Raw genomic sequence first — 56,430 nt, 5'->3', positions numbered from 1 at the left:
ATCGTGATCACCGTTGAAACCGTCTGCGCCCTCATAGCCAAGAAGCTCGGCAACAAGGCGTCCGGCCTCACGCTCAACGCCGACACGGCGTTCGACTCGGTGGGCCTTTCGAGCCTGCAGATCGCCGACATCGTCTACACCGTCGAGGACGACGCGGAGATCGAGCTCGACCCGAGCCAGGCGGCCAACGTCAAGACCGTCGGTGACCTGGTCAAGCTGGTCGAGTCCACCCAGACCGCGGCCGCCGCATGAGCACCGTCGCCTACCAGGGCGCCACGGCCGAGGCGATCCGGCACCACTACGACGTCTCCAACGACTTCTACGGCCTGTGGCTGGACGCTTCACTCACCTACACCTGCGCCCTGTGGGACGAGTCGGGCGCCGATCTCGCCGGCCTCGCCACGACCGCCGACGACCTGGAGGCCGCGCAGACCCGCAAGCTCGACTACCTCATCGAGGGGGCCAGGGCGGCGGGCGCCGGCCGGGTCCTCGACGTGGGCTGCGGCTGGGGGAGCCTCCTCAAGCGCCTCACCGGGATCTACGGCGTGCAGCACGCGACGGGTCTCACCCTCAGCGACAGCCAGGCCGAACTGCTCCGTGCGTCCGGGATCGCTCGTACCGAGATCCGGGTGGAGAACTGGCTGAACCACGAGCCGACGGAGGGCTACGACGCGATCATCTCGATCGGCGCGTTCGAGCACTTCGCGAAGACGGGGCTGACCAGGGCCGAACGGATCGCGGCCTACCGCGAGTTCTTCGAGCGCTGCTACGAATGGCTGCCCTCGCGCGGCCGCATCGCCCTGCAGACCAACATCAAGGGCAACAACACCGTGATGGACAAGGCCACCGTGCGTGAGCTCATGTTCATCATCGAGACCATTTTCCCGGAGTCGGAGATCCCGGCGCTCTCCGAAGTCATCGAATCCAGCGAAAAGCTCTTCGATGTGGTGTCCCTGCGCAATGACCCGGACCACTACAGCCGGACCTGCGCGGAATGGCTGCGGCGACTCCAGGAGAACAGGGAAGCGGCCGTACGCATCTCGGGCGAGGACAACGTCGTCAATTACGAGAACTATCTCGGCGCGAGTGTCCGCCACTTCAAGAACCGGCACCTGGGTCTCGCGAGGATCATCCTCGAAAAGGGGCGTTGAGTGTGAGCACCCGAAAGAACGTCGTCTATTGGCACGAGACGGAGTCCGTCACGCCCGAACCACCGCTGCGGGACGACGTCGACTGTGACGTCGCCATCGTCGGCGGCGGCTACACCGGCCTCTGGGCCGCGCACTTCCTCAAGGAGGCCGAGCCCGCGCTCGACATCCGCATCGTCGAGGCGAAGCACTCGGGTTACGGGGCGTCGGGCCGCGCGGACGGCTTCGTCACCCCGACCATCGGCAAGGACATCCAGGCCCTGGTCGAGGAGTTCGGCACCCGCCGCGCCCTGGAGGCCTCGCAGGCCGTCGGGCGTTCCATCCTGGAGATCGGCCGCTTCACGCGCCGCAACAAGATCGACGCGGAGTACGAGGCCAACGACTACCTGATGGTCGCCACCGACCAGGCCCAGCTGCGCCGTCTGCGCGCGGACCGCGAGCTCGCCACGACCATCGCGGGCCGCGAGCAGCCCGAGCTCCTCTCGGGACCGCAGGCGCGGGAGCTGATCGGCTCGCCCGCCATCCTGGGCGCCATGCGCACCGGCGGCGCCCTGGTCAACCCGTTCCGCCTGGCCCGTGGCGTGGCCCGGGTCGTCAAGGAGCGCGGGGTGACCGTCTACGAGAACACCCCGGTCCTGCGCGTGGACCGCGGAGTGCGGCCCACGGTCGTCACCCCCGGCGGCCGTATCACCGCCGACAAGGTGATCATCGCGGCCAACGCGCACCAGTTCACCTTCGAGGCGTTCCGCAACAAGACCGTGCCGATCTGGAGCTACGCGATGGTGAGCGAACCGCTCACCGAGGAGCAGCTCGGCCGTATCGCCTGGGAGGGCCGCGAGGGTCTCGTCGAGGCGAAGACCTTCCTGACCTGCGCCCGCTTCACCGCCGACAACCGCCTGATGTGGGCGGGCGGCCCCGCCCTGTACTTCTACGGCCGCGACATGCGCCGGCGCCGCATGAACGAGACGCGGGCCTACCGCGAGCTGCACAAGGAGTTCGGCCGGTTCTTCCCCATGTGGCGGGACCTCAAGTTCACCTACACGTACGGCGGCACCGTCGACGTCACCCGTGACTACGCCCCGCACTTCGGGTCACTGCCCGGCGGCAACGTCTTCTACGGGTACGGCTTCAACGGCAACGGCATCGCCGCCACGCACACCGGCGGCAAGGTCCTGCGCGACCTTGTGCTCGGCAAGGACTCCGAGTACGCGCGCCTCCTGTACGTGGACGACAAGCACCGCAAGCAGCGCGACTTCCCGCCCGAGCCGTTCCTCTACGTCGGGGCCCGCGCCACCACACGCCTCATGGAGTGGAAGGAGTCCCGGGCATGAGCGAGCGACGCACCGTACTGCTCACCGGCGCGTCCGGCGTCGTGGGCCGCGCCATCCTGCAGGAGATGCCGGGCCGGCCCATCCGGCTCATCTCCATGGCGAGGCCCGGCGGCGTGGCCCTGCCCGCCGGTACCGAGCACGTGCTCGACGCCGACCTGGCCGAGCCGCGCTTCGGCCTCGACGAGGACAGCTACCGGGCGCTGGTCCGGGACGTGGACACCGTCATCCACTCGGCGGGGCTCACCGAGTGGGGTCTGCCCGACGAGCGCTACAAGCCGGTGAACGTGGACGGCACCCGCCGGGTCATCGAGTTCGCCGAACTCTCCGGCGCCACCGTGCACTTCATGAGCACCGCCTTCGTGGCCGCGCTCTCGGCAAACGCCCCGTACAAGCTCAGCGACACGAACGTCACCACCAACTACGTGCGCTCCAAGCTCCGTTCCGAGCAGCTGCTGCGCGACAGCGGCCTGCCGCACACCGTGTTCCGGCCGACCAACCTGATCGGCGACTCGCGGACCGGCTGGACCTCGCGCGGGCAGATCGTGCAGCTGATGTCCGACTGGATCTGCCGCGGCCGTGCCCCCTTCATCCCGGTGCACGAGGGCAACCGCATCGACATCGTGCCGCAGGACCTGCTCGCCAAGGCCGTGCTCGCGGCCGTCGAACTCGGCGACACCAGCGGCGAGTTCTGGGTGACGTACGGCGACGAGGCGATGGACATGGAGGCCGCGGTCGACGTGTGCGCCAAGCACGCGGCGGGCCTCGGCCGCACCCTCACCCCGCCCCCGGTCACCGACCCCGACGCCCTGGACCCCGAGGAACTGCGCAGGCTGCCTCCGCTGGCCCGCTCGTACCTCTCCGTCCTGCGGGACGTCAGCGAGGTGACCCGCTGCGGCGGCGGAGTGCTCCCCACGTCGATGCCGGAACTGCGCGAGCGCTACCAGGTCCCCTTCGTCCACGACACGGACGCCTACCAGCGGACGCTCGAATACGCCTCCGCCCACCTCAGCTAGCCCGTCAGATCAGAGAGGACGCAACCGTGGACCCCGTGAACCCCGTTGACCCCGTGAACGAGCAGTGGGAGCCCCCGCGGCTCGACGGAACCGTCGCCGTGGTCACCGGCGCGAGCCGGGGCGTGGGCCGCGGGATCGCCCTCGCCCTGGGCAGCGCCGGCGCAACGGTGTACGTCACCGGACGCAGCACCCGCACCGAGGGCCGCACCGAAGGCCTGCCCGGCACGGTCGACGACACCGCCGACGAGGTCACCGCCCGCGGCGGCACCGGCATCGCGGTGCGCTGCGACCACCGGTCGACCGAGGACAACCAGGCGCTCACGGACCGCGTCAGGTCCGACCACGGCAGGCTCGACCTCCTGGTGAACAACGCCTGGGCGGGTTACGAGCGTTCCAGCGACGTGCGCTTCGACGCCCCGTACTGGGACCAGCCGATGTGGCGCTACGAACTGTGCGAGGGCTCGCTGCGCGCCCAGTACGACATCACGCGCCTTCTCACGCCGCTGATGTTCGGGAAGGACGACGGGAAGACCGGGCTGATCGTCGGCATCGGTTTCACCGACGGCGACACCTACCTGGGCCAGGCGGCGTACGACGTCTTCAAGTCCGCCAACGACCGGCTCAGCAAGGCGTTCGCGGCCGACCTGCGCAAGAAGAAGATCGCCGCGCTCTCCCTGCACCCGGGCTTCGTCCGCACCGAGCGGGTCGAGGCGGCCTGGGAAGCGCTCGGCGACGGACCCGCCGCGGTCGTCCACTCGCCCGAGTACGTGGGCCGCGCGATCAACGCGCTCGCCGCCGACCCCGACGTGCTCAGCCGCTCCGGCCAGGTGCTGTCCACCGGTGACCTGGCCGACGAGTACGGCTTCGACGACGTCGACGGCCGGCGCCTGCCCGCCTTCCGCCTGGAGGGCCGGATGAGCCTGGCCACGCGCATGGACCGCCTCAACCGGGTCGTCGCCCAGGCCGCGGCCTCCTGACCCCCGGCACACAACCCCACGAAGCACCCCCACACAGCTCGGCGAACAGGAGAAGGCATATGGGCAGGGGAACCGCCTCGTCCCCCGCGGCAGCCGTACCCGGCGGCGCGGCAACCAAGGCGGCAGGGCTCGCGCTCGCGGTGACCTGCGGCGCACAGTTCATGGTCATCATCGACGACACGGTCGTCGCCATGGCGCTGCCGTCGATCCGCACCACCCTCGACTTCGACCGGGCCTCACTGGCCTGGGTCGTCGACGCCTACATGCTGCTGTTCGGCGGCTTCCTGGTGCTCGGCGGCCGCTGTGCCGACCTCTTCGGCAGACGGCGGGTGTTCCTCACCGGCCTCGCGGTCTTCACCGCCGCCTCGCTCGCCTGCGGCCTGGCCAACTCTCCCGAGATGCTGATCGTGTCGCGCGGCGCCCAGGGCTTCGGCGCGGCGCTGCTCAGCCCGGCCGCCCTGTCCATCCTGATCACCGTCTTCACCGAGGCGAAGGAACGCCGCAAGGCGCTCGGCATCTGGGGCGGACTCACCGGGATATCGGGAGTCTCCGGTGTGCTGCTCGGCGGCATCGTCACCGATCTCGTCGACTGGCGCTGGGTGTTCTTCATCAACATCCCGGTCGGTGTCCTGCTCTTCGCCCTCGCGCTGAAGCCCGCCCTCGCCGACCGCGAGGACGGCGCCCCGGGCAAGCGCCCCGCGACGGACGGCATCGGAGCCGTCCTGATCACCGGCGGTCTCCTGCTGTTCGTCTACACCGTGATCAGCACCAACCACCGCCCCTGGGGCTCCGCCGCCACCATCGCCGGACTCATCGGCTCCGTCCTGCTCCTGGTGGCCTTCGTCATCAGGGAACAGCGTGCCCCCGATCCGCTGATCCGCCTCGGGATCTTCGCCAGCCGGCAGATCTCCGCGGCCAACGTGATCATGCTGCTCGCCGCGTCGGGCCTGTACGGGATCTTCTTCTTCCTGACCCAGTACATGCAGAACCTCCTGGGCTGGTCGCCGCTGCGCGCCGGAGTGTCCTGGGCGCCCTTCGGCATCACCATGGCGGTCTTCTCCGGCATCGCGATCCAGCTGCTGCCCAAGCTGGGCAGCCGCATCCTCTGCCTGCTCGGCCTCGCGTCCGCCACGACCGGACTCGGCCTGCTCATCAACACCCCGCTCAAGGCCTCGTACGCCTCCGACATCCTGCCCACGCTGCTGCTCTGCGCCGCCGGTTACGGGCTTGCCATGGTGCCGCTGGTGGTGGCCGCCGTCAGCGGTGTGCCGAAGGCGGACTCGGGTGCGGCCTCCGGGGTCCTCAACACCGGTCAGCAGATCGGCGGCGCCATCGGCCTCGCGGTCCTCGCCACCCTGGCGAGCAGCCGCCTCGACGACGAGATCGCGTCCGGCGCGGCCATGCCTGACGCCCTCCTGACGAGCTTCCACACCGTGTTCCTCGTCGGGACGGTGCTCACCGCGTGCGCCGCGCTCCTCTCCCTCGTCCTGCCCGCGCTCCGCACCGAATTCGACCCGGAGACCACATCGGGTGTCTGACGCCTCGGGTGTCTGACGTCGAAGACCAACGAAAGTAAGGGGAAGAAATGGACGGCAAGGAACACCGCTGGTACATGCTCGCGGCCTCCCTGGTGCCACTGCTCGCGCTCGGCGCCGCCATGGTCCTGGCCTGGAACCACATCTTCGGCTGGACCGACGTCCTGGTCACGGTCGTCATGTACGTCATATCCGGGATCGGCATATCCACCGGCTACCACCGCATGCTGACCCACCGCTCGTTCGAGACGTACAAGCCGGTCCGTGTCGCCCTCGCCACGGCGGGCGTCCTCGCCGGACAGGGCCCGCCGATCATCTGGGCGGCCCACCACCGCAAGCACCACCGCGTCGCCGACAAGGAAGGCGACCCGCACAGCCCGCACCTGGGCTTCGAGCCCGGCTTCAAGGGCGCGATCGCCGGCATGTGGCACGCCCACCTCGGCTGGCTCTTCGACGAGGACCTCAGCTCCGACCCGATCCGCTACTGCCCCGACCTGGTCAGGGAGAAGCCGCTGCGCTGGCTCAGCGAGAACTTCGTGGCCGTCGTCGCCGCCGGCGTCGTCCTGCCCGGCCTGCTCGCCTTCGCCATCACGGGCGGCTCCGTCCAGGCGCTGTTCACGGGCATGCTGTGGGGCGGCCTCGTACGCATCTTCCTCATCAACCACATGACGTACGCGGTGAACTCCATCGGCCACTACTTCGGCCGCCGCCGCTTCACCACGACCGACCACTCCCGCAACGTCGCCTGGCTGGCCCTGCCCTCCTTCGGCGAGGCCTGGCACAACAACCACCACGCGTTCCCGCGCTCCGCCCGGCACGGCATGAAGTGGTACGAGGTCGACCTCTCCGCGATCTTCATCTGGAGCCTGGAGAAGACCCGCCTCGCCTGGAAGGTCATTCGCATCGACACCGAGCGGATGACGATGCGCGAGGCCGGCGTCAGCCGGGTCAACGGCACCAAGCTCAGCCAGGAGGAACTCCTGGTCAGCCAGCAGCGGATCGCGCCCATGGCGGACCGTTCGCGCGGCGGCAACGACCTCTCCCTCGTGGATGTGGAGTGACCATGGCAACCACCGGCACCGGACTCTGGGACCTCCTCCTGCGCGACGAATCCCACGGAGTCCTGCACCACTGGCAGGAGGACGACGGCTTCGGGCACACCCCGTGGAGCGAGGTCGTCGACGACGCCCACGGCATGGCGGCCACCCTGCGCACCGCCGGAGTCGGCCCCGGCAGCCGGGTCGCCACCGTCCTGACCAACTCGGCGCACACCCTGCGCGGACTCCTCGGGGTCTGGCTCGCGGGCGGGGCCGTCGCCTCGTTCCCGCTGCCGGCCCGCGGCCAGAGCCCGCAGGAGTACGGCGCGCAACTGAGCCTGCTCACCGAGCGGCTCGGCCCCACGGTGCTCCTCGTCGACGAGGGCCTCGCGCCGCTCGTCCCCGTGGAGCTCGCCGCTCAGCTCCCGGTCCTCAACTGGACGTCCCTGTACGGGGACCAGCGCATCGAACCGACACCGCCCGGCCCCGAGGACACCGCCTTCATCCAGTACTCCTCGGGCAGCACCAGCCTGCCCAAGGGCTGCGAGCTCAGCACCCGGGCCATCGGCACCCACCTGCACATGCTCCACGAGATGACGGGCGGGCGCCCCGGCGCCGAGACGATCGCCTCCTGGCTGCCGCTCTCGCACGACATGGGCATCTTCGGCACCATGCTGCACGCCTGGGCCTTCGACTACGACTTCGTCCTGTCGTCGCCCGAGCGGTTCGGCATGGCACCGCGCACCTGGTTCCGCGACATGTCCGAGTACGGCGCCACCATGACCGCCGGCACCAACACCGCCCTGCACCTGGCCGCCCGCGCCCAGGGCCGCAACCAGCTGCCCAAGCCCCTCGTCCTGAAGGTCTGCGTGGTGGGGGCGGAACGCGTCGACGGGGAGACCCTGGAGGCCACCGTCGCCGCGTTCGGCCCCTCGGGCTTCGAGGCCACGGCGTTCATGCCCGCGTACGGAATGGCCGAGGCGACCCTCGCGGTCTCCTGCTCCCCGCTCGGCGAGGCCCCAGTCACCCGCAGCTTCGACGGCCCCGCGCTGCTCGACGGCCGCATCATCGAGGTCCCCGCGGACGCGCCGGGCGCCACCCGGCTCGTCTCCAACGGGCCCCCGCTGCCCGGCGTCACGGTGACGACCAAGGACCCGGACCGCGTCTCCGAGCTCCGCGTCGACTCGCCGAGCCTGGCATCCGGCTACCTCAACGACGCCGAGCGCACCGCCGAGCGGTTCCACGACGGCGTCCTGCACACCGGTGACCTGGGCTTCGTCCACGACGGAGAGGTGTACTTCGTCGGCAGGGCCGACGACCTGATCTCGGTGGGCGGACGCAACGTCTACACCAGCGAGATCGAGTCGGCGGTCGAGGCGATGGGCCCGGTCCGCAAGGGCTGCTCGGCGCTCGTCGACATGGCCGGCGGGGGCGTCTCCAAGCTGGTGCTCCTGCTCGAACCCAAGCGCAGCAGCGCCGACTTCGCGCTCATCGCCGACCAGGCAGCCGCCGTGGCCAGGGAGAAGTCGGGCATCGCGCTCTCCGAGTGCGTCTTCGTGGAGCGCGGCCACCTGCCGCGGACACCCAGCGGCAAGATCCAGCGCTTCCGCTGCCGGGCGCTGCTCGGCGGCGAGGCCGACCAGCTGCAGACCATAGCGCGCGTCCAACTGGGCTGACCGGGCCGGCCGTCCGGCCGGCCGGGGTGGCGACACCGTACGAGAAGGGATCCACATGCCTCAGGTCCAGGCACCACCACCGGGCTTCTTCGCCGACACCGAGATCGTCGGCAAGGAGGACCATCTGCGACTGCACCTCAACGAGAACCCGTACGGCCCGCCGCCCGGAACCGTCGACGCCGTGCGCGCGGAGGCGGCGAGCTACCTCAACCGGTACCCCGACAGCGAGTGCGGGGAGCTGCGGGGGAAGCTGGCCGCGCACTTCGGGGTCACCCCCGACATGATCGCGGTCGGCAACGGCACCGACGAACTGGTCCTCGTCACCTCCATGGCGTTCCTGCGCGAGCCCGGCGCCTCCGTCGTCACCACCGCCACCACCTTCCCCGGCTACGTGGTGTCCGCCGCGGCCGTCGGGGCGCGGGCGCACACGGTTCCGCTGGACGGTGCCGCGATCCCGGTCGACGGGGTCGTGGCCGAGATGGAGCGGGGCGCCGAACTCGCCTTCGTCTGCAACCCGCTCAACCCGACCGGAGCGGTGCTCGACCGGGCGGCCGTGACGGAGCTGATCGACGCCGCGGAGCGCAGCGGCACGGTGCTCGTCTTCGACGAGGCGTACATGGACTTCGCGGGCCCTGCCCACGAGTTCGCCCTCGACGCGGTGCGCGCGGGCCGCCGGGTCCTGGTGACCCGCACCTTCTCCAAGGCATGGGGTCTCGCCTCGGTCCGGATGGGCTTCGCCATCGGCCCCCAGGACCTCATCCAGCGGATCAGCGGCGTCGCGGGCGCCCTGCCCTTCAACGTCAACCGGCCGGCCCAGCGAGCCGTGCTGCGGGCCCTCGAACAGCCCGAGCACATCGACCGGGTACGCGCGGACAACGCAAGGGCCAGGGAACTGCTCTGCAAGTCCCTGGACACCCTGAACATCGAACACGCCCCGTCCGTCTCCAACTTCGTGATGGTCAAGGTGCCGGGGGAGGGCACGGCCCCGGGCGACAGCGTGGGGTTCGCGGCCCGGCTCGCCGCCGAGCACCGCATCTTCGTGCGCAACCTCGACGTACTCGGACTGCCCGGCTATCTGCGGATCTCCGTCGGGACCGTGGACGAGGTCGAGCGGCTCGCCACGGCGCTCGCCGCCCTGCTCGGACACCGCGCGCCATGAGCCACTACAAGTCGAACCTGCGGGACCTGGAGTTCAACCTCTTCGAGGTCCTCGGCTGCGACCGCACGTACGGCAGGGGAGCCTTCGAGGCGACGAGCCGTGACACCGCGCGCGGCATCCTGGCCGAGGTGGAGCGGCTCGCCGTGCACGAACTCGCGGACCCCTTCGTCGAGGCCGACCGCACCCCGCCGCACTACGACCCGGCGACCCGGTCGGTCACGCTGCCCGACTCCTTCAAGCAGGCGTACACCACCTGGATGGAGTCCGGCTGGCACCTGCTCGACCTGCCGTCGTCGCTGGGCGGCGCCGACATCCCGCCGTCCCTGCGCTGGGCCGTCGCCGAGCTCGCACTCGGCGCCAACCCCTCGCTCTACCTCTACCAAGGGCTCGCGGGCTTCGCGAAGATCCTCGACCGGCTCGGCACCCCGCGGCAGCGTCGCCTCGCCCGCCTCATGGTCGACCGGCAGTGGGGCGCCACCATGGTGCTCACCGAACCGGACGCGGGCAGCGACGTCGGCGCCTGCCGGACCAGGGCGGTGCGGCAGCCCGACGGCACCTGGCACATCGAGGGCGTCAAGCGGTTCATCACCTCCGGAGAGCACGACCTGGCCGAGAACATCGTCCACTTCGTGCTCGCCAGGCCCGAGGGCCACAAGCCGGGCACGAAGGGCCTCTCGCTCTTCCTGGTGCCCAAGTTCCACGTCGCGGACGACTCCACGGGCCGCCTCGGCGCACGCAACGGCGTGTTCGCCACCGCCCTCGAGGACAAGATGGGCCTGAAGTCCTCGGCCACCTGCGAGCTCACCTTCGGCGCGGAACAGCCCGCCGTCGGCGTCCTCCTCGGCGAGGTGCACGACGGCATACGGCAGATGTTCCAGGTAATCGAACAGGCCCGGATGATCGTCGGCACCAAGTCGGCGGCCACCCTGTCCACGGGCCATCTGAACGCGGCCGCGTACGCCAAGGAGCGCTTCCAGGGCACGGACCTGGCGGCCTTCGGCGACAAGGCGGCACCGAAGGTGCCCATCAACCGCCACCCCGAGGTCCGGCGCTCCCTGCTCCTCCAGAAGGGGTACGCCGAGGGCCTGCGCGCCCTGGTCCTGCACACCGCGACGGTGCAGGACCGCATCGCCGAGGCCGAGGCGGCGGGCGGCGTGGACGAGGAGGCGAAGGCACTCAACGACCTGCTCCTGCCGATCGTCAAGGGCTACAGCTCGGAGCGCGCCTGCGAGCAGCTCAACCACGCCCTGCAGATCTTCGGCGGCGCCGGCTACCTCAAGGACTTCCCGCTGGAGCAGTACATACGCGACACCAAGATCGACACGTTGTACGAGGGAACCACCGCGATCCAGGGCCTCGACTTCTTCTTCCGCAAGGTGGCGAAGGACCAGGGCGCCGCGCTCGGCGCGCTCCTGACCGAGGTGGAGAAGACCGCCCGCACCGAGACGGGCACGGAACTCGACGCGGCGCACGCTCAGTTGGCCGAGGCGGTCACACAACTGCGGGCCATCGCCGACGTCATGGGCGGCCACCTGCTGCGGTCCTTCGAGGAATCAACGGCGATGTACCAGGTGGGCCGGAACACGACCAGGCTCCTGATGGCGGCCGGCGACGTACTCGTCGGCTGGCTCCTGCTCCGGCAGGCCACGGTGGCCGAGTCCAAGCTGGCGCAGGGCCCGGATGGCCTGAACGCCCCCGACGCGGCCTTCTACCGAGGCAAGATCGCAACAGCCAGGTTCTTCGCCCAGGAGGTGCTCCCGCTGCTGACCGCAGAGCGACGTATCGCGGAGCACACGGACACGGTGCTCATGGCCGTGCCGGACGAGGCCTGGTGAACCCGAAGCACCCGGCGCGCGAACACCCGTACCGCCCGCCGTTGACCCTGTAAGGAGCGACATTCATGACCGAGTCCATCGCCCACCTGCCCTCGGGCCACCAGACGATGCTGCTGGCCCACCGTGCCATGGTGCGCGACCTCGACCGCGTGGCCCGCAGCGCCGAGCAGCTGGCCCGTACGCCCGACGCCGCACAGGCCGCCGCCCTCCGCGACTACGTGGACAAGCTGTTCCAGGTGATCGAACACCACCACGAGGGCGAGGACGACTTCCTCTGGCCGCGGCTGCGCGAACTGGGCGCCGACCAGGAGGCGTTGGCCCTGATGACCGCCGAGCACGAAGAGCTGGCGAAGGTCCTGCACACCTGGCACGAGACGAGCAAACGCCTCGGCACGGACCCCGCGGCCGCCACGGAACTGGCCAAACGCACGGAGGAGGTGCGCGAACAGCTTGCCGGGCACGCCGGCGACGAGGAGCGCGAACTCCTCGGCCGCCTCGCCCCGGCCCTCGGCAAGCAGATCTGGAAGGGGTTCGCGACCCACATGCGCAAGACCGCGCCCGGCTGGACGCTGCGCTTCATGCCGGCCTGGCTGCTGTCCGTGGCCGAACCGGGGGAGCAGGGCGGCGTGGCCGCCGCGCCGATCGGCAAGCTGTTCAGCGGCTGGCTGGAGAAGCGCCAGCGCGCCGCCTTCGGCGACAACTACTGAGTTCCACCGGACCGCCGCGCGTCACCGGACGAGCACCGCCCTGAGATGAGTTGACCGGCGAAGACCAACAACTGCCCGAGCTGAACCGCTGAGTCGCCACGCGACCTCAACACCCCTCTGCGTCACGCGAGTCCGGGTGGCGGTTCAGTGCGTCCTGAATCACGGAGGGAACCCTCATGAGTCCGTCGGTATCGGCCGTCACTCCCCCTGGGAGGGCGGACACACCAGACCGCTCGGCCGCATCGCCCCTGGAACGGGGGCGGCAGTGGATAGAAGAGTTCATCATGCGTCCGCACGAGCGTATCAACCGGGAGGGCGCCGTCTGCCCGTTCGTCGAATCCTCGATGAAGGCGCAGAGCTTCCGCATCGAGGAGTGGCAGGTCGCCCCGGACATCGACGCCGACGGAATGGTGGGCCTCGTGCGCCGCATGGCCGAGGCCTTCGAGACGACACGGTGGGAGGGCCGCAACCGGGTCCTGCACACCCTGGTCCTGGTCCTGACGGGACTGCCCGCGGGCAGCAACCGTCTGCTCGACGAGGCACACGCGCTCGCCAAGCCCGAACTGGTGGGCCGCGGCCTGATGCTGGCGCAGTTCCACCCCGACTGCGACGAACGCGCCGCCCGCAACCCGGAGTTCGAGGTCTCGCGTTCGCCGGTGCCGATGCTGGCCATGCGCTGGATGGCCTTCCACGACGTCCTGTTCCTCGACTCGGACCCCGAGTGGTTCGCCGCCTACGAGGAGCGGTACGGGGGCAGGCACGAGCGGGGCTCGGTGGCCGACCCGCTGTTCGCCGAGGCGTTCGCCGAGGCGCGGGACAAGTGGAGCACCCCGTGAGCCCGGCACTGAGCACGTCCCGGGGCGCCCGCTTCGCACGGATCATGGGCGTGGGAACGTACCGCCCGCGACGGATCGTCGACAACGAAGAGGCCAGCAGCCTCATCGACTCGTCGGACGACTGGATCCGGTCCCGTACGGGCATCCGCACCCGGCGCTGGGCGGGGCCCGACGAGACCCTGGCGGTGATGGCCGAGGAGGCCGCCGCCAAGGCCATCGCGGCGGCGGGCATCACGCCGGCCGACATCACCTGCGTCATCGCGGCGACCTTCACCTACCTCAAGCAGACCCCGGCCGTCGCGACGGAGATCGCGCACCGCGTCGGGGCGCGGGGCGCGGCCGCCTTCGACCTGTCGGCGGGCTGCGCCGGATTCGTGCACGGCGTGGTGCTCGCGGCGGACGCGGTCCGCAGCCGCGGCGGCCATGTCCTGGTCGTCGGCGTGGAGCGGATGACCGACCTGCTGAACCTCAAGGACCGCTCGACCGCGTTCATCTTCGGGGACGGAGCGGGCGCCGTGGTGATCGGCCCCTCCGAGACCCCCGCCATCGGTCCGGCGGTCTGGGGAGCGGACGGCTCGCAGGCGGACGCGATCGAGCAGACCGCCCCGTGGGACGTGCTCAGGGACTCGCCGGGCCAGGAGTTCCCGTGGATGCGGCAGGAGGGGCAGCGGGTCTTCCGCTGGGCCGTCTACGAGATGGCCGAGGTCGCCGGACAGGCCCTGGAGGCCGCGGGCATCACACCCGCCGACCTCGACGTCTTCATCCCCCACCAGGCCAACGTCCGCATCATCGACGCGATGGCCAAGCGCATCGGCCTGCCGGAGGGCGTGCGGGTGGCCAAGGACATCGTGACCTCGGGCAACACGTCCGGCGCCTCCATCCCGCTCGCCATGGACGCGGTGCTCGCGTCGGGCGAGGCGAAGCCCGGCGACACGGCCCTGCTGCTCGGCTACGGTGCGGGCCTCTCGTACGCGTCGGTCGTGGCCACCATGCCGTGAGGCGGGGCCGGGCCCACTGGGACCCGACCCCGCCTCACGTCGCGCACTCGACCGGTACTAGGCGTAGAGCAGACCCGTGACGGGCGCGGCCAGGTCGGTCACCTGGTGGAGCTGCTGCAGCTCGTACAGGTTGTTGAGGCCACTGAGCTGCTCGGTGACGGTGGGCATCTCGGCGCGCTGCTCATCCGGGATCTGGGACGTGGCGAGCGAGTTGATCACGCCGGTGGGGTTGATGGCTTCGGCGCTCGCGGCGGGCGCGGCCAGGGCGGAGGCGCCGGCGGCGAGAGCGAGGACGGCGGCCATGCGTCGTGTTGAGATCATGTGATGCGCAACGGCTCGGCACAGCCCTGGACACGGGCACCCCGCCGATTTCACCAATGATGTACCGATCGGTGCCGTTACCTGCGGTCGATGACGCCGTTGAAGGGACAGTACGGCCGCGTGCATGCGGCGGTATTCGTCAATTCAAAGGAGAACGTGATGTCTCGCATCGCGAAGGCAGCCGCTGTTGCCGTCGGCACCGGCGCCGTGGTGCTCAGTGGCACCGGTATGGCCATGGCCGACGCAGGCGCCCAGGGTGCGGCCGTCGGCTCGCCCGGCGTCCTCTCGGGCAACCTCATCCAGGTCCCGGTCCACGTCCCGGTCAACGTGTGCGGCAACACGGTCGACGTCATCGGGCTGCTGAACCCGGCGTTCGGCAACACCTGCGTCAACGCCGACGGCCACAAGGGCGGCCACGGCTACGGCGGCTGATCCCGCATGTGAGCCCCCGGCGGTCCGTGACCGCCGGGGGCTTTTCCCTGCCCATCCGCCTCGCGTGGTCCATCCGTCAAGCGTGGTCCATCCGTCACGCGTACCGGTAGATGCCCTGGTGCCCGATCAGCTCGTCCGGCTTCACGTCCCACGGCGGCATCCCCTCGAAGCGGGCGCAGATACGGCCGTGCAGCGGGCTCGCCCCTGGCCCCGGCGGTTTCTCGGGCAGGTAGGGCGCGGAGCGGGGGTGCTTGGCCTGCCAGCGGTCCCACAGCAGGTCCACGAAGGCGTGGTTCAGCCAGAAGACGGGGTCGTTGACGGACGCGCCGCCGAGCATGTGTCCGCCGACCCAGCGGTGGACGCGGTTGTGGTTGCGCCACTTGTTGTTGCCGGTGCCGGTCGTCCACCCCTCCAGCTTGTTGCGGAAGCCGCCGTCCGACGTGGAGTCCCAGGGCGCCCTGTCGTACACCGGATCGCGCATGGCCCAGGCCAGCGTCGCCTCGGTGGGCAGTTCGATCGGGTTCTGCGGCCGGCCGAAGTCACGCATGAGGAAATCGCCGTCCGACTCCCCTTCCGTGATGATCCAGGTGCCGTTCGACCGGGCGAACGGCCCGGTCATGACCTGCCGGTCCGATCGCCGTCCGTTGCCGCCCATGAGCCCGCTGCCCCAGAGCGAGGCGCCCGGTGACCTGTCCGCCGTCCAGTCCCAGTACGGGACGGTCACCGATGAGTCCAGCCGCTGCAGGGCCTGCTCGAACTCCAGGAGGAACCTGCGGTGCCAGGGCAGGAACGAGGGCGTCATGTGGGCCACCCGCAGGCCGGCCTCGCCGTCGGACACGTAGTGCTCGACGTGGATCCGCACGAACTCGTCGTACTCGCCCCTGCGTTTGAGTGTGAGCACCGCGTTGACGAACCGCCGTTTCTCGGCGCTGGTCAGCCGGGCCTGGTTCTTGCGCGTGTGGACCACTTCGGTTCGCTCCTCCGATCGGGGTGTGCGCGGCAGTGATCAGACCGTCCCGCCGCGCAGCTGCCGGCCACGGCCGAGTTCGTCCACTGCTCTGCGGGTGGCGATGAGCGGCGTCGGATACGACTGGTAGTGGTCGATCATGGTCAGATAGCCGCCGTCGGCGCGCCGCATGAGGTGGAGCGGACGCCCGTCCACGGTGATGTCCCAGGAGCCGTGCGGGCGTTGCCGCCCCGCGGCCGCTCGTGACCCGCGGATGTGCCGGCCCTCGTAGACCTCGTCGAACGAGCCGTCCCCGAGATCGTCGGACGGCGGGTCCTGGGCCGCTTGCCGGGCCTGCCACTGGATGGCGGCCTGCGCCGCCACCGCGGCGACGGCGACTCCGATGAGGCCGCCCGTCGTGGCCCGCCGGGTGATGGTCACTGCTGATGCCTCCTTGCGCGTGCTGCCGTACGGGGGTGTCAGCTGGTCCAGAAGTCCCACCAGCGCGTGAGGACGAGCATGCCGATGACGCCGATGTGCAGCACCGGGAGCACCCAGGTGAACTCGCCGAGGAACGTGCGCAGTCCGGCGGGCGCGGGCAGCAGGCCGCCCCGGACGTTGAACGAGGTCACGTACCAGAACATGGTGATCGTGGCGGCCCAGGCGAGGCAGCACCACAGGCACAGCGAGTTGATCTCGTACAGCGACTGGTACTGCAGCCAGGTGCAGAAGGCGACCCCGAGGAGCGCGCCCGCGTTCAGCGTCAGGTAGTACCAGCGCGGGAAGCGCGCGCGGCCCAGCAGGCTCATGCCGACGCACATCACGGCTGCGTAGGCGGCGATGCCCAGCATCGGGTTGGGGAAGCCGAAGACCGACGCCTGCTCGCTCTTCATGATGTTGCCGCAGGAGACCACCGGGTTCAGGCTGCAGCCGGGGGTGTAGTCGGGGTCTTCGAGGAGCTTGAACTTGTCCAGCGTGATGACCCACGCCGAGAGCAGCCCGGCGGCGCCCGTGATCACCAGGAGCAGCGCGAACGCACGGCTCCCGCCGGTGCCGGGGGGCGGCGGCTCCACGTGCCCCGAGGAAGCCTCGGGCCTACGGGCCGCGGGGAGGGGCGTCTTGGTGTGCATCGCGGTGTCCTCACTGGTGCCGGGGACCGCCGGTCTGTCCCGACCGGCGGGCTCCAGTCGTGTACGGGCCCTTGCGGCAGTTCCTAGCCGCGCAGGCTCTTCGCGGTGACCAGGCAGTGCGCGGAGCGGGTCATGGTCTCCTCGGCGCCCGCGAACGCCGCGAGGGCTTCCTCGGCGAGCGGGACGCCGGGCTTGGCCTCCGGCCAGGGGCGCGTGGTGAACATGAAGTAGGCGTGGCCGCGCTCGTCCACCGCCGCGAGCCACTCCGGCGGCACCACGCACTGGGCGTTGAGGTGCGGCATGTTCAGTACGGCCTGCCCGGCCTCGACGAGGAGGGTGACCGGCAGGCTCGGGTTGCGGGAGGTCTCCACGACGGGGCCACCGACGGGGAGTCCGGTGTTCTGCAGCAAGAGCTCGATGGCTTCGGCCGCTGCCTCGGGGCCGCCCTCGCCGTCACCGAGCGAATAGGCGAGCAGGAAAGGCATGTCCTTCTCGTCGTCGGGGTGTTCACCACTCCAGGCGATCACGGTGAGAGTGCCCAGATCGGCGGCTCGGAAAGTGCGGGTTTCGCTCGATGTCGAGGTCATCCGGGAACGGTATCGATGTGTTCGGGGGCTCCGGACCCATCTTTCACTTGACTGGGTGATTACGGACGAGCGATCACACGATCGGGGCACGCACCGGTCGAACTCCGGGGGCCCGCGCTCGAACTGGGCCCGTGAATGCGGAAAAGGCCGGGAAATGACCGAGGGCCGGTTCCGCGGAATGCGTCCGCGGAACCGGCCCTGGTGGAGAAGCAGAGGAGAGCTCTACTTGGCGACGGGAAGTCCGCCGAGGAGCTTGCCGGCGCCGCCGCCCGCGTGCAGGCTTTCCGCGGCACCTGACACGGCGTTGACGACCGAGTCCTTGTTCTCGGTGTCAAGGGCGTTGGTGGCCAGCGGGGCCGCGTCGAGGGACGACGTCGACCCGGCGATCGTGTCGACTGCACCATTCAGGCTGGTGGGCGTGAGGTCGGCGGCGAAGGCGGGTGCGGCGACACCAGCGATGACCAGGGATCCGGCAACGACAGCGGCAGCCTTCAGGGGCTTCATCGTGTTCCTTTCTGCGGCGACGAACGGTCGCCAGAGGGGCTTTTCACTTCGCCATGGGTAACGAGCGCTGTGTACGGCGGAAACTCTGTGCGGCGGAAATTCACGGAACCCACCCGAACGAAGGCGCTGTCTCATTCTCGTATGAGATGGACGGTCACGAGGGACGCAAAAGACCGTCGCGCCGGCCCCGAAGGCCCGCGCGACGGGTGTGGCTGAACCGGGCTCAGGAGAGCGCGGGAGCCTGGGGCGCCTGGGCCGCGGGCTTCTCCGGGGCCTTCGGCAGGGACGGGAGCCCCGCCAGGTCGGGAGCGGGAAGGCCGCCGCCGACCAGCGTGGCGGCGACGAGGTTGACGAGGCCGGTCAGCACGGTCGGAGCCGTCCCCGCCACGGCCTTGGCGTCGCCCCCGGTGGCCGCCTTGATCAGGGCGTCGACCGAGGTCTGCAGTGCCTTCAGGGCGTCGGCCTTCGGGTCGGCGGACGCGGTGGCGTCGTCCTCCAGCGCCTTGGGGAGCGCCAGGGGCTGCGGGAGCGTCTGGGCCTCGGGGACCGCCGGGGTCTGGGGGAGCTCGGGGGCCTTGGAGGGCAGGGCCGTGGCCTTCGCGATGGCGTCCTTCACCGGGGCGGCGAGCTTCGTGGCGTCCTCGGCGGGAAGCTGGCCCTTGTCCGCCTTGAGCACGGCGGTGAGCAGATCGGTGACGGGTGTGAGCACACCACCCGCGTCGGCAAGGGTCTTGACCTGGGCCAGCAGCTTCTCCGCGTCGGGGACCGGTGCGCGGGCCGCCTCCTGGGTGCTGCCATGCGGGGTGTCGCTCTCGGCGGCGACGACGGGGCCTGCCGTCCCGATGAGGAGAGAGGCGCACAGGACGGTGGTCGCGATACGCCGTACGGGCAGAGCACGCATGGATGTTCCCTTCGGTGATGCGTCGGATCTTGTGTTCACCGTGAAAGCGGTGCGGACCGACCGCAACCGAGCGACTGCCATTCGGGGGCATGGCGGCCGTACGGGGCACAGGAGGGAACGGGAACGCACGACGGCCGTCCTCCTCGGGGGAGAACGGCCGTCGCTCAGTGCGTCTTGCCGATGCGTCAGCTGTTGACGCAGGTGTTGCCGAACGCCGGGTTCAGCAGGCCGATCACGTTCACGGTGTTGCCGCAGACGTTGACCGGGATGTGGACCGGGACCTGGGCCATGTTGCCCGAGAGGACGCCGGGCGAGCCGACGGCCGCACCCTCGGCGCCGGCGTCGGCGGCGGCGATGCCGGCGCTGCCGGCCATGGCGGCCACGACAACGGTGGAGAGGGCGAGGGCCTTCGCGGTACGCGACATGCGGGGTTGCTCCTTGGTCAGTTGATGCTCGGCAGGGCGGGGTGCCCGGCCCATGGATCAACGGATGTCGCCCGCAGGAGTTGTGGGCCCATAAGGGTGATCTGCTGGCGCCGAGTTAACGCGAAGGGTCCGCCGGGCCGTGCTCCCGGCCGGTTCCGGGCGTTACGCACTTCACGTTTCCGACACACTTGTCAGCCTTCCTGGATTAATGCGGAAAGCGGCTAGTGTTGCTCTCCTCCTGAAGCCATTTGTAAGAACAAGTGCGGGAAGTTACGAGTCCGGTGTGACTTTCGCATTTAAATTCTCCCTCCTGGTTCGGACCTTTCCCGAAAGGGCAACGCCGAGGCGCCGTGCATGCAACTGTCATCAACTGACCACCGGCTGAGCGTCCTTCACGTCGCCCAGCCCGTCGACGGCGGAGTGGCCCGCGTGGTCACCGACCTGGTGAGGTCCCAGCTGTCCACCGGGATGCGGGTCGACGTGGCGTGTCCGGCCGGCGGCCGTCTGCCGGATGCCGTACGCGGCCTGGGCAGCGGCACGCACGCGTGGGCGGCGGCCCGCTCCCCGGGGCCGGGGCTGCCGGACGAGGTGCGGCGCCTCGCCCGCATCGTCGACGAGCTGCGGCCCGACGTCGTGCACGCGCACAGCGCCAAGGCCGGGCTCGCCGCCCGCCTGGCCCTGCGCGGCAGGGTGCCCACGGTGTTCCAGCCGCACGCCTGGTCCTTCGAGGCCGTCGGCGGGGTGACCGCGCGGCTCGCCCGGCACTGGGAACGCTTCGGGGCGCGCTGGGCCACGCACATGGTCTGCGTCAGCGAGGCGGAGCGGCTCACCGGGCAGCGCTCCGGGATCGACGCGCCCTGGTCCGTGATCCCGAACGGGGTGGACGTGGCACGCTTCCGGCCGGTGGCCGCGCACGCGGCACGGACCGGCCTCGGGCTCTCCCGGCAGGAGCTGCTCGTCGTGTGCGTGGGGCGGCTGTGCCGGCAGAAGGGGCAGGACGTCCTGCTGCGGGCGTGGGCGTCGGTCGCCGAGCGGTTGCCGCTCGCCCGGCTCGTGCTCGTCGGGGACGGGCCCGACGCGGCCGGCCTGCGCGAGCGGGCGCCCGCCTCCGTGCGGTTCGCCGGAGACGTCGGGGACGCCACCCCCTGGTACCAGGCGGCCGACATCGTCGTCCTGCCGTCCCGGTGGGAGGGCATGGCACTCGTACCCCTGGAGGCGATGGCCTGCGCCCGGCCCGTGGTGGTCACCGACGTGGACGGCGCGCGCGAGAGCCTGCCGCCCGCACTGGTGGCCCACGGCCTGGTCCCCGCCGAGGACCCCGAGGCACTGGCGCGAGCTCTCCTGTGCCTCCTCGGAGACCCGCCACTGCGTGAATCCCTCGGCCGGGCAGCACACCGCCACGTCCTGAACACCCACGACGTGCGGCACACCGCGGACGCTGTCGCGGCCGTGTACCGCGAGCTACTGGGCGTGGGACCCATCAAGTGCAGGGAGTCCATCAACCCGTGAGTGCGGAACGAACCGTCGCCCCTGCCGCGCAGCCACGGGCGGCCGACCACGCCATCGCCACCGCCTCGGTCATCCCACCCCGCGGGGCCGGGAGCGGGCGCCGGACGAGCATCGCCTGGGGGGCTTCGGCGCGTCGCTCGTCGGCGCTCCCCCTGTTTGCCGTCGACTGCAGCGCCGCTCTCCTCGGCACCGTGCTGCTCACCGCGGCGCAGCGCCACCCTCTCGTGGTGGTCCTGCTGCTGGCCGCGGTGACCGGCCTGAACGCACGCGCCGCGCTGTACCGCCCGCTCGCCGTGCCCTGTGCCCTCGACGAACTGCCGTCGCTCGCCTGGCAGGCCCTCCTGAGCTGGTGCGCCGTGGGGCTCCTCGCCGCGAGCGTCCCCGACCTCGACCCGCTCTCCCTCACCACCCTGTGCACGGCGGCGGCTCTCCAGAGCGTGCTGTGCTGCGCGGGCCGCGGCGCCCTGTACGGATGGGCGCGCGGAGCGGCGCTCCGCCAGCCACGCCCGGCCCTGGTGGTCGGCCCCGGAACCGTCGCGCGGCGCGTGGCGGAGGCGGTCCTGCGCCATCCGCGGGCCGGGGTGCGGCCCGTGGGCATCGTGGGGGACGCGCCCGCCGAGCGCCCGGAGTCGGAGGGCGCCGAACTGCCGGTGCTCTCCACGATCGAGGAGCTGCGCCGCGCGGTCATCCAGAACGACGTACGCACGGTCCTGGTCGTCGGACCGACCCCGGGCCCGGAACAGATCGGGTGGCTGCGGACGCTGAGCGGTTCGGGCTGTGACGTATGGGCGGTCGACGCGACACAGCCGCCGGGTTACGACGCGCCCGGGCGCCAGGCCAGATCCGGGCGGCTCGCGGGGTTCCCCTGCCGTCAGCTCGTGCCCGTGCGGCGCAGGCACTTCAGTGTCAGCAAGCGCGCCCTCGACCTCGTGACCTCGGGAATCCTGCTGCTGCTCATCAGCCCCGTGCTCCTCACGTGCGCCGCCGTCCTGCGAGCGACCGACGGCCCCGGGGTGATCTTCCGTCAGGAGCGCATCGGCAGGGGCGGACGGCCGTTCACTCTGCTGAAGTTCCGCACGCACCGGCCCGCCGACCCGCACGAGGCCGCGACCCGGTGGACCGTCGCGGGCGAGCAGCACATGAGCCGGTTCTGCCAGTTCCTGCGCCGCTCGTCGCTCGACGAGCTTCCCCAGCTGTGGAACGTCCTGCGGGGCGACATGAGCCTGGTCGGCCCACGGCCCGAACGCCCCTATTTCGTGGGCAAGTTCAGCCAGACCTACCCCGGATACGCCGAGCGTCACCGGATGCCGACCGGCATCACCGGGCTCGCCCAGATCCAGGGCCTGCGGGGCGACACCTCGATCGAGGACCGGTGCCGGTTCGACAACGCCTACATCGACAGCTGGTCGTTCTGGCAGGACCTCTGCATCCTGCTGCGCACCGCCGTCTCCCTCGTACGTCCCACGGGGAGCTGACCTCGTTGAACGGCGCCTCGCTCACGTTCCTCCCGCCCGGCTCACCGGCCGCCGCGGTCTCCTCGGCGCTCCGGAGCGCCGGGCCCGTGCTGCCCGTCATGGCCGTGGTCGCCCTGCTCGCGCTGCCGGTACCACCGAGCGACGGCGGCACCGGCGGCGGCACGATCGCCGACGCGGCCTCCGCCCTGGTCGTGCTCTGGTGCGTGGCCCGCACCGTGCGCGAGGCGCGCCGGCCGCTGACCCGGACCGCGGCAATCGTGCTCGGCATGCCGGTGGTCGGCATCGCGGTCGCGGCGGTCGGCGCGAGCACCGCGACCGCCGGGATGACCGGCCTGGCGCGCTATCTGCAGGTCTTCGTCCTCGTGCCGGCCGCGGTCCTGCTGCTCGTCCGCGACCGACGCGACTTCCGCCTGGTGGCCTGGTCCCTCATCGGCCTCGCCCTGTTCCAGGGCTCGATCGGCGTCCATCAGTACGTCACGGGCACGGGCGCCAGCTACATGGGTGCGGACGTCCGTGCCGTGGGGACCTTCGGCGCGAGCGACGTCATGGGAATGTCGACGGTGGTGTCGTACGGCGTGGTGTGCGCGGTCGCTCTCGCGCTCGGCCCCGCCTCCCCGAGACAGCGGCAGATGGCGCTGGCGTGCGCGCTGCTCCTGACCGTTCCGCTCGCGCTTTCCTTCAGCCGCGGCGCCTGGATCGCCACCGTCGTGGCCTGCGGCGCCCAACTGGGGCTCGCGGGCGTACGGAACGCGCTGCGGGCCCTCGCGGCGGTGGCCGCCGCGGCCGTGGTCCTCGTGGGCGGGTTCGGCATCGGCACACAGTTGCTGCAGGAGCGCGTCACCAGCATCACGCAGGTCTCCGACGCCCCCGACCAGTCGGTCACCGACCGGTACACCATGTGGGCCGCGGCGGTGGACATGTGGCGTGCCGAGCCGGTGACGGGCGTCGGGCTCAAGGCCTTCCCCGACCACCGCGACAGCCACGCATCGCTCGCCCTCTCCTCGGCCAGCGACACCGCGGGCGCGGGCGCCGGGTTCAGCCGCCAGCCGCTGCTCTCCCCGCACAACATGTACTTGCTCGTCCTGGGCGAGCAGGGGCTGCTCGGCCTGTGCGCGCTGGTCGGCAGCTGGGCGGCCTTCCTGCTGCTTGGCCTGCGGCGGCTGGTGCGGGTGCGCAAAGGCGCGGGCGCGGACTGCGCGCTCGTCGCGTGCGGGCTGCTGCTGTGGCAGCTCGTGGACTTCTCGTACGCCGACATCGGCGGTCCCTCGACGGTGCTCATGGCCGTGGTCCTCGGGCTCGTCGCCTGGTGGGCGCTGTCCGGCCGCGCGCTGGCCGCCCCGATGCCGGGGGAGGTGCCGCGATGACCTCCACCACCCGTTCCGTGGACGCGGGGCAGGCGGGCAAGGTGCCCGCTCCGGCCACCGAGACCGGTCCCGCCACGGGCTCCGACCCCTCCAACGGCTTCCTCGCCAAGGCCGCCCTGATCACCGCGGCCCTCACGGTGGCCGGATCGGTGCTCGGTCTCGTACGCGACCAGGCGCTGGCCCACTTCTTCGGCGCGGGCCCGGAGACCGACGCCTTCCTCGTCGCGTGGACCGTCCCCGAGGTGGCCACCACCCTGCTCATCGAGGACGGGCTGGCCTTCGCCCTGGTCCCCGCCTTCAGCATGGCGCTCGCCCGTCGCGGCCGGGGCGCGCGCCGAGACCCGGTCCGCGCGCTGGTCGCCGCGTCGCTGCCCCGGCTGATGCTGGCCTCCGGGGCGGTCGCGGTGATCCTGATGGCCGGGGCGCCGTTCCTGGTCGAGATCCTCGCGCCGGGGCTGCCTGACCCGCGCCTCGCCGTGGACTGCACGCTGCTCACCGCCACCTGCGTCTTCACCTTCGGCCTCGCCGGATACTGCAGCGCTGCCCTGCGCGCCCACCGCAGGTTCGTGGCGCCCGCCGCCATCTACGTCTTCTACAACATCGGCATCATCACCGCGGTGTTCGTCCTCGCCCCCCGCTACGGCGTCCGCGCGGCAGCCCTGGGCGTCGCGGCCGGCGGCGTACTCATGGTTCTCGTCCAGGCCCCCTCGCTCTGGCGCCAGCTCACCCGCGACACGGCGGACGCGCCCGACGAGGAGGCCGCGGGACCCTCGGTGCCCGCCCTGATGAGCGGCACCCTCGTCGCGACCGTGCTGCTGTTCGCGCTGTGCCGCCAGTCGCAGGTGCTCATCGAGCGTTTCCTCGCGTCCTCGCTTCCCTCGGGGGCCATCTCGCACCTCAACTACGCGCAAAAAGTGGCGCAGGTGCCGATGATCCTCTCCCTGATGCTGTGCACGGTCACGCTTCCCGTCGTCGCGCGGGCCCTGGCCGAAGGCGACGTCAAGCGCGCGAGGTCACGCGTCGAGCGGGACCTGGGCCTGGCCGGCTGCGTGGTGCTCCTCGGCACCTCCGTGGTGATCGCCTGCGCGCCCCAGCTCATCCAACTCCTGTTCCAGCGGGGCGCGTTCACCGCGGCCGACACCGAAGCCACGGCGGCCGTGATGCGCGTGTACGCGCTGGGGCTCCTCGGCCACACGCTGGTGGGGGCGCTCACCCGCTCCTACTTCTCCGGCGGCCGGGCCACGTGGTTCCCGCTGGGCGCGATGGCGGCCGGGGTCGCCGCGACCGCCGGGGCGGGCAGCTGGGCGGTGGACCTGTGGGGCGTACGCGGCATCGCGCTCGCCAACGCGGCGGGCATCAGCGTCGCGGCCTGCGTGCTGCTGTGCGGGATGGGGCCGCGCAATGTGCCGATCCGGGTCCGCGGGGTCCTCGGTGAGCTGGCCAAGCCCGTGGCCGCGGCGGTGTGCGCCACCGGGGCGGGCGCCGCCGTCGCGGGCTGCTTCGGCTCCCCGTGGGCCGCCTTCGCCGTCGGCGCCTCGACCATCACCGCCGTGTTCGTCCTGGTGCTCCGGGCCCTGAAGGCCAAGGCCGTCGAACCCGTCCTCCGCTCCGTCACACGCTCCGTCACATCCGCCACACGAAGGCTCACGCATGTCCGTTGACACAGCACTCGGTGAGACCCCCCGTTCACGGCGTACGCGGCACTGGCTGCCACAGGCGCCGACGTGGGTGGCGATGTACCACTCCGTGGACACCTGCGCGGACGACCCCTACAAGATCACCGTCTCGCCCGAACGCCTCGCGGCCCAACTGCGCTGGCTGCGGCGCCAGGGCCTGCGCGGGGTGAGCATGTCGCGGCTCCTCACGGCGCGCGCCCGCGGCGAGGGGCGCGACCTGGTCGGCCTCACCTTCGACGACGGATACACCGACTTCGTCGCCAACGCCCTGCCGCTCCTGCACCACTACGACTTCGACGCCACCGTCTTCGTGCTCCCCGGCCGCCTCGCGGGCGACAACGCGTGGGACCCCCTGGGCCCGCGCAAACCGCTGCTCGACGCGGGGGGCATCCGGGTCGCCGCCGCCGAAGGGATGGAGGTCGCCTCGCACGGCCTGACGCACGTCGACCTCACCCAGGCGGACGACCGGCTGCTGTGGCAGGAGACCAGCGGCAGCCGGGTCGCCCTGTCCGACCTCATCGGCCGCGAGGTGGAGGGCTTCTGCTACCCGTACGGCACCATCGACCAGCGTGTCGTCGACACCGTACGGGCGGCCGGCTACCGCTACGCCTGCGCGATCTCCCCGGGCCCCCTGACCGGGCTGCACGCCCTGCCGCGCGTCCACATCGGGCAGGAGGACACCGCCCTGCGGCTCCAGTTGAAGCTGCGGCTGAACCGGCTGCGCCGCCGTACGGTCCGCGAACCGGCGGTGACCGAATGAGGGCCCTGCACATCATCACCGGCCTGGGAGTCGGCGGCGCCGAACAGCAACTGCGCCTGCTCCTGCGCCACTTGCCCGCCGAGTGCGACGTCGTGACCCTCACCAACCCCGGCCCGGTCGCCGCGGGCCTCACGGCCGACGGGGTGCGCGTCATCCACCTGCGCATGTCCGGCAACCGTGACCTGGGCGCCGTGCCGCGCCTGGTGAAGCTCATCCGCGGCGGCGGATACGACCTCGTGCACACCCACCTGTTCCGCGCCTGCCTCTACGGGCGGATCGCCGCGCGCCTGGCGGGGACACGCGCCGTCGTGGCCACCGAACACTCCCTCGGCGACTCGCAGATGGAGGGCCGGCCGCTGACCGCGGGCGTCCGCGCGCTGTATCTGACCGGCGAGCGCCTGGGGCGGGCCACGGTGGCGGTCTCCCCGTCCGTCGCCGAGCGGCTCAGCCGGTGGGGGGTGCCCCGGCAGCGCATCCACGTCGTGCCGAACGGCATCGACGTCGATCGGTTCCGCTTCGACCCCCGCGCCAGGGTCGCCGTACGCCGCCGACTGGGGCTTTCCGACGACGCGTTCGTCGTCGGCGGTGTGGGCCGGCTGGCCCCCGGCAAGCGGTTCGACGTCCTGCTGCGTGCCCTGGCAGCGCTGCCACGGGACGTGCGCGTCCTGCTGGTCGGCGGCGGTCCCGAGGAGGCCGGGCTGCGGGCTGCGGCGGCACAGCTCGGCGTCGCGGACCGCGTGGTGTTCGCGGGGGAGCAGCCCTACCTGTCCGAGGGGGCGCCCGGGCTCCCGGCGTTCCTCGCCGCCATGGACGTTCTCGCGTCGCCTTCCCCCGAGGAGGCCTTCGGCCTGGCCGTCGTGGAGGGTCTCGCCGCCGGGCTGCCGGTGGTCTACGTCCGGTGTCCCGCCGTCGAGGATCTCCCGCCGGATGCCGTCACCGGCGCCGAGCGCGTGCCGGGCGACCCGGATTCCTTCGCGGGGGCGCTGCTGCGGGCCAGGTCGGCGGGGCCACGGCCGCGCCTCGTCCCTCAGGCCGCGCAGCACTACAGCATCACCCGCAGCGCCGCACAGCTGATGCACGTGTACGAGGCAGCTGCCTCCGGCTCGACCCCGAGAGTGAGTTCCCGATGACCGATACCCTCAGCAGGCGGTACCGCCCGGCCGACCCGGCCCTGATGCTCGCCCGCGTGAAGCGACTGCCCGCGTGGTGGCTCCTGCCCGCCGGTGCCGCGCTCGGCGCCCTCACCGGCGGTCTGTACGGCGCGGTCGCGACACCCGAGTACACCGCGACCAGCTACGTGATCGCCGTCCCGCAGAAGGACTCCGACCCCACCGCCGCACTGGGCTTCGCCACCGCGTACGGCCGCGTCGCCACGCAGCTCGCGGTGCTCGGCGACGCCCAGGTGGAGTCGGGTGTCTCGGCGCAGACGCTGCGCGAGAGCGTGCAGGCCGCCACCTCGCCCGACGCCCCGATGATCTCCATCTCGGCGACGGCGGCCAAGCCGGGCAAGGCGGCCGACATCGCCAACGCCGTCTCGCGCTCCCTGACCAACAACGCGAACCACACCAAGAACAGCACGCGGGTACGTCTCCTGCAGCTCTCCCGAGCGGTGAAGCCCGCGGCACCCGCATCGGCGTCGGCGCCCATGACCGCCCTGGTGGGCGCCTGTGCGGGAGGTCTGCTCGGCGGGCTCACCCTCCTCGTGCGGCCCCGCCGCGGCGAGGACGCCCCGGCGGCCGCGGTGCCGGGCCCCGCGCAGTCCGCCGACATCGACCGGGAGAGGTGACGGGAGTGGCGGACAACGCCCTGGCGGTCGAACTCTGCACGGACGAGGCGGAGTTCGGTCGCCTCGCGTCGGCGTGGGCCCGGCTGCACCGCACGTGCCGGACGGCGACGCCGTTCCAGAGCCATGCGTGGCTGCACTCGTGGTGGCTCTCCTACGGCGCGCGCGGACGGCTGCGCGTGGTCCTCGTGCGCAAGGACGGCGAGCTCGTCGCCGCGGCGCCGCTGATGCGCGCGTACCTCCCGCTCCCTGCGCTCGTGCCGCTGGGCGGCGCGATCTCCGACTTCACCGACGTGCTGATCGACGACACGTGCGCCGACGAAGCCGCGGACGCCCTGGCCGACGGCCTGTCGAAGCTGGCCCGCGGCGCCCTGATCGACTTCCGCGAGGTCCGCTCCGGAGCCGCGGTGGAACGCATCTACGAACGCTGGCGCGGGCCCCGCCTCCGCCTCGCGGACTCGCTCTGCCTGGAGCTGCCCGCCGCGTCCATGGAGGAGCTGCTCGGACGGCTGCCCGCACCGCGGGCCCAGCGGGCGCGCGCCAAGATCCGGAAGCTGGACGCGCTCGGCGTCGAGCGACGGGTCGTACGGCACGACGAGGTGGACGCGTCGGTGCGCACGCTCCTGCACCTGCACCAACTCCAGTGGCAGGGCCGCAAGGTGACGTCCGAGCATCTGCGGCCGCGGTTCTCCGAGCACCTCATCAGGTCGGTGGGGCTCATGGTCAGGTCGGGCGACGCGGTGGTCACCGAGTTCCGGCTCGACGACGACGTGGTGGCAGCCGATCTGACCCTCCTCTCGCCCCACCTCGTCGGCGGCTATCTGTACGGGGCGCACCCGCGGCTGCGCGAGCGGAAGGTGGACGTGGCGACGATGCTCCTGAACGCCTGCACACAGCATGCCGAGGGCGAGCGGAGCCGGGTGCTCAGCCTCCTGCGCGGCAACGAACCGTACAAGCATCACTGGCGCCCCGAGGAAGCCACCAACCACCGGCTGCTCCTCGCCCGCCGGCGCACTGCCCCCGTGCTGCGGGCCGCCGCATGGGAGGCGGCGGCCCGCAGCCGGGGCAAGGAGTTCCTGCGCAAGCGCCGGGAAGAACGGGAACACCGGGAACGCCCGGAGAAATCCTGAGCGGTCCCGGCCGCCCCGCTCACGACCGCTTGTACCAGTCCAGGCGCATGCACAGCTTCCCGCCAAGCCAGTGCTCGACCCAGTCGCCCAGGTTCAGCGGGGAACAGTTCGGCGGCTGCGTGGGCTGCGTCGGCTCCGGGGCGGTCGGCCCGGTGTCCGTACGGCCGAAGAGCAGGGAGCGGTAGGCCTTGGACGACTTGGGGTTGTCCTCGCACTGCCATACGCCGTGCGGGCAGTAGTCGGTGACCGTGTTGTACAGCGGTTTGTGCTCGTCCATCCAGGCGAGCATCTTCCGCATGTACTCGTCGTTGTCGCCGTTACGGAAGAGGCCCCACTCCGGGTAGGAGATCTCCTTGCCGTGGGCCTCGGCGAATTCCACGTGCTGCTTCAGGCCGTACGGCTCGCTGACCTGCTCGGCGAAATCCGTGCCCGTCGGCTGGTCGTACGAGTCCATGCCGACGATGTCCACGACGTCGTCGCCCGGATAACACTGCGTCCAGGGAATGGCGTCCCGGCCCCTGTTCGGAGTGAAGTCGAACTTGAACTTCTGCCCCGGCACCGAACGCATCGTCGTGACGATGCGCTTCCAGTACTTCTTCCAGGATTCCGGATCGGGGCCGCACCGGTGGGTGTACGTGGTGCCGTTCATCTCCCAGCCGAGCACCACCACGGTGTCCGGCACATCGAGCTTCACGAGCCGTTCCGCGAGGGCGCGGTAATGCCGGTCGAATTCGCCCGCGGCGCCCCGCTGGAGCAGTGAACGGACCTCGAAGTCACCGACGCGGTCCTCGTTGCGCTCCATCATGGGGACGTTGAGCACGAAGAGCCGGTCGTCCTTCGCGCGCCGCCACTCGGCCCACTTCTCCAGGAAGTTCGGCGCCCCCTCGATGTTGCTCCACCGGTCGCCCGGCAGATAGGTGTGCCCGACGCTGAGCTCGGCGCCGCCCAGCCATTCGCTGAGCTCGGCCATGCGCTCCACGCCCTGCGGCCCGTAGGTGAGGTAGGCCCCGAACGCCGGCTTCGAGCCGGGCGGGGAGACAGGTGGACCGGGGTCCTGGCCCGCGCCCCACGCGTGTCCGGACCCGACGGCGAGCGCCGCTGACACGACGATTCCGGTGGCGGTGACTGCCAGGCGTCTACTGGGGGTGCGGCGTCTGTGCAAGGCCATGGTCGCTCCTCATGCTGCTCCTCATCCACTGACACTCAGTCATATGTATTTCTATTGCGCCAATCGAGCCCCTAATCCTCTGGGCGTGCCCATCGCCCGCATGGGGGATGGAATTGAGAGAATTTGGCCGTGCTAACTCTCGACACCCGGGTACCCGCGGTTCTGCTGCGGATCGACCGGAACCCTTTTCATCACGGCACACTCGGAGCCGTCCGGTCATTGGGCCGGGCCGGGGTGGAGGTGCATGTGGCGGCCGCGGATTCCGCGGAAAGCCCGGTGCGCAGATCCCGCTATCTGCACCAGACGCACCCTCCGCCGCCGCCGGGCGCGTCACTCCGGGAAATCGCCGTCGTACTTCGCCGCATCTCCCACCGCGTCGCCCGACCGTCCGTGCTCATTCCGATGGACGACGCGGGCGCCCTCGCGATCGGCCGCCTGCAGAGAGAACTGGCCGAGACCTACCTCCTGCCCGACCAGGCCTGCGGACTCGCGGAACGCGTGGCCGACAAGGCGACGCTGACCGAGGTGTGTGCCACGGCCGGAATCCCGCACCCGGTGACGCTCCTGCCCGAGACCCCGGCCCAGGCGGCGGCCGCCGTACGGAAGTTGGGGCTCCCCCTGGTGGCGAAGTGGAGCCGCCCCTGGCTGGTCCCCACCGGGACGGATCTGCGCAGCACGGTCCTGGTGCGGTCGGCGGGGCAGGCCCAGGAGCTCTACCGGCGCAGCGAGGAGGCGGGCAGCCGCCTGTTGCTGCAGGCCTTCCTGCCGGCCGCCCCCGGCCGCGACTGGTTCGTCCACGGATACGTCGACCGCTCGGGGGCCGTACGCGGCGGCGGATCCGGCCGCAAGCACCGCTCCTGGCCGCGCGGGGCGGGCCTGACAGCGGTGGGCGAGTGGACGCCCGACCCGGGCCTGCGGGCCGACGTGGAGAGACTGGTCGGCACCCTGGGCTACCGGGGCATCTTCGACCTCGACTTCCGGGTGGACCTCGCGACCGGCGAGCACTGTCTGCTCGACTTCAACCCACGGCCCGGCGCCCAGTTCCGGCTCTTCGCCGACGGCACCGATCTGGACGTGGTGCGCGCGCAGCACCTGGACATGACGCACCGGCCGCTGCCGGCCGCCGCCGCCCTGCCCGGCCGCTCCTTCGTCGTGGAGAACTACTCCCCGCTGGCCGCCCTGCGCGTCCTGACGACGGCGGTCCCCGCCCCCACCGCGGCACACCGCCGCGAGTTCGCCTGGCACGCCCAGGACGACATGGCCCCTGCCCGCGCCATGTGGGGGCTGTGGTCCCGGCACGTGACGCGGCGGCTTTTGGGCCGTGTGCGGCGGACGGTGCGCCCGACGGCCCCGGCCGCGCCGCCGACGCCCGTACCGACGACGAGAGAGCGAGCAGTCGCTGATGCATGACCTGTTGGTTGTCGGAGCCGGCCCCTACGGGCTCTCCATCGCCTCGCACGCCGCCGGGGCCGGACTCGACGTACGTGTCTTCGGCAGACCCATGGCGTCCTGGCGCGACCACATGCCGCGGGGCATGTTCCTGAAGTCGGAGCCCTGGGCGTCGAACCTGTCCGACCCCCGGCGCCGCCACGGCCTGGCCGCGTACTGCGAGCGCAACGGAACACGGGCCCGGCACGGCGAACCCATCTCCGTGGAGACGTTCGCCTCGTACGGCCTGTGGTTCGCCCAGCACGCCGTGCCGGACGTCGACGAGCGCATGGTGGCGAGGGTCGGCGCCTGCCCCGGGGGTTTCGAGGTGGTCACCGACGACGGCCAGACCATCCGGAGCCGCACGGTGGCCCTGGCCGTCGGCGTGATCCCCTTCGTCGAGATCCCCTCCGCGCTGCACGGGCTCGACGCGCACCTCGTCTCGCACAGCAGCCACCACCGGGACCTGGACCGCTTCCGCGACCGGGACGTCACCGTGATCGGCGGCGGCCAGGCCGCCCTGGAGACCGCCGCGCTCCTCGCCGAGCAGGGCACGCGCGTACGGGTGCTCGCCCGGTCGCACCGGCTGAACTGGAACACCGTGCCCCCCGCCTGGAAACGCCCGTGGCGGGAGTCCGCCCGCGCCCCGCGCAGCGGCCTGGGCTGTGGATGGCGCAACTGGTTCTACGCCGAGGTGCCGGGCGGCTTCCGGCGGCTGCCCGAGGCCACCCGGGCCCGCGTCTCGGCGTCGGCGCTCGGCCCGGCGGGGGCCTGGTGGGTGCGCGACCGGGTCGAGTCACGCGTCGAGGTGCTGCTCGACCACGAGGTCGCCACGGCGTCGGTCGTGGCGGGCCGGGTGCGCCTGGCGACCGTCGGGAGCAGCGGCGTAGGCCCGGACTTCGACACGGACCACGTCATCGCGGCCACCGGCTTCAGGGCGACCAGCGCCCGCCTGGGCCTGCTGGCGCCGGACCTGCGCGGCAGCCTGGCGGTGAACGCCGCCGAAGAGCCGTACGTCTCGATGGAGTTCGAGTCCTCGTACCCCGGTCTGTTCCTGGCGGGCCTGGTCACGGCGTCCAGCTTCGGCCCGGCCATGCGCTTCGTGCACGGAGCCTCCTTCACGGCCGGCCGGCTGGTACGAGGCGTTCAACGCAGCCTGCGCCGTGCTCCGTTGGGGCCCGCTGTCCCGGCGCCGGCGGGCGGGCGAGGCCGCCGTGCGCTCCTGGGCGCCGTCAAGCGCTGAGCGAGAACTCCGCCCCCCGGAAACCCGATCAGGTGATGCCCTCGGCGAACGGGTGAATCGGTTCCTCGTCCCGGGCGATCAGGTGGTGCACTCTGTCGTATGGGACGGGCCTGGTTGCCCTCCGCCAGCCGTCGGCTCCATGCCGTGGGTAGGCAACACCCCCCTCGCGGGCCGGCCCCACTCCCGTTCTGGCGGGGAAGAGACCCTCGGGTGTCTCTTCCCCGCCAGCGGCTTGTCCGGGCGAACTAGCGGCGCGACGAGGCGAACCCGCGGCGGTACAGGATCCCCCCGCCGACCAGCAGAGCGGCGCTCGCGGCGGCCGCGGCGAGCAGGTCGTGCTCACTTCCGGTCTCGGCGAGCCGGGCGACGGTGTCCGGCGCCTCGTGCGCGGCCGACTGCACCTGCCGGGCGGCCGAGGTCGAGGACGCGACGTGCCGCGGCGGCTGGCCGGCCTCCTTGGGCGGCATGGCACGGTCGACCGGCGGCTCGGCGGCCCGGGGCGGCGTCTCGGGGCCGGACGGCGACTCGGGTGAGGAAGGCGTCTCGTGCCCCGGGGACGTCGGCGCGGGCGCTCCGTTGGCGCAGCCGTTGCCGGCGGCCGGGTTGAGCAGACCCACCACGTCGACGGTGTTGCCGCAGGCGTTGACCGGCACGTCCGCGGGCGCCTGCGCGTTGTTGCCCGTCAGGACGCCGGGCGAGTGACTGGCATGGCCGTGGGCCGTCGACTGGGTGCCCGAGTGCGCGCCCGAGTGGGACCCGCCGTCCGAGTCGTCGCCGTACCCGTGCCCGTGGCCGCCGTCCGTCCTGGTCTCCGCGCGCTCCTGCGACGGCGCTCGGTGCGGGGCGTCGGCGTGCCTGTGCGGGGCGCTGGTGTTCGCGCAGCTGTTGCCCATGGCGGGGTTGCCCACGCCGACCACGTTCGCGCTGTTGCCGCAGGCGTTCACCGGTACTTCCACGGGGGCCTGCACGCTGTTCCCGGACAAGATCCCGGGCGAACCCGTCGCGCCGCCGTCCGCGCCCGCGGCGTACGCGTTCGAACCGGACAGGGAGAGGATGCTGGTCGCGGCCGCGGTCGCGAGCATTCCTTTACCAATGACCTGTCGCATCTAGTTGTCTTCCTCTGAGCAAGTGGAAAGCCGGCCTTGGAGTCGTAGCGACGTTCCAAGGCCGGCCATGAGAATCACAGCCAGTTGGCTGGGTGCTACCTCAGACGTTGGCGCAGGTGTTGCCGAACGTCGGGTTCAGCAGGGCGATCACGTTGACGCTGTTGCCGCACAGGTTGACCGGCACGTGGACCGGGACCTGGACGACGTTGCCGGAGAGGACGCCCGGGGAACCGACGGCCGCACCCTCGGCGCCGGCGTCGGCGAACGCGGGAGCCGCCATGCTCATGGCCATCACGACACCGGCGATGATCGTTGCGCTCTTCTTGTGCTTCACAGATGTTCCCTTCTCTGTGGTCATGCCGATCTGGCAGTCGAAACCGAGCGAGAACCACGTTGCGTCTCGCTCCATGACCCGCAGCCTGCAAACGAGTTGACGGTCCGGAGGAAACCGCCGATTTCGACCCATCAGGAAATTCACCCGAATTACCGCATGCAAAAATGAAGAAGCCCGGGCTGCCACGCCTTGGAGCAGGCAGGCAGCCCGAGCGTTCTCACGCCGGCAGATCAGCCGTTGAGCTCTCCGTTCCCGGACAGCACCGGGATGTCGTTCAGGATGTGCGACAGCGGCTCGTCGCCCTTCGCCTGCGTGGAGTTCTCGGTGCACTGCTGGTTCTGCGGCGCCGACAGGATCGGGATGTCCTGGACTCCGACGTTCACGAGCGCGACCAGCGACTGGAGGTTCGCCTTGACCGGGAGACCGACACAGGGCTTGTTCAGCGAACCCTGGACGAGGGAGAGCTGGGGGCTCATGTCGCCGTGCGTCGCGGAGTTGCCGTACGCCTGCTTGGCACCGTTGCCGCTCAGGGAGGTGGTGCCGTGGTCGTCACCGATGGCCAGCGCCGAAGGGGCCGCGGCAGCGGACATGCCGACGACGGAAACGGCAACTGCCGCCGTGGCCATAGCCTTCTTCATCATTTTTGTGTGTTCCTTTTCTGGCAGAAGCTCGAGTCACTGCACGCTGACCAACCGGTCGGCAGGAGTTTGAGTTTCGGGGCTTCACTCGGTTGGGTTCCGTGTCAGCCCTTCGTTGGGCCATCAGAGTGAAACGGAGCAACCATGCGCAGGGCGTGGAGTTAATCAGAGCGCTCCGGCGAACGGGGTTTCTCCAGAAGGGAATTACTTGTGATTAAGAAGGGTATGGCTGCAGCCGCGGTTGCCGTCTCCGTCGTCGGCATGTCGGCCGTCGCGGCTCCGTCGGCCATGGCGATCGGTGACGACCACGGCACCACGTCGCTCAGCGGCAACGGCGCCCAGCAGGCGTACGGCAACTCCGCCACGTACGGCAACATGAGCCCGCAGATGGCGCTGATCCAGGGTTCGCTGAACAAGCCCTGCATCGGTCTCCCGGTCAAGGCGAACCTCCAGTCGCTCGTCGCGCTCGTGAACGTCGGAGTCCAGGACATCCCGATCCTGTCGGCGCCGCAGAACCAGCAGTGCACCGAGAACTCCACGCAGGCCAAGGGCGACGAGCCGCTGTCGCACATCCTGTCCGACATCCCGGTGCTCTCGGGCAACGGCAAGGGCAACAGCTGACCCCCCTCGCACTGCACAGCGGGCCGCCGTTCACCGGCGGCCCGCTGCCGCGTTCCGTGCTCTCCGCCGCCCCTGCGGCCGTCAGCGCCTGGGCCAGTGATCGCGTGACATCAGAGCTTGCCATTCCTGGTCCGGGCGGCCCGGAACGGTCTTTCCCTGCCGCTCCCAGGAAGCCTGCAGAGACTTGAAGATGGGGTCATCGACGCGGCTTTCCGGAGAATTCCTGCTCACCGGGATGAGGCCCTGCCGCTTCCATTGATGCTTGAAGTCAGCCATGTTCCCTCGCCATCGACGGGCGTGTGTCGGACCATCTGTTCCAGATGTGGAATCCAGGGAAACCGAACAGCTTAGGGCGAACGAGTTGTTGTTCCTGCGTGCCGTGAACTCTCGTGCTCAGCGGTGGCGTAGAGCGGTTTACCGTTTCTTCGTCCCGGTTCCCCCGCAGCGGAGTCCAGCTTGCGCACTCACTTCCACTCACCGACCGGAGCCCGGCGCACGCGAAAACTGCGGGTCGCCGTTCCGGGGGCCCTTCTGATCGGCGTCACCATTGCGATGGGAAATGCCACGGCGCTGCCGCTCCCTGTTCAACGCGTCGATGTCTTCGGCGACATGAAGAATCGACCGAACGAGGGAAGCGGTACGAATATCCTCCTGATGGGGACGGACGGCCGCGACACCATCACGCGCAAGGAGAAGCGGGATTACCGCGCGGGCGGGGTCGCCTGTGACTGCACGGACACGCTCATGCTGGTCCACGTCTCCGAGGCGGGGGACCGCGTCAGCGTCGTCAGCCTCCCCAGGGACTCCTACGCCGACATCCCGGCGCACCGCGACAAGGCCACCGGGCAGGTACGTCCGGCGCACCCGGGGAAGATCAACGGCGCCTACGCGCAGGGCGGTCCCGCGCTGTCGGTGCGGACGGTCGAGGCGATGACCGGCGTGCGCGTCGACCGGTATCTGCAGCTCGACTTCCGGCGCTTCATCGACAGCGTCAACACAGTGGGCGGCGTGCGGGTCTGCACACCCCGCCCCCTCAAGGACAAGACGACGAAGCTCGACCTCGCACCCGGCAGTCACCTGCTCAACGGCGGCCGGTCCCTGCAGTACGTCCGCTCCCGGCACGTGGACAGCAGCGCCGACTTCGGGCGGATCCAGCGCCAGCAGCGCTTCCTGATCGCCGCGATGCACGCCGTACGTACGGGGAATGTCCTGGCCGACCCGGTCAAGGCGGCGCAGCTCGGCCGGGCGCTGGCCGGCGCGGCGTCGGTCGACCGGGGGTTCAGCACCGAGCAGATCCTGCAGCTCGCGACGGAGCTCGGCAGAGTCCCGGCGTCGTCCATGGAGTTCACCACGGTGCCGGTCAGCGGCTTCAGCGAGAACGGCTCACTCCGGTGGGACCGGGCGAAGGCCGGCAAGGTCTTCACGGCCCTCAAGCGGGACCAGCCCCTCACGGCCCCCGACTCGCAGGCCAGGCTGAGCGATCCACCGCGGTTCGGGAGCCCGGCGACCGTCCGCGGCGACACCCTGGAATGCCGTTGACGGTGCTCTGATTACTACGCCAACCGGGTCGAACGTCGCAACCATCACCGTGTCAGACAGTTGATCATCATGCGGCTCTGCCAAGGGAGCCCGCTCCTGAAGGGAATCAAAATGAACAAGCTGTGGGCATCCGCGGCCATTGCCGCCTCCGTCGCCGGAATCTCGGCAGGGATGGCCCCCCAGGCCCTGGCGATCGGTGACGACCGAGGCACCACGTCGCTCAGCGGCAACGGCGCCGAGACGGCGTTCGGCAACTCCGCGACCAAGGGCAACCAGAGCCCCCAGCTCACGCTCGTCCAGGGCACGCTGAACAAGCCCTGCCTCGGCATCCCGGTCAAGGCGAACGTCCAGTCGATCGTCGCGCTCGTGAACGTCGGAGTCCAGGACATCCCGATCCTGTCGGCGCCGCAGAACCAGCAGTGCACCGAGAACTCCACGCAGGCCAAGGGCGACGAGCCGCTGTCGCACATCCTGTCCGACATCCCGGTCCTCTCGGGCAACGGCCAGGGCAACGGCTGATCTTGCCTCAGGGGCCGGCCGCCGTCGTGCCGGCCGGCCCCCTTCGGCTCTCGTCGTGTCGCCTCCACGGTGTGGGGGCGACACGACGGGGGTAGAGGCCCGGCGTGATTGAACTCGCCGAGATGATCGCGCAGTTACGTGGGGAGCTCGCCGCCGCCATGGCCGCGGCGCAGGACGCAGGGGACGACACGCTGCGCTTCGAGCTGGGCCCCGTACAGCTGGAGGCGGAGTTCGCCGTACAGCGGTCCGCCGGTGCGGACGGCAGGATCCGTTTCTGGGTCGTCGAGGCAGGTGCCTCCGGCCAGCAGGCGCACAGCACCACCCATCGCGTCACCCTCAGCCTGGAACCCCGCGTCCGCGACACCGATCAGCGGCCCTGGGTCAGCGGTGACCGGACCGCACGCGAACGCTGAGCCAGGCCACCATGCCGGCGGCAGCGGGTCTTGAGGCGGCGCGGGTCGCCGAGGTGCTGGTGGAGAGGCCGGGCGGAGCGCCCGGACGGCGCGGGTCCGGATATCGCGTGGGGGACAGGTCCGTGCTGACGGCCGCTCACGTGGTCGCGGGGCCGGTGACGTCGTTGCGGGTGCGCTTCGACGCCGATCTGCCGGGGGAGTGGGGTGCCGACGTACGCGTCGTGCTGCTCGTCGAGGCGGTGGACCTGGCGCTCCTTGAGATCACGACCGAGCCGCCCGAGCGGTGCTCGGCCGTCGACAGTCCCCGCTACGGCATCGTGCCCGAGTCCGATGCGGTGCTCACCGTCAGCGCGATGGGCTTTCCCCGTTTCAAGCTGCGGGACGACAGGATGCGCCTCCTGGACGACGGCGCCCCCAGCCAGTACCGCGACTCCTGCCATGTGTCGGGGACCGTCTCGGCCCTGTCCAATCGCCGCGAGGGCACACTCGAACTGGCCGTTCTCGCGCCGCGCGCGGACCCCGAGCCGGAGCGCTCGCCCTGGGAGGGGATGTCCGGCGCCGTGGTCTGGTCGGGAGGTGCCGTCGTCGGTGTGATCAGTGCCCACCACCGCTCGGACGGCCTGGGCCGGCTCGCGGCGGGCCGGGTGGAGCACTGGTACGGCGCACTGTCCTTCGCCGAGTTGCAACGCCTGCACGAGGACGCGGGCCTGCCGCTGCCCGGAGGGCTCACTTCCGCAGCGGAACCGGAGGGGCCGACGGCGCCCCCCAGCCTGGCGAATCTCCCCCCTGACCTGCCCTTGCGTGAACTCATGCCACTGGTCGACGCGTTGACGGCACTTCCGTCCCTGAAGGACCCGGGCAGCCTGGCTCTGGTGCTTGCCGGCATCGACGGGGAGATCGCCGCGAACCGGCCGCGGGACCCCAGACTCAGGATGGACATTTACGGCATCGTCCACACCTGCCTCCGCTATCGGGGCACACTCGATCAGCTCCTGGAGACCGTCCGGCTCCTGGAGGGGCAGTCCACGGAAGTGGCGGTCGTCGACCGTGAGGCAGCTCAACTGGCCAAGCGTTACTGCTGACTTGATGTCGGGCACGGCTCGGATGCGGGGTTTCGCAGCGTGCCGTGCTGGGTCATCATGAGGGGGAAAGGGATGGCGCATGCACGGAATCACGGAGGGGGACTTGGCAGCCGTGGAGCAATCGATGCCTGCCGTCGAGTCCGATCTCGTAGATCTCTCGGGGGTTTCTCTTGAAGCGCTGCTCTCCATGGACGGCAGTGCCATCGCGGGGTCGCTCGAACCCCTGCTGCGCCACATCGACGACGCCCGCGCCGTCACCATGTCGTACAGCCCCTCCCGCTTCGACTGACACGGCCGCGGCCGGCACCGCGCCGTGGAGCGACCATGTCGGATAGGAGTGGGGCGTCCATGCCGGACGGGCGCACGGCGACGGCAGGTCTGGCGTTCCACCGGCTCTCGGCGCCGAGTGTGCTCGCTCTCGCGCGGGGCGAGGGCGGCGTCGCGGCGGTGGAGGAACTCCTCATCGCCGAGCGCAGCCGCCGTCTGCTGCTGGTGCGGGCCCTCGCCGACAGCCTGGGCGAGGGCGACCCGCCGCAGCCCGCGGGGACGGACCCCATGTCGCACCGGGCGGCCTGGACGCTGCTCGTGCGCACCCAACAGCACGCGCCCCGGGCCTTCGAGGACACCTTGATGTGCCCGCACACCGGCATGTGGCTGTCGCTCGCCCTGCGCAGGCTGCGCGGCGCGACGGCCTACGAGGACGCGCCCCTGTGGGTGGTCGCCGGGCACCTGTCGGCACTGGCCGCCGCCGCTGCCGCCCGGGCGGGCCTCGACTTCTCCCTCACCGTCCCGGTACGCCACGGCCGGGTGCCGCTGCCCACCCTGGGATGCGCGGTCCTCGCGGACGCGGCCGAGCCGTGGGGCACGGCCCGGGTCGATGCGCGCGAGGGGCGGCTGCGGATCACCGCGGGCCGGGAGGCGGTGACGGCCGGGCCCGAGTGGTCCCGCGAGGGGCCGGGCTGGCACGCGGTGCGCCGCGTGGAGCTGGAGCCGGCAGGGCCCGGGAAGCTCCTGCTGCTCGACGAGCTGGACCCCTATCGAACCTTCCCGCACCCGAGCCCGCCCCGCCTCCTGTCCGCCGAGGAGGCGCGGACCTGGCAGGACATGCTCACCGAGGCGTGGGAGATCCTGCGGCGCGACGAGCCTCAGAGCGCGGAGGCGATGCGCGTCGGCCTGATGTCGCTCGCGCCCACGCCGGCCAGGGAGAGATACCGGCCGCACAGCGTCACGGCCGGGGACGCGTTCGGCGGCGTCATGGCGTCGCGGCCCGACGACGTGGCACAGCTCGCCGCGACACTGGTGCACGAGTTCCAGCACACCAAGCTGGGCGGTCTGATCCACCTGGGGCCGCTGAGCGAGCCGGCGGCCCCGCCGGGGGCGCCCGAGCAGCTCTTCTACGCCCCCTGGCGGGACGATCCGCGGCCGCTGGGCGGGCTGCTCCAGGGGATCTACGCCTTCGCCGGGGTGGCCCGCTTCTGGTCCGTCCACCGGCATGCGGCCGATGCCGCGTACGCCCCGATGGCCCACTTCGAGTTCGCCCTCTGGCGCGCCCAGGTGTCGGCCACCGTGGAGCTCGTCCACAGCCACGACCGCCTGACCTCCCTGGGGCGACGGCTCCTCGGTGCGCTGCGCGAGAGGTGCGGGGAGTGGCTGGCCGAGCCGGTGCCGCCCGCCGAACTGGCGCTGGCGCAGGAGGTGGCGGCCGACCACCGCGCCCGCTGGCGGGCCCACCACCTGCGGCCGCCCGCCGCGGCCGTGGAGGACGCCGTACGGGCCTGGCGGCGGGGGGACGCACGGCCTCCTGCCGCGCTCGCGGCGCCGCCCGGTCTCGTACCGGTCGCGGACACCCGCTACCTGGACACGGCCGCCGTCCTGGCCCGCTACCGCCTCGGCGCCCCGGCGGCCGATCCGAGCGACATCGAGGGGGCCCGCGTCGCCGACCTGCTGCTCGCGCGGGGTGACCTGAGCGGGGCGCGGGATGCCTTCGTCACTCAACTCGCGGGCAAGGAGCCGGCGTTCGCCGCCTGGGCGGGTCTTGGCCGGGCCCTGGCCGGGGCCGCCGAGCACCGGGACGCCTCCCGCCTGCTGCGCCACCACCCGGAACGGGCCCGCGCCGTACAGAGCGCGCTGGAGCACGCCACCGGGCAGGGCGCCGATCCGGTGGAGCTTGCCGCATGGCTGGGGCGGGGCGAGCCGGACCCGGACTAGCGCGGCGGGGGCGCGGGCCCCCGCCGCGGCCGGTTACAGCGGAACCGGGTCGATGTCGCAGTTGGCCCGCTGTCCTGCCTTGGCCTGGACGGTGGCCGGGTGCGCGGCGGCGTTCTCCGAGCGGAGCCGGGGCTCGTCGAGCACGCGCTCCATCCGCGCGATCGTGTCGGCCCGCAAGGTGTTGCCGTCCGTCTCCTCGCCCACCGCCACGAGGTCCATCGCCAGGTTCAGGGCGCAGGCCAGCGTGGTGGGGTGGTCCTCGCCGAGGGTGGCACGGCAGCGCTCGAGGGTCGCCTCACCGAGCACCCGCGCCGCGTCGTGGTCGCCGAGCGCGGCCATGTCGCTGGCCAGGTTGATGGCGCAGGCCAGCGCGATGGGGTGGGCGGGGCCGAGCCGTTCGGTGAGCGAGGAGAGGGCCGCTTCGTCGAGCCGGCGCGCCTCGTCGGGCTGACCGAGCAGACGCAGCGTCACCGCGAGGTCGATGTCGGCGGACAGCACGTGCGGGTGGCTTGGGTCGAAGATCTCGCGGTACCCCTGGCAGGCCTTGACGCCCCGCTCGCGTGCCGCCTGGAGGTCGCCGTTCTCGCGCAGGGCGATGGACAGCGTCAGGGCGGCGGAGAGCGACTGAGGGTGGTTGTCGCCGTACCTGCGGGTGAAGCGTGAGCTGGCGTCGAGTGCCATCTCGAGGGACTTGGCGTGGTCGCCCTCCTTGCGGCAGGCCTCGCTGAGCTGGCGCACCGTGCCGATGGCGGCGGGGTTCCCGCGGCCGAAGACCTCGCGATAGGCCATCATCACGGCTTCGTGGCGGGCACGCGCGCCGACGTAGTCCCCTGTCTCGCGCATGTCGATGGCGACGTTCAGCTCGGTGTGCAGCGTCTGCTGGTGGTCCTGGCCGAGGACGCGCAGCTTCAACGCCAGGGTCTGCTGGTCGAGTTCGTACGCCTGGCGGTACTCGCCCATCAGGCGCAGGCTCACCGCGAGGTTGTGGGCGGTGTTGAGGGTGGTCGGGTCCTCTTCGCCGAAGGCCCTGCGGGCCCGCTCGTACACCGTCGCGTCCAGTTCCGCACCGCGGGCGAAGTCCCCCTCGACACGGCGCACGGCGGCCTCGAGGTTGATCGCGTCCAGGGCGTCCTCCCGTGAGTCCTCACGGTCGGGCGGGGCCGTGCGCTCGTAGACCGCCCTGATCTCGGCGACCAGGGCAGCCGCCTCGCGGTGGCGGCCGACGGCCCAGTAGAAGAAGCCCAGCTTCTGCCCCATGATGAGCGTCATCTGGTCTTCCTCGCCGAAGACGTCCCGCCAGGTCGCCCAGGCCCGCTCGGAGAAGTCGAGCGCCACGTCGTGGTCGCCCCAGTGGTAGAGGTACAGGGCGACGTTCAGGACGAGCTGGCGCACCCAGGGCTGGTCCGACTTGACCGCGTCGGACGCGATGACGTGGCTGTAGAGCTCCGCGTACTTGGGCCAGTTGGCCGGGGACACCGGCGACTTGGGGTCGGCGGCGGCCAGCAGGGTGTGCGCCCCGTGCCGCATCCGGGCCTGTTCCTCGGGGGACATGCGGTTGTTCAGGACGAGCTGTACGAGGCGGTGCATCTCGATGGAGTTCGTACGGTGGTCGATGCGGGCGAGGGAGTAGCGGTTCACTTCCCTTATGGCGCGCGCGAGCCGCATCGGGTCGTTCAGCGTCGCGTCGAGCTCGGGGAAGATGCTGCTGTTGCCCAGGCCGGAGAAGATGGACCGGGAGATCGGGTCCGGGGCGAAGTACGAGCAGAGCTGCAGCAGACGCAGGGCCGAGGGGCTGCGGGTCTCCAGGTGGTCGAGGGAGACGTTCCACGCGGCCGCGACCGGCAGTTGGTAGTCCGGGGGAGGGGACGTCTCCAGGAGTTCGGTCCGCTTGTTCTCGAAGAGGCGCAGATACTCCGAGGCGGGCATGCCCGTCTCCGCACGCCACGCGGCGGCCTGCTCCAGAGCCAGCGGCAGGTCTCCGAGCGCCTCGGCGAGACGGTCCGCCTCTTCCTCCTGGAGGGGCGGCCCGGAGTGGCGCAGGAGTTCCTTGCTCTCCTCGCGGGTGAAGACGTCCACTTCGAGTGAGCCGCCGACCAGTCCCCACCGCCGGTTGCGGGAGGTGACCAGGATCGTGCCGTTGCCCCCGGTGGGGAAGTAGTGGCGTACCTGCTCGGGGTTGTCGGCGTTGTCGAAGATCAGCAGCCAGCGCGAGTACGGCCGGCCCTCGCGCAGTGCCTCACGCACCGCGGGGCCCGCGATGTTCGCCTCGGTGCTGGTCTCCAGGCCCAGGCGGCCGGCCAGCTCCACGAGCGCCTGACCGATCTGACCCGGCCGCTCGGAGGGAATCCACCAGACGATGTCGTACTCACCCTGGTGGCGATACGCGTACTCGATGGCGAGCTGGGTCTTGCCCACGCCGCCCATGCCGTGGATCGCCTCGGGCAGCACCGTGGTGGTGCCTTCCCGCAGACGCTCGCCGAGCAGTTCGAGCAGCTCCGCGCGGCCGGTGAAGTTCGGGTTGCGGGGCGGCAGGTTTCCCCAAACGCGCGGCAGTGATGTGCGGTCCCCCTCGATCGTTTGCTGGGGCGTAGTCGACATCACCAATGCTCCTTCACGATGGGGCCGAGAGACGGGGGTTTGACCGCTTTTCTCCAGGCTGACTGCGTATCGACGATCGTGCCAGCCAAGTACCCCTGCCAGCAGGGCGGCGCGCTGCATGAAACGTCCGGAGAGTGCCCTCAGCGCGGCGAGTTCCACGCGCAGGAAGTCGATGTTCCGGCTGTTCACCCGGGGCATGGCCAGGGTGTCCAGCGGTTCGGCGGGGGAGGGGAGCAGCGAGGGGGTTCCCGTCCCCTCGGCCGCCAGTAACGCGCGTACGTCGTACAGGATCCTTGCCGTGTCGCTGCGGCGGCCCAGTGCCAGCAGCTCCTCGCGAATGTCGGGAGCGAAGGAGAACGTCACGTCCGTGACGGCGTCGCCCTGTTCGCCGCTGGGCCGGACGAGGCCGCTCATCAGCAGCTCGGAGGCGTGCACCGGGCCCGCTCCCGGCGTGGTCTCCAGAACTTTCGAAATGAGGGGGAGGCTGAGGGGTACGGCCGATAAGCGGGTCGCCAGCGTGAAGGCCGTGGGCGAGGCGCCGGCGCGGAAGTCCGACACGCGCTCCGAGGCGGGCACCGTGCTGCGCGGGTCGGGGACGTCGTCCGTCCAGGGCAGGGCGCGCGCGGCGTCGGGCCTGCGCTTCCACTCCCGTGCCCGGACGGCGGACATCTCGAGCCACTGCGGCTCGGGGCCCGTGAGGAGCTGGGTCCAGGCCTCGGCCCAGCGGTTGGTCAGGGCGAGGACCGGCACGAGGACGGTGTCCCCCTCGACCTCAGGGTCGTCCGGGTCGCGCGAGTCGACCGGGGCCTCGCGCAGCTCCCAGTCGAGCTCGCTGTTGGCCGCCCAGGGGTGACCGGCACGCAATCGCACCCGGGAGACGTCCAGGCCGGTGCGGAACCACAGCTGCTGGGGGAGGACGTGCACCACGGCGACCGGGCAGGTGCGGCCCCAGGCACGCAGCAGGGGCAGGACGGCGCCCGACCGCCAGCCGGCCGCGAGCCCGTCGGTCAGCACGAGGATCACGCGGCGCATGTCCGCGATGCCGCCGAGCGGTTCCTCGGGGCTGATCCGGGCGGGGTCGGTCTCGTCGGTGCCGCGCAGGCGTAAGACCCGTACGCGCGCGAAGTCTCCGCCGCGCTTCAGCTCGCCGACCAGTTCGCCGACCGCCTGGTCCCACACCTTCATGGTCAGGTGGCCGTCGAGGACGAGGACCGCTTCGGCGCGCTCCTGTCCGCCGGACCGGCCGGACCTGGCGCGGCCGAGTCGGCCGAGAACGGACGCGGCCTCACGTCGTGCCCGCGTGGCCGGTCCCCGCTGCCCTCCGTCGTCATGCATATGCGCCCTCAAGGCGTCGAGGCGGCCTGGACAGTTGTGCGGAGTCCCGCAGAGCGCGGGCGTGCGTGACATCCACAAGCGCAGCGTGACAGTGCGCCCGCACTGCAAGCAAGGGGGTACGGCGGCATGGGCCGGGGCGCACGGAAATCGTGCTAGAAGTCACGCCTTCGGCAGGGTAAGTCGTGCCTGCGGCGGAATGCGCGGTGCTCCCCGCTCGTACATGCGTGCGCCCGGCCCATAACTGCGTGCGCCCGGCGGACAGGGGCAGCTCGGTGGGTTCACGGACCTGGGCCGGTGGGCGGCGGGGCCCGTTCAACTCGTCACCGGCGCACGGTCGGGGCCAGGTGGCCCGGGTCTGCGTTCCGGGTCGTCGAGCAGGATCGCGAGATGGCGTCCCACGTGGTTGTCCCAGCCCTCGGGGCCGAGCGCCAGAGCCTCCTTGCGCCAATTTCCGGCGCGTGCCACCAGGCTGGACAGGCCCCTGTCCTGGACCATCTCGGCGACCGCTTCCTTGAACGCGGGGTCACCGCAGTCGCCGCGGTGCCAGATCATCGCGGGTACCCCGGCCCGCAGGCCGGCCATGAACTCCTGGTGGCTGGCCGGGCAGTCGGTGCCGGGTGGCTGGCTCAGCACCAGACAGACCGCGTGGTCGTCCTCCTTCAGTTCGCGCTCCAGGTGGAAGTGCGACTGGCCGGGAGGGTTGAGGTACGCGTGGCTGTCGGCGGGCTGTTCCTTGAGCTGGCGCCACTTCTTGTGCCAGGGGCGGTGCCAGGCGGCCTTCCGGAGGCGTTCGAAGCTGCGGATCAGAACCGAGTAGTCCATCACCAGGGGAGTCGGTGACGAGGAGGAGGACTCCTTGTGCCACCACTCCACGGGCTCCCCCAGCAATTCCCACGGGAGGATGAATTCCAGGACGACCGGTTGCCTCAGGTCCGCCCACCGTTCCTCGGTCTGTTCGATGAGGACCTCGACCTCGGACGGCAGGTCGTCGCGGTGCAGATGCAGGGTCTCGCCCGGAACGGGATGCCAGCCCTCGGCGTCCGACTGGCGCCAGTGGGAGAGGAAATAGCGGTCGGGATCCACTCCGTCGGGCTCGAACTGGATCATCAGGTAGGCGGGCACCATGGGCGGCGGGGCCTGCTGAGCCATGCCGCTGCGCTGCCAGTCGGCGATCTGCTCCTCGAGCCCCCATGTCCTGGCCTGCTGACGGTTCCAGCGGCGCAGGTCCTCCGCAGCCTCCATCTGTCCGTCCTCCACGAGCCGTTCGGCGGCCAGGGCCAGGAACGCCATGCTGACGGGGAGTTCCTTCGCGGCGGTGTTGTCGCCGGCCAGTCGTAGGAAGACTGCCCATCCCGTGTCGCACCACGCGGGCAATTCCTGGGTGCGTGAGCGGCTGGCACGCCGGGCGAGCGTGGCGAGTCCGGCGGACGAGCGCATGTCCCGCAGGATCGGCTGCAGGGGGTGCAGGTCGGCGCCGTCGAAGAACTCCACGGCCTCCCACTCGTCCACCAGCCGCCGCAGCGCCAGAATGGCGGAAGACTGCTGCTCCAGATACTGCAGGCAGCGCACCAGACTCGTGAGGCCGTCAGGGGCCTGCGAGCAGTGCTCCACCAGCTGCAGCAGCCAGGGCCGCAGCGCGCCGTTGCGCAGGGGCTCCACGGGAGACGCCAGCTCGTCGCTCAGCATGCGCACCCAGATGTCGGCGCTGTTCTCCTGTCGTACCGTGCTCGAATCCTGCAGTACGTCGACGATGTCGGCGACCAGTTCGTTGCGAACCCTCGCCGGGCTGCGCCCTTCCACCCCCGTGACCTCCCGATCGCCACCAGCAGCCAGCAGTCAGCACTCATGTGAATCGATGGTGCGGCACCGACGAATCGATGGTGGCGACAAGCGTACGGCCACAGCCCAGCTCAGGGCAGGCCTCCGGCCATTCACGGGCGGAGCTGTGACCATTGGCCGTCCTCCGTCAACTCCCGTGTGTGCGCGTTCAGTTCATGGTTCGCTCAGGTGTCCGCCAGTCCTGATTTCAGGCCCGCCCCGCACAGCGGCACCACGGCGCTCCGCTCGCCGAGCACGCCGTCCCGTACGGCCGCCCAGCACGCGACGCCGGTCGCCTCGACGAACAACCCCCTTGCCGCCAGGTCACGTTGGGCGCTGCGGATCTGGTCCTCCGTGACCGTCAGGAAGCCGCCGCCGAAACCGCGTACGGCCCGCAGGATCTGCCGTGCCCGGGGCGGGCGCGGGATCGCGATGCCCTCCGCGAGCGTGGGCGCCGAAGGGGTGTTGCCCAGCGGCTCGTCGGCTCCCGCACGCCAGGCCTCGGCCAGCGGGGCGACCGCGGCGGCCTGCACGGCGTACAGCGTGGGCGCCTTCGCGATCAGGCCCGCCGCGTGCAGTTCCCGCACCGCGAGGGCCGCGCCGAGCAGCAGGGTGCCGTTGCCCACGGGCAGGACGAGGGCGTCCGGCAGGCGGCCGCCCAGGTCCTCCCAGAGTTCGAGGACGTACGTCTTGGTGCCGTGCAGGAAGTAGGGGTTGTGGACGTGTGAGGCGTAGAAGGTGCCCGGTTCGTCGGCGGCCGTCCGGGCCGTCCATGCCGTCTTCTCGCGGTCTCCCGGGACGACTTCGAGCCGTGCGCCGTGCGCCCCGATCTGCTCCAGCTTCTTCGGTGACGTGCCCTCGGGGACGTACACCGTGCAGGGCAGTCCGGCCCGCGCGCAGTACGCGGCGACCGCCGTGCCCGCGTTGCCGCTGCTGTCGGCGATCACCCGCTCCGGGGCGAGCCGCTGCGCGAGCGCGGCGAGCATGACCGCGCCGCGGTCCTTGAAGGAGAGCGTCGGCATCAGGAAGTCGAGCTTGGCCGAGATCGCGCCATCCAGCGGTACCAGGGGTGTGCGGCCCTCGCCGAGCGAGAAAGCGGGCGCGGGCAGCGGCAGGGACTCCGCGTACCGCCACAGGGAATTAACCCTTCCGTTCAACGACTTCAGAGGCCCGGGATTGGGGGAGAAGTCCAGGTCGAGCGGGCCACGGCAGACGGGGCAGCACCACGCGAGCGTGCCCGCGGGGACGCGGGTTCCGTCAGTGGGGCAGAAACAATCCGGCAATGCTGTCATGTACGCAGGCTAGTTGGGGCAGTTGGGGCGGATGTGTCATGACGGGTGCGTGGCGGTCATGTTACGTCCGGTACTGACCCTTGTGGGATTCCTATGGGTCCGCCAATCTTTCGTCCCGACGGAGGCAAGAGCAGGTGGATCGCCCGTCGAATTGACGCCGTCAAGTTGACATGCCCCTGCCTTCCCTGTGCCTGCCCTCGTGCACGTGAGCACCATCAGCACCACCCCCCACCAGCGCACCATCTATCGAGGAGGACCCCTCAGATGGCAGTGATGCGTCATACCCGTCGAAGACTGGCCGGGATCAGCGCGACAGCGGTCGCGGCCCTCGCCTTCGGCCTCGTCTCCGCCCTCCCGGCAACCGCACAGCCGGGTCAGGCGGAAGGCACGGTCGAGAACGCCGGAGTCCCCGGCGCGATACCGGGCAGCTACATAGTCAGCCTCGACGAGGACGCCGCGAAGGCGGGCTCCAAGGCGGGCAAGGCGCTGGCCGAGGAGTACGGCGCCGAGATCAAGCGCACGTACAAGAAGGCGCTCAACGGCTACGCGGTCGAGCTCTCCGCGGCCGAGGCCAGGAAGTTCGCCGCGGACCCGGCGGTCGAGTCCGTCGTGCAGAACCGGACGTTCACGGTCGACGCCACCCAGCCGAACCCGCCGTCCTGGGGCCTGGACCGCATCGACCAGAAGACCCTCCCGCTGAACAACTCGTACACCTATCCGGACTCCGCCGGTGAGGGCGTCACGGCGTACGTCATCGACACCGGGGTCCGCATCAGCCACAGCGACTTCGGCGGCCGCGCCTCCTACGGCTACGACGCCATCGACAACGACAACACCGCGCAGGACGGCCACGGCCACGGCACGCACGTCGCGGGCACCGTCGCCGGAACCCTGCACGGCGTGGCCAAGAAGGCGAAGATCGTCGGCGTGCGCGTCCTGAACAACCAGGGCTCCGGGACCACCGCGCAGGTCGTCGCCGGCATCGACTGGGTCACCCAGAACGCGGTGAAGCCCGCCGTCGCGAACATGTCGCTCGGCGGCGGCGCCGACAGCGCCCTGGACGCGGCCGTACGCAACGCCGTCGCGTCCGGCATCACCTTCGCGGTCGCGGCCGGCAACGAATCCGTCAACGCCTCCACGCGCTCTCCCGCGCGCGTGAGCGAGGCCATCACGGTCGGCGCCACCACGAGCACAGACGCCAAGGCGAGCTACTCCAACTTCGGCAGCGTCCTGGACCTGTTCGCGCCGGGCTCGTCCATCACCTCGACCTGGAACAGCAGCGACACCGCGACGAACACGATCTCCGGTACCTCGATGGCGTCCCCGCACACCGCGGGCGCCGCGGCGCTCTACCTCGCGGACAACCGTGCGGCGACCCCGGCACAGGTGTCCGCGGCGCTGGTCAGCGCGGCCTCGACGGGCGTCGTCACCAGCCCCGGCTCGGGCTCGCCCAACCGCCTCCTGAACGTGGGTCCCGGCTCGACCAACCCGCCGGGCCCCAAGTTCGAGAACACGACCGACTACGCGATCAACGACAACGCCACCGTCGAATCGCCGGTCACCGTGAGCGGCGTCCCGGGCTCCGCCCCCGCCGCCCTGAGCGTCCCGGTCGCCATCAAGCACACCTACGTGGGTGACCTCCAGGTGCAGCTGATCGCACCCGACGGCAGCGCGTACACGCTGAAGGGCTATGGAACGGGCGGCAGTTCGGACGACATCAACACCACGTACTCGGTGAACGCGTCGTCGGAGACGGCCAATGGGACGTGGAAGCTGCGGGTGAGCGACAACGCGGCACGGGACACCGGGAAGATCGACTCCTGGGGGCTGCAGTTCTGAGTGCTCCCTCGTGGTGATTCTCTGAGTGTCTTCTTCTAGCTCTCCTCCTCGTCCTCGCGGAACGGCTCCGGGTCGGTGACCCAGCCCGCCGCGAGGACGAGGCGTGAGGTGCGGTGGACGGCGAGAAAGCCGAAGGGGCGGTCGAAGACGGCGTCGACCTCGGTGGTGAGGTAGCGCTCTTGTGGGAGGCCCGCGCCGATGGCGCTGAACGCCGTCACCGCCGCCGCCCGGAAGCCGAGCGCTCCGAAGGTGGCGGTGGCCGCCTGGGCGCCGTTGTCGATCACCAGCGGGCAAGAGCTGATGCCGGGAAAGTGGCCCCCCGCGCGGCCCGTCGACGCTGTGGTCAGGCCGAACAGTGGGCGGTTGGTCAGCAGATCGTGCCGCGCCGACAGCGTGAACGGCACGGTGGTGACGTTCAGTGTCGGAGGCATGGGGCGCTCGCAGCGCACCTTGCGCACACTCAGTCCGGGGCCGACATCGCCGTACGGCAATCGAGGGCCCGGGAGTACCGCACGCGTGCGCGCGAGGATGTCGACACCCGCTCCGAGAACCTGGCCGGGGCTCATCCGCTCCTCCCCGAGGAGGAGATGGACGTCGACTCCGGTGTCGCCGATGACCTTCAGTTCCGTGACGGGTCCGGCCGGGGTCTCGGCGACGCCTACGCGGTCGAGCAGTGACGTGGTGCGGTACAGGGCCGTGAGCGTGCGGTCCGCCCACGGGCCGCTCTCGGGCGCCAAAGCGCCCTCGGTGAAGGGCTGAAGCCACTCCGTGCGCAGGGCGAGCGCGCTCGCGAGGACGAACTCCGCGTCCTTGCCGGGGTGGAGCGGCATGCGGTCGATCTGACCCCCGGTGCGCTTCGACGCCCACGCGTCCAGCGCCGCCGCGTCCGCCGCGGGGTCCCCGGTGAGTACGCCGAGTGCTTCCAGGGGGAGGCCCGTCAGCCACTGCTCCCGCAGTTCCAGCGTGCGGTTGGTCCACATGCCGATGGCCGCGTCCACGCCACGCATCGCGTCGACCGATGCCAGCATGTGCCGCGCCGCGCCCGCCGCGTGGTCCGCGGGGAGGCCGACCGCCTCGGCCATCTCGGAACGGGCCCTGCCGTGCGCCCCGGCCGCCAGAAAGGCCAGCAGCGGCCACACGCCCGCCGCGGAGAAGACGGTGCCGCTGTGCGCGGGGGCCGTGTCGGCCCAGCGCGCGGTCAGCTTGTTGACGGCTCTCACCGTGACGGCAGATGTGCCCATGAATGTGTCCCCCGCTCGTGCGCCGCACGCGATGCGTATCCCCCCGCATCGCCCGACCCGTTCACATCAGGAGCACCGTACTCGCGCACATGCGCAGCCACTCGGTCCCTCAGTCACTTACCTTAAGGGGCTTTTGTCTGCTTCTGTGATAGTTCTTCGGCGTGACGACCGTCGTGACGCCGACCGTCGCCGGCCAGCGTGGTTCGAGGCCCGCGGCGTCGGATTCTTCCCGAAGGGGTGGCCGCAACGACCGGAACGGGGCCAGGGTTTCGTGCGTCACGCACCTCTCCCGCGGGCTTCTCGTCGTCGTGGCCCTCCTGAACGCCGCTCTTGTCGTGCTCGTCGCGGCCCCGTTGCCCCGCATCCCCCTCCTGGTGCTCGTGGCGGGCGCGGTCACCTCCTGGGGGCTCGTACTCGTGCCGCCCGCCGTCATCGGCCTGGTCGCCGGAGTGGCCGCGGGACGGCGGCATCCCTGGTGCGCCGGAGTGGCCGTACTGACCGCGTTCGTCGCGCTCGTCTACGGCGTCATGCCCTACGCCGCCGCGTACCGCACCGCCGAGAAGCACGGGCAATCCCTGGCCCCCGGCGCCTACTTCGAGGGCGTGAACTACGCCAAGGCCCCCGACGGCGACCGCACCCGCCGTTACGCGCGCATCGGCGAGCAACGCGGAAAGCTGGACCTCTGGACCCTGCCGAAGCGGGCCGGCGTGCGCCACCCCGCCGTGGTCTGGGTGCACGGGGGAGGCTGGAACAAGGGGCATCGGGGGCAGAGTCCCGCTTGGAACCGCTGGTTCAACGCGCGGGGCTGGTCGGTCTTCGACATCGACTACCGGCTCGCGCCCCACGTGACCCAGCTCGACCAGATCGGCGACGTGAAGTGTGCCGTGGGCTGGGTGCGGCGGCACGCGCGCGTGTTCGGCATCGATCCCGGCCGCCTGGTCCTCGCGGGGAGTTCGGCGGGCGGCAACCTCGCGCTCTCGGCCGCCTACACGGAGGGTGATGACCGCGTCCCGTCATCCTGTGCGGTGCGTGACAGCTCGGTCGCCGGGGTGATCTCCCTCTATGGGCCGACCGACATGGGACGCCTCATCGCGGGGACGGCGCTGCGCGGCGACCCCATGATCCCGCGCCTGATGGGCGGTTCGGCGAAGGCCGTCCCCGCCCGCTACCTGCTGGGTTCACCCGCGAAGCTCGTACGGACCGATGTGCCGCCCACGCTCCTGCTGCACGGCAGCGCGGACCGGGCGGTGCCGGTGGCGCAGGCGCGTGAGCTGGCACGGCGGCTCGACGCGGTGGGGGCGCCGGCGACGTACGTCGAACTCCCTTGGGCGGACCACTGTTTCGACGTGAACTGGGGCGGCTGGGGGAGTCAGATCGCGCGCGCGGCGGTCGCCCGCTTCCTCGCCATCCGCGGCGAGAGCGCTTGATCGCCGCCTCCCGGGGCATCCCCGAGGAGTGATCGCTATAGCTGCGGAAAGCCGCTGCGTAAAGACCTGCGCACCTCAAAATCATCACTTCGGGTGATTCCTTGGCCTTGGCTTGCGGCCAACAACCCACGGTTGCCAGGCTGTTGCTGTCTGTCAACCTGATGGGAGTGGCCAGTGACTTTCGGTGAACAGCCGGCGTATCTGCGTGTCGCGGGTGATCTCCGCAAGAAGATCGTCGACGGTTCGCTGCCGCCGCACACCCGCCTCCCCTCGCAGGCCAGGATCCGCGAGGAGTACGGGGTGTCGGACACGGTCGCCCTTGAGGCCCGCAAGGTCCTGATGGCCGAGGGTCTGGTCGAAGGCCGTTCCGGCTCGGGCACGTACGTGCGCGAGCGGCCCGTGCCCCGCCGTGTGGCACGCACCGGCTACCGGGCCTCCGGCGGCTCGACGCCGTTCCGTCAGGAGCAGGCGGAGGACGGCGCGCGCGGCACCTGGGAGTCCCGCAGCGAGCAGGTGGAGGCGGGCAGCGCGATCGCCGAGCGGCTCGGCATCCGCGCGGGCGACCGCGTGATGTGCACCAAGTATGTCTACCGCGACGCGGGCGAGGTGATGATGCTCTCCACGTCCTGGGAGCCCCTCGCCGTCACCGGACGCACTCCGGTGATGCTCCCCGAGGAAGGGCCGCTGGGCGGCTGCGGAGTGGTCGAGCGCATGGCGGCCATCGACGTGGTCGTGGACAACGTCGCCGAGGAGGTCGGCGCGCGCCCGGGGCTTGCGGAGGAGCTCATGGCGCTCGGCGGAGTCCCCGGCCACGTGGTGATCGTCGTGCAGCGGACGTACTACGCGTCGGGCAAACCGGTCGAGACGGCCGACATCGTGGTCCCCGCGGACCGGTATCGGGTCGCGTACCACCTGCCGGTGAAATGACCGTCCGCTCCGGCGCACACCCAGAACGCGGCCGGGCCCGTCCGCCCGCCGCCGTCGCGAGTTGATGCCTGCCCGCATCCGTGACCAGTTCCGGGGGTATCGCCGGCTCGCATCGGACGACCCGATGACACCAGGGGGCGCACTCGACAAAGTGCGCCCCCTTGGCGTTGGCCAATTGCGTACCTCTTTGTGCCAAGTCGTATCCGCTGAGTAAAGGTCGGGCGTAGGCTCGGGCATATGCGGATTGCGGTTTCCTTACTGATCGAGGCGTGGCGCGCGCCGAGGGCGGCGAGCGGAGGGGCGCGATGAATGACGGAACGGTCGTACTGCCCTGGTTCGTGATACGCCAGGACGACAACGGCAACCGCTACAGGGTGGGCAGGTACGCGACGAAGGCCGAGGCCGAGAGGATCGCGCACAGCCTCGACGACCACGGCCACCAGCAGCTGTACTGGGTGGAGAAGCTGAGCCAGAACGGCAGCGCGCACTGACCGCATAGGCTCCGCCGCATGACGGAACGGATCGTGGTGGGCGCCGCCCTGTACGACGACGGGCGCCTGCTTGCGGCGCGGCGCAGCGCACCTCCGGAGCTCGCGGGCCGCTGGGAACTGCCGGGCGGGAAGGTCGAGCCCGGCGAGCGTCCCGAGGAGGCCCTGACGCGGGAGCTGCGCGAAGAACTGGGCGTCGACGCCGAGCCGGTCGCGAGAGTGCCGGGCGAGTGGCCGCTCAAGCCGGGGTACGTCATGTGGGTGTGGACGGCCGAGCTCCGCTCCGGAGTCCCTGAGCCCCTTGAGGACCACGACGAACTGCGCTGGTTGTCGCCGGACGAGGTCTGGTCGGTCCCCTGGCTCGACGTGGACGTCCCGGCGGTGGCGGCCGCGATCGAGTGCCGGTAGGGCGGGCCGGGAGCTGGCGGGGGCGGGCCAAGACCTGCTGGGGCGGGTCGGGAGCCGTCAAGCCTGGTCGGATGCCGTCGGCCGGGGGAGCGCGCGAGGTGATGTCCGCCCGCACTTGAGCCCCACCTACGCCGTTCGTGCCACAGTGCGACCAGGTAAGCGGTAATTCCGCCGGGATATCGGGTATGTGCCCATTAACCCCATGAAACCGGACAAGGGTCCGCTGTTGCTGGTCTGGAAGTGATCGGCGTGATCGACACCGAAGGCGACTGCGCCGAGTGGGACTTTCCCGCGGACCCGGGCGCCGTGCGCATGGCCCGTGCCGTCGTCCGCAAGCAGCTCGGAGCCTGGGGCCTCGCCGCCCTCGGTGACGTCACCGTCCTCCTCGTGAGCGAACTGGTGACCAACTCCCTGCGGCATGCCTCGGGCCCCATCGGAGTACGTCTCGTACGCCAGGCCGGACCCCTTGGCACACTTCTCGTGGAGGTCTCCGATCCGCTGCCCGACCCGCCCCGGGAGCGCGAGGCCGCGCCTGATGACGAGGGGGGCAGGGGTATCCAGTTGGTGGCCCGCGCGTCGCGGCGTTGGGGGACACGACAGGGCAGAACGGGGAAGACGGGGAAGACGGTGTGGTTCGAGCTGGTGCTGCCGGGTTAGAAGACTGGCAGCGTGAGACGGACACAAGACGGTCACGGGCCAAAAAGGGTTGAGTCCGTGCTGTGATCGTGAACGCCGTGTGGCGTGGCTCCGTAGTGCTGGATACTGCGGGCAGCCGCATCCGGTGACCGGTGCCGGACGTGGTGAGCTGGAGGGGACGGTTCGCGTGAGCGAGATACCAGCGAAGGCGACGGAGCAGGACGGGCCGTCGGGTGACGCTAGGGGCGAAGCTGCGGATGATGTGATGTGGCAGAGCAGTCCACCCGGTTCGATCTATGACTACATCAAGGTGGCCTCGTTCTCGATCGGCCCCGACGGTCTCATCGACCAGTGGAGCCTGCGGGCGGAGCGGTTGTTCGGAGTGGCCGCCGACGACGCCGTGGGCAGGGACCCGATCGAGGCCTTCGTCCCGGCCGAGCTGCGCAGCAGCGGGCACCGCAAGATGGCGGAGATCCTGGACGGCAGGGAGTGGACCGGGTCCGTCCCCTTCCGGACGCCGGCTCGGGCCGGCGGGCCTGACGCGTCCGACGGTGACGGGTCCGACGGCGACGGGTCCGTCAGGCCCTACGGGACCGCCACAGGTACCGAAGGCATCGCCGAGGTCTATGTGATGCCGACCGAGACCGAGGAGGGCGAGCGGGCCGCCGTCTGCATCGTCGTCGACGTGCGGGCGCTGCGGCAGATCGAGACCGACCTCGCCGCCTCGCAGGCCATTTTCGGCCAATCTCCCTTCGGTTTCCTGTTGTTCGGCACCGACCTGAAGGTGCAGCGGGCCAACCGCCGCTTCGCCGCGGTCTTCGGAGGCGGCGTCGAGGACCACCGGGGCCGAACGGTCCACGACTACCTTCCACGGCACGAGGCCGACCGCATGGCCGCCGCCCTCAAGAGGGTCCTGGAGACCGGCGA

Annotated in this window: 54 protein-coding genes (1 of these 54 cut by a window edge); 38 read left to right on the top strand and 16 right to left on the bottom strand. The window is 71.1% G+C overall.

The features are described 5' to 3' along the window. Nucleotides 1-3: 3 nt before the first annotated feature. From ACWD02_RS09875 to ACWD02_RS09815, 13 genes are all read left to right on the top strand, one after another. Complete coding sequence (locus tag ACWD02_RS09875) at nt 4-252, top strand: acyl carrier protein (RefSeq protein ID WP_363209012.1); 249 nt, start codon at nt 4-6, stop codon at nt 250-252. Next, entirely contained in the window at nt 249-1,151 is a 903-nt protein-coding gene (locus ACWD02_RS09870) for a class I SAM-dependent methyltransferase (RefSeq protein WP_451206814.1), read from the top strand. The genes ACWD02_RS09875 and ACWD02_RS09870 overlap by 4 nt, the downstream gene beginning before the upstream one ends. 2 nt (nt 1,152-1,153) lie before the next feature. Then, nucleotides 1,154-2,479 carry an NAD(P)/FAD-dependent oxidoreductase gene (locus ACWD02_RS09865; protein ID WP_451206811.1) on the top strand — a complete coding sequence of 442 codons (1,326 nt, stop codon included), beginning with the start codon at nt 1,154-1,156 and terminating at the stop codon, nt 2,477-2,479. Next, on the top strand, nt 2,476-3,492 hold the full coding sequence (locus ACWD02_RS09860; protein WP_451206809.1) for an SDR family oxidoreductase: 1,017 nt from the start codon (nt 2,476-2,478) through the stop codon (nt 3,490-3,492). The genes ACWD02_RS09865 and ACWD02_RS09860 overlap by 4 nt, the downstream gene beginning before the upstream one ends. 35 nt (nt 3,493-3,527) lie before the next feature. Further along, on the top strand, nt 3,528-4,469 hold the full coding sequence (locus ACWD02_RS09855; RefSeq protein ID WP_451206806.1) for an SDR family NAD(P)-dependent oxidoreductase: 942 nt from the start codon (nt 3,528-3,530) through the stop codon (nt 4,467-4,469). A 59-nt stretch (nt 4,470-4,528) separates the two neighbouring features. Then, the gene (locus ACWD02_RS09850; protein ID WP_451206803.1) at nt 4,529-6,007 is read left to right on the top strand and encodes an MFS transporter; all 1,479 of its coding nucleotides are present in this window, start codon (nt 4,529-4,531) and stop codon (nt 6,005-6,007) included. Between the two features lie 47 nt (nt 6,008-6,054). Then, nucleotides 6,055-7,065, top strand: a complete 1,011-nt coding sequence (locus ACWD02_RS09845; RefSeq protein ID WP_451206800.1) for an acyl-CoA desaturase — start codon at nt 6,055-6,057, stop codon at nt 7,063-7,065. 2 nt (nt 7,066-7,067) lie between these two features. Then, nucleotides 7,068-8,717 carry an AMP-binding protein gene (locus ACWD02_RS09840; protein ID WP_451206797.1) on the top strand — a complete coding sequence of 550 codons (1,650 nt, stop codon included), beginning with the start codon at nt 7,068-7,070 and terminating at the stop codon, nt 8,715-8,717. Between the two features lie 55 nt (nt 8,718-8,772). After that, entirely contained in the window at nt 8,773-9,876 is a 1,104-nt protein-coding gene (locus ACWD02_RS09835; RefSeq protein ID WP_451206794.1) for a pyridoxal phosphate-dependent aminotransferase, read from the top strand. Further along, entirely contained in the window at nt 9,873-11,711 is a 1,839-nt protein-coding gene (locus ACWD02_RS09830; RefSeq protein ID WP_451206791.1) for an acyl-CoA dehydrogenase, read from the top strand. The genes ACWD02_RS09835 and ACWD02_RS09830 overlap by 4 nt, the downstream gene beginning before the upstream one ends. 65 nt (nt 11,712-11,776) lie before the next feature. Further along, nucleotides 11,777-12,418 carry a hemerythrin domain-containing protein gene (locus tag ACWD02_RS09825; protein ID WP_451206789.1) on the top strand — a complete coding sequence of 214 codons (642 nt, stop codon included), beginning with the start codon at nt 11,777-11,779 and terminating at the stop codon, nt 12,416-12,418. Between the two features lie 176 nt (nt 12,419-12,594). Next, nucleotides 12,595-13,254, top strand: coding sequence for a DUF6875 domain-containing protein (locus tag ACWD02_RS09820; protein ID WP_451206786.1), 660 nt, complete (start codon nt 12,595-12,597; stop codon nt 13,252-13,254). Next, nucleotides 13,251-14,252: a beta-ketoacyl-ACP synthase III gene (locus ACWD02_RS09815; protein WP_451206783.1), complete on the top strand. Its 1,002-nt coding sequence runs from the start codon at nt 13,251-13,253 to the stop codon at nt 14,250-14,252. The genes ACWD02_RS09820 and ACWD02_RS09815 overlap by 4 nt, the downstream gene beginning before the upstream one ends. A 57-nt stretch (nt 14,253-14,309) precedes the next feature. On the opposite strand, the gene ACWD02_RS09810 is transcribed toward ACWD02_RS09815, so the two are convergent. After that, complete coding sequence (locus tag ACWD02_RS09810; protein ID WP_451206780.1) at nt 14,310-14,555, bottom strand: hypothetical protein; 246 nt, start codon at nt 14,553-14,555, stop codon at nt 14,310-14,312. 177 nt (nt 14,556-14,732) lie between these two features. Between ACWD02_RS09810 and ACWD02_RS09805 the strand changes: the two genes are divergently transcribed. Then, nucleotides 14,733-15,005 (top strand): chaplin, encoded by a 273-nt coding sequence (locus tag ACWD02_RS09805; protein ID WP_451206777.1) that lies wholly within the window; start codon nt 14,733-14,735, stop codon nt 15,003-15,005. 94 nt (nt 15,006-15,099) lie between these two features. Here the strand turns inward: ACWD02_RS09805 and ACWD02_RS09800 are convergent, their stop codons facing one another. From ACWD02_RS09800 to ACWD02_RS09770, 7 genes are all read right to left on the bottom strand, one after another. Next, nucleotides 15,100-15,972: a tyrosinase family protein gene (locus ACWD02_RS09800; RefSeq protein ID WP_451206775.1), complete on the bottom strand. Its 873-nt coding sequence runs from the start codon at nt 15,970-15,972 to the stop codon at nt 15,100-15,102. 39 nt (nt 15,973-16,011) lie between these two features. Next, complete coding sequence (locus tag ACWD02_RS09795) at nt 16,012-16,392, bottom strand: tyrosinase family oxidase copper chaperone (protein ID WP_451206772.1); 381 nt, start codon at nt 16,390-16,392, stop codon at nt 16,012-16,014. 38 nt (nt 16,393-16,430) lie between these two features. After that, nucleotides 16,431-17,081, bottom strand: a complete 651-nt coding sequence (locus tag ACWD02_RS09790) for a vitamin K epoxide reductase family protein (RefSeq protein ID WP_451206770.1) — start codon at nt 17,079-17,081, stop codon at nt 16,431-16,433. 83 nt (nt 17,082-17,164) lie between these two features. After that, complete coding sequence (locus ACWD02_RS09785) at nt 17,165-17,668, bottom strand: DUF5949 family protein (protein ID WP_451206768.1); 504 nt, start codon at nt 17,666-17,668, stop codon at nt 17,165-17,167. A 222-nt stretch (nt 17,669-17,890) separates the two neighbouring features. Continuing rightward, the gene (locus ACWD02_RS09780; protein ID WP_363209031.1) at nt 17,891-18,172 is read right to left on the bottom strand and encodes a hypothetical protein; all 282 of its coding nucleotides are present in this window, start codon (nt 18,170-18,172) and stop codon (nt 17,891-17,893) included. A gap of 223 nt (nt 18,173-18,395) precedes the next feature. Continuing rightward, nucleotides 18,396-19,073, bottom strand: coding sequence for a hypothetical protein (locus ACWD02_RS09775; RefSeq protein WP_451206765.1), 678 nt, complete (start codon nt 19,071-19,073; stop codon nt 18,396-18,398). 185 nt (nt 19,074-19,258) lie between these two features. After that, nucleotides 19,259-19,498 (bottom strand): chaplin, encoded by a 240-nt coding sequence (locus ACWD02_RS09770; protein WP_451206762.1) that lies wholly within the window; start codon nt 19,496-19,498, stop codon nt 19,259-19,261. A 354-nt stretch (nt 19,499-19,852) separates the two neighbouring features. On the opposite strand from ACWD02_RS09770, the gene ACWD02_RS09765 reads away from it, so the two are divergent. From ACWD02_RS09765 to ACWD02_RS09730, 8 genes are all read left to right on the top strand, one after another. Further along, a complete protein-coding gene (locus tag ACWD02_RS09765; RefSeq protein ID WP_451206759.1) occupies nt 19,853-21,007 on the top strand; it encodes a glycosyltransferase in 1,155 nt (384 codons plus the stop codon). Further along, nucleotides 21,004-22,482 carry a sugar transferase gene (locus tag ACWD02_RS09760; RefSeq protein WP_451206756.1) on the top strand — a complete coding sequence of 493 codons (1,479 nt, stop codon included), beginning with the start codon at nt 21,004-21,006 and terminating at the stop codon, nt 22,480-22,482. The genes ACWD02_RS09765 and ACWD02_RS09760 overlap by 4 nt, the downstream gene beginning before the upstream one ends. A 98-nt stretch (nt 22,483-22,580) precedes the next feature. After that, nucleotides 22,581-23,846 carry an O-antigen ligase family protein gene (locus ACWD02_RS09755; RefSeq protein WP_451207460.1) on the top strand — a complete coding sequence of 422 codons (1,266 nt, stop codon included), beginning with the start codon at nt 22,581-22,583 and terminating at the stop codon, nt 23,844-23,846. Then, a complete protein-coding gene (murJ, locus tag ACWD02_RS09750; RefSeq protein ID WP_451206753.1) occupies nt 23,843-25,507 on the top strand; it encodes a murein biosynthesis integral membrane protein MurJ in 1,665 nt (554 codons plus the stop codon). The genes ACWD02_RS09755 and murJ overlap by 4 nt, the downstream gene beginning before the upstream one ends. Then, nucleotides 25,497-26,282 (top strand): polysaccharide deacetylase family protein, encoded by a 786-nt coding sequence (locus ACWD02_RS09745; protein ID WP_451206751.1) that lies wholly within the window; start codon nt 25,497-25,499, stop codon nt 26,280-26,282. The genes murJ and ACWD02_RS09745 overlap by 11 nt, the downstream gene beginning before the upstream one ends. Beyond that, a complete protein-coding gene (locus ACWD02_RS09740) occupies nt 26,279-27,412 on the top strand; it encodes a glycosyltransferase (protein ID WP_451206748.1) in 1,134 nt (377 codons plus the stop codon). The genes ACWD02_RS09745 and ACWD02_RS09740 overlap by 4 nt, the downstream gene beginning before the upstream one ends. Continuing rightward, nucleotides 27,409-28,068, top strand: a complete 660-nt coding sequence (locus ACWD02_RS09735) for a lipopolysaccharide biosynthesis protein (RefSeq protein WP_451206746.1) — start codon at nt 27,409-27,411, stop codon at nt 28,066-28,068. Before ACWD02_RS09740 ends, ACWD02_RS09735 begins: the two co-directional genes overlap by 4 nt. A 5-nt stretch (nt 28,069-28,073) precedes the next feature. Next, nucleotides 28,074-29,195 carry a GNAT family N-acetyltransferase gene (locus ACWD02_RS09730; protein ID WP_451206743.1) on the top strand — a complete coding sequence of 374 codons (1,122 nt, stop codon included), beginning with the start codon at nt 28,074-28,076 and terminating at the stop codon, nt 29,193-29,195. 19 nt (nt 29,196-29,214) lie between these two features. On the opposite strand, the gene ACWD02_RS09725 is transcribed toward ACWD02_RS09730, so the two are convergent. Next, on the bottom strand, nt 29,215-30,363 hold the full coding sequence (locus tag ACWD02_RS09725; protein WP_451206740.1) for a glycoside hydrolase family 26 protein: 1,149 nt from the start codon (nt 30,361-30,363) through the stop codon (nt 29,215-29,217). A gap of 129 nt (nt 30,364-30,492) precedes the next feature. On the opposite strand from ACWD02_RS09725, the gene ACWD02_RS09720 reads away from it, so the two are divergent. After that, on the top strand, nt 30,493-31,773 hold the full coding sequence (locus tag ACWD02_RS09720) for a carboxylate--amine ligase (RefSeq protein ID WP_451206737.1): 1,281 nt from the start codon (nt 30,493-30,495) through the stop codon (nt 31,771-31,773). Continuing rightward, nucleotides 31,766-33,034, top strand: coding sequence for an NAD(P)-binding domain-containing protein (locus ACWD02_RS09715; protein WP_451206734.1), 1,269 nt, complete (start codon nt 31,766-31,768; stop codon nt 33,032-33,034). The genes ACWD02_RS09720 and ACWD02_RS09715 overlap by 8 nt, the downstream gene beginning before the upstream one ends. Before the next feature lie 245 nt (nt 33,035-33,279). Here ACWD02_RS09715 and ACWD02_RS09710 read toward each other — a convergent pair whose 3' ends face one another. From ACWD02_RS09710 to ACWD02_RS09700, 3 genes are all read right to left on the bottom strand, one after another. Continuing rightward, nucleotides 33,280-34,140: a chaplin gene (locus tag ACWD02_RS09710; protein ID WP_451206731.1), complete on the bottom strand. Its 861-nt coding sequence runs from the start codon at nt 34,138-34,140 to the stop codon at nt 33,280-33,282. Nucleotides 34,141-34,240: 100 nt separating this feature from the next. Beyond that, on the bottom strand, nt 34,241-34,498 hold the full coding sequence (locus tag ACWD02_RS09705) for a chaplin (protein ID WP_451207458.1): 258 nt from the start codon (nt 34,496-34,498) through the stop codon (nt 34,241-34,243). Nucleotides 34,499-34,704: 206 nt separating this feature from the next. Continuing rightward, complete coding sequence (locus ACWD02_RS09700; RefSeq protein ID WP_365820131.1) at nt 34,705-35,115, bottom strand: rodlin; 411 nt, start codon at nt 35,113-35,115, stop codon at nt 34,705-34,707. Nucleotides 35,116-35,322: 207 nt separating this feature from the next. Here ACWD02_RS09700 and ACWD02_RS09695 point away from each other — a divergent pair, with 207 nt between their 5' ends. The 7 genes from ACWD02_RS09695 (at nt 35,323) to ACWD02_RS09665 (ending at nt 41,494) form a co-directional block, all read left to right on the top strand. Continuing rightward, complete coding sequence (locus ACWD02_RS09695; RefSeq protein ID WP_451206728.1) at nt 35,323-35,733, top strand: rodlin; 411 nt, start codon at nt 35,323-35,325, stop codon at nt 35,731-35,733. A 609-nt stretch (nt 35,734-36,342) separates the two neighbouring features. Further along, nucleotides 36,343-37,272 (top strand): LCP family protein, encoded by a 930-nt coding sequence (locus ACWD02_RS09690; protein WP_451206725.1) that lies wholly within the window; start codon nt 36,343-36,345, stop codon nt 37,270-37,272. A 111-nt stretch (nt 37,273-37,383) separates the two neighbouring features. Then, nucleotides 37,384-37,791, top strand: coding sequence for a rodlin (locus ACWD02_RS09685; RefSeq protein WP_451206722.1), 408 nt, complete (start codon nt 37,384-37,386; stop codon nt 37,789-37,791). Between the two features lie 104 nt (nt 37,792-37,895). Continuing rightward, nucleotides 37,896-38,204 (top strand): trypco2 family protein, encoded by a 309-nt coding sequence (locus ACWD02_RS09680; RefSeq protein ID WP_451206719.1) that lies wholly within the window; start codon nt 37,896-37,898, stop codon nt 38,202-38,204. 11 nt (nt 38,205-38,215) lie between these two features. Beyond that, nucleotides 38,216-39,286, top strand: coding sequence for an effector-associated domain 2-containing protein (locus ACWD02_RS09675; protein WP_451206718.1), 1,071 nt, complete (start codon nt 38,216-38,218; stop codon nt 39,284-39,286). Nucleotides 39,287-39,365: 79 nt separating this feature from the next. After that, entirely contained in the window at nt 39,366-39,575 is a 210-nt protein-coding gene (locus tag ACWD02_RS09670) for a hypothetical protein (RefSeq protein WP_363209049.1), read from the top strand. Nucleotides 39,576-39,610: 35 nt separating this feature from the next. Then, complete coding sequence (locus ACWD02_RS09665; RefSeq protein ID WP_451206715.1) at nt 39,611-41,494, top strand: HEXXH motif domain-containing protein; 1,884 nt, start codon at nt 39,611-39,613, stop codon at nt 41,492-41,494. A gap of 33 nt (nt 41,495-41,527) precedes the next feature. On the opposite strand, the gene fxsT is transcribed toward ACWD02_RS09665, so the two are convergent. The 3 genes from fxsT to ACWD02_RS09650 all read right to left on the bottom strand — a co-directional run bounded on the left by fxsT (nt 41,528) and on the right by ACWD02_RS09650 (nt 48,537). After that, nucleotides 41,528-45,427, bottom strand: coding sequence for an FxSxx-COOH system tetratricopeptide repeat protein (fxsT, locus tag ACWD02_RS09660; protein ID WP_451206712.1), 3,900 nt, complete (start codon nt 45,425-45,427; stop codon nt 41,528-41,530). Between the two features lie 312 nt (nt 45,428-45,739). Continuing rightward, nucleotides 45,740-47,227 (bottom strand): VMAP-C domain-containing protein, encoded by a 1,488-nt coding sequence (locus tag ACWD02_RS09655; protein WP_451206710.1) that lies wholly within the window; start codon nt 47,225-47,227, stop codon nt 45,740-45,742. A gap of 203 nt (nt 47,228-47,430) precedes the next feature. Continuing rightward, nucleotides 47,431-48,537 carry a threonine synthase gene (locus tag ACWD02_RS09650; protein ID WP_451206707.1) on the bottom strand — a complete coding sequence of 369 codons (1,107 nt, stop codon included), beginning with the start codon at nt 48,535-48,537 and terminating at the stop codon, nt 47,431-47,433. A gap of 264 nt (nt 48,538-48,801) precedes the next feature. Here ACWD02_RS09650 and ACWD02_RS09645 point away from each other — a divergent pair, with 264 nt between their 5' ends. After that, the gene (locus ACWD02_RS09645; RefSeq protein ID WP_451206705.1) at nt 48,802-50,376 is read left to right on the top strand and encodes a S8 family peptidase; all 1,575 of its coding nucleotides are present in this window, start codon (nt 48,802-48,804) and stop codon (nt 50,374-50,376) included. Between the two features lie 35 nt (nt 50,377-50,411). Here ACWD02_RS09645 and ACWD02_RS09640 read toward each other — a convergent pair whose 3' ends face one another. Further along, nucleotides 50,412-51,617, bottom strand: a complete 1,206-nt coding sequence (locus tag ACWD02_RS09640; protein WP_451206702.1) for a serpin family protein — start codon at nt 51,615-51,617, stop codon at nt 50,412-50,414. A 161-nt stretch (nt 51,618-51,778) separates the two neighbouring features. Between ACWD02_RS09640 and ACWD02_RS09635 the strand changes: the two genes are divergently transcribed. The 6 genes from ACWD02_RS09635 to ACWD02_RS09610 all read left to right on the top strand — a co-directional run. Further along, nucleotides 51,779-53,044, top strand: coding sequence for an alpha/beta hydrolase fold domain-containing protein (locus tag ACWD02_RS09635; RefSeq protein ID WP_451206699.1), 1,266 nt, complete (start codon nt 51,779-51,781; stop codon nt 53,042-53,044). 174 nt (nt 53,045-53,218) lie between these two features. Next, the gene (locus ACWD02_RS09630; protein ID WP_451206696.1) at nt 53,219-53,971 is read left to right on the top strand and encodes a GntR family transcriptional regulator; all 753 of its coding nucleotides are present in this window, start codon (nt 53,219-53,221) and stop codon (nt 53,969-53,971) included. A gap of 305 nt (nt 53,972-54,276) precedes the next feature. Further along, nucleotides 54,277-54,462, top strand: a complete 186-nt coding sequence (locus ACWD02_RS09625; RefSeq protein ID WP_451206692.1) for an SPOR domain-containing protein — start codon at nt 54,277-54,279, stop codon at nt 54,460-54,462. Nucleotides 54,463-54,480: 18 nt separating this feature from the next. Then, complete coding sequence (locus tag ACWD02_RS09620) at nt 54,481-54,867, top strand: (deoxy)nucleoside triphosphate pyrophosphohydrolase (protein WP_451206689.1); 387 nt, start codon at nt 54,481-54,483, stop codon at nt 54,865-54,867. Nucleotides 54,868-55,107: 240 nt separating this feature from the next. Beyond that, on the top strand, nt 55,108-55,524 hold the full coding sequence (locus ACWD02_RS09615) for an ATP-binding protein (RefSeq protein WP_451206687.1): 417 nt from the start codon (nt 55,108-55,110) through the stop codon (nt 55,522-55,524). A 166-nt stretch (nt 55,525-55,690) separates the two neighbouring features. Further along, on the top strand, nt 55,691-56,430 hold the start of the coding sequence (locus ACWD02_RS09610) for a SpoIIE family protein phosphatase (protein ID WP_451206684.1). Its footprint extends 1,924 nt past the window's final position; the window shows 740 of its 2,664 coding nt (coding positions 1-740); its start codon is at nt 55,691-55,693; the stop codon falls past the right edge of the window.

This window comes from Streptomyces sp. NPDC002853, assembly GCF_053591915.1.
Note: the sequence above shows the minus strand (reverse complement) of the source record. Positions and strands in the feature narration are given on the sequence as shown.

Excerpts from the sequence above, each read along its gene's own strand:
- ACWD02_RS09785 (WP_451206768.1), bottom strand. The coding sequence starts at position 17,668 with ATGACCTCGACATCGAGCGAAACCCGCACTTTCCGAGCCGCCGATCTG.
- ACWD02_RS09825 (WP_451206789.1), top strand. The coding sequence starts at position 11,777 with ATGACCGAGTCCATCGCCCACCTGCCCTCGGGCCACCAGACGATGCTG.
- ACWD02_RS09755 (WP_451207460.1), top strand. The coding sequence starts at position 22,581 with ATGGCCGTGGTCGCCCTGCTCGCGCTGCCGGTACCACCGAGCGACGGC.
- ACWD02_RS09640 (WP_451206702.1), bottom strand. The coding sequence starts at position 51,617 with ATGGGCACATCTGCCGTCACGGTGAGAGCCGTCAACAAGCTGACCGCG.
- ACWD02_RS09805 (WP_451206777.1), top strand. The coding sequence starts at position 14,733 with ATGTCTCGCATCGCGAAGGCAGCCGCTGTTGCCGTCGGCACCGGCGCC.
- ACWD02_RS09710 (WP_451206731.1), bottom strand. The coding sequence starts at position 34,140 with ATGCGACAGGTCATTGGTAAAGGAATGCTCGCGACCGCGGCCGCGACC.
- ACWD02_RS09690 (WP_451206725.1), top strand. The coding sequence starts at position 36,343 with ATGAAGAATCGACCGAACGAGGGAAGCGGTACGAATATCCTCCTGATG.
- ACWD02_RS09745 (WP_451206751.1), top strand. The coding sequence starts at position 25,497 with ATGTCCGTTGACACAGCACTCGGTGAGACCCCCCGTTCACGGCGTACG.
- ACWD02_RS09850 (WP_451206803.1), top strand. The coding sequence starts at position 4,529 with ATGGGCAGGGGAACCGCCTCGTCCCCCGCGGCAGCCGTACCCGGCGGC.
- ACWD02_RS09705 (WP_451207458.1), bottom strand. The coding sequence starts at position 34,498 with ATGACCACAGAGAAGGGAACATCTGTGAAGCACAAGAAGAGCGCAACG.
- ACWD02_RS09735 (WP_451206746.1), top strand. The coding sequence starts at position 27,409 with ATGACCGATACCCTCAGCAGGCGGTACCGCCCGGCCGACCCGGCCCTG.
- ACWD02_RS09835 (WP_451206794.1), top strand. The coding sequence starts at position 8,773 with ATGCCTCAGGTCCAGGCACCACCACCGGGCTTCTTCGCCGACACCGAG.
- ACWD02_RS09620 (WP_451206689.1), top strand. The coding sequence starts at position 54,481 with ATGACGGAACGGATCGTGGTGGGCGCCGCCCTGTACGACGACGGGCGC.
- ACWD02_RS09775 (WP_451206765.1), bottom strand. The coding sequence starts at position 19,073 with ATGCGTGCTCTGCCCGTACGGCGTATCGCGACCACCGTCCTGTGCGCC.
- ACWD02_RS09700 (WP_365820131.1), bottom strand. The coding sequence starts at position 35,115 with ATGATGAAGAAGGCTATGGCCACGGCGGCAGTTGCCGTTTCCGTCGTC.
- ACWD02_RS09830 (WP_451206791.1), top strand. The coding sequence starts at position 9,873 with ATGAGCCACTACAAGTCGAACCTGCGGGACCTGGAGTTCAACCTCTTC.
- ACWD02_RS09860 (WP_451206809.1), top strand. The coding sequence starts at position 2,476 with ATGAGCGAGCGACGCACCGTACTGCTCACCGGCGCGTCCGGCGTCGTG.
- ACWD02_RS09765 (WP_451206759.1), top strand. The coding sequence starts at position 19,853 with ATGCAACTGTCATCAACTGACCACCGGCTGAGCGTCCTTCACGTCGCC.
- ACWD02_RS09625 (WP_451206692.1), top strand. The coding sequence starts at position 54,277 with ATGAATGACGGAACGGTCGTACTGCCCTGGTTCGTGATACGCCAGGAC.
- ACWD02_RS09685 (WP_451206722.1), top strand. The coding sequence starts at position 37,384 with ATGAACAAGCTGTGGGCATCCGCGGCCATTGCCGCCTCCGTCGCCGGA.
- ACWD02_RS09715 (WP_451206734.1), top strand. The coding sequence starts at position 31,766 with ATGCATGACCTGTTGGTTGTCGGAGCCGGCCCCTACGGGCTCTCCATC.
- ACWD02_RS09820 (WP_451206786.1), top strand. The coding sequence starts at position 12,595 with ATGAGTCCGTCGGTATCGGCCGTCACTCCCCCTGGGAGGGCGGACACA.
- ACWD02_RS09845 (WP_451206800.1), top strand. The coding sequence starts at position 6,055 with ATGGACGGCAAGGAACACCGCTGGTACATGCTCGCGGCCTCCCTGGTG.
- murJ (WP_451206753.1), top strand. The coding sequence starts at position 23,843 with ATGACCTCCACCACCCGTTCCGTGGACGCGGGGCAGGCGGGCAAGGTG.
- ACWD02_RS09840 (WP_451206797.1), top strand. The coding sequence starts at position 7,068 with ATGGCAACCACCGGCACCGGACTCTGGGACCTCCTCCTGCGCGACGAA.
- ACWD02_RS09770 (WP_451206762.1), bottom strand. The coding sequence starts at position 19,498 with ATGTCGCGTACCGCGAAGGCCCTCGCCCTCTCCACCGTTGTCGTGGCC.
- ACWD02_RS09790 (WP_451206770.1), bottom strand. The coding sequence starts at position 17,081 with ATGCACACCAAGACGCCCCTCCCCGCGGCCCGTAGGCCCGAGGCTTCC.
- ACWD02_RS09675 (WP_451206718.1), top strand. The coding sequence starts at position 38,216 with ATGCCGGCGGCAGCGGGTCTTGAGGCGGCGCGGGTCGCCGAGGTGCTG.
- ACWD02_RS09810 (WP_451206780.1), bottom strand. The coding sequence starts at position 14,555 with ATGGCCGCCGTCCTCGCTCTCGCCGCCGGCGCCTCCGCCCTGGCCGCG.
- ACWD02_RS09665 (WP_451206715.1), top strand. The coding sequence starts at position 39,611 with ATGTCGGATAGGAGTGGGGCGTCCATGCCGGACGGGCGCACGGCGACG.
- ACWD02_RS09780 (WP_363209031.1), bottom strand. The coding sequence starts at position 18,172 with ATGAAGCCCCTGAAGGCTGCCGCTGTCGTTGCCGGATCCCTGGTCATC.
- ACWD02_RS09870 (WP_451206814.1), top strand. The coding sequence starts at position 249 with ATGAGCACCGTCGCCTACCAGGGCGCCACGGCCGAGGCGATCCGGCAC.
- ACWD02_RS09725 (WP_451206740.1), bottom strand. The coding sequence starts at position 30,363 with ATGGCCTTGCACAGACGCCGCACCCCCAGTAGACGCCTGGCAGTCACC.
- ACWD02_RS09650 (WP_451206707.1), bottom strand. The coding sequence starts at position 48,537 with ATGACAGCATTGCCGGATTGTTTCTGCCCCACTGACGGAACCCGCGTC.
- fxsT (WP_451206712.1), bottom strand. The coding sequence starts at position 45,427 with ATGCATGACGACGGAGGGCAGCGGGGACCGGCCACGCGGGCACGACGT.
- ACWD02_RS09740 (WP_451206748.1), top strand. The coding sequence starts at position 26,279 with ATGAGGGCCCTGCACATCATCACCGGCCTGGGAGTCGGCGGCGCCGAA.
- ACWD02_RS09670 (WP_363209049.1), top strand. The coding sequence starts at position 39,366 with ATGCACGGAATCACGGAGGGGGACTTGGCAGCCGTGGAGCAATCGATG.
- ACWD02_RS09645 (WP_451206705.1), top strand. The coding sequence starts at position 48,802 with ATGGCAGTGATGCGTCATACCCGTCGAAGACTGGCCGGGATCAGCGCG.